Here is a 56,399-nt window from a genome sequence, read left to right as displayed (position 1 = left end):
GAGGCGCGGGTGCGCAATCGGGTGCGCGCGGCGGACGGGCGGCATCTGATGGTGGAGCGCCGGGGGGACCCCCGGGGCAGACCGGTGTTCCTGCTCCACGGGACGCCGGGCAGCCGGCTCGGGCCCGCGCCCCGCGGCATGGTCCTCTATCAGCGCCGTACGCAACTGATCACCTACGACCGTCCGGGGTACGGCGGCAGCGACCGGCAGGAGGGCCGCCGGGTCCGCGATGTCGTCGAGGACGTCCGGGCGATCGCCGACTCGCTGGGGCTGGAGCGGTTCGCCGTCGTCGGCCGCTCCGGCGGGGCCCCGCACGCGCTGGCCTGCGCGGCGCTGCTGCCCGAGCGGGTGACCCGTACCGCCGCCCTGGTCACACTGGCCCCCTGGGGTGCGGCCGGTCTCGACTGGTTCGACGGGATGGCCGCGTCCAACGTGCTCGCGTACTCCACGGCCGCCGCCGACCCGGACTCCCTCGCGGAGTCCTTCATCGTCCGCTCGGCGCAGATCCGGCGGGACCCGGTCCGGCTCCTGGACGATCTGCGCCGTGAGCTGACCGACTCCGACCGGATGGTGGTCAACGACGCGGGGATCCGGTCCATGCTGCTGCGCAACTACAGCGAGGGCTTGCGGACTTCGGCGTACGGCTGGATCGACGACGCCATCGCGTTCTGCAGCCCCTGGGGGTTCGAACCGGCCCACATCACCGGCCGGGTGCTGCTCTGGCACGGGGTGAAGGACGTGTTCTCGCCGGTGGGCCACTCCCGCTGGCTCGCCGGGCAGATCCCGGGCGCCACCGCCGTACTGGAACCGGCGGCGGCGCACTTCGACGCGCTCGCCGTACTCCCCCGCATCCTCAACTGGCTGCTGGACGAGCGGGAGGACCCGGGCGCACCCCTGCCCGCCACGGCGCCGGGGTGAGCGAACAGCCGGGGCCACATCGACGGCCCCGGCCGCCCCGCGTGACCGAACGGCCGAGCCGGCCCCGGCCGCCCCGCGTGACCGAACGGCCGGGCCAGCCCGGCCGCCCCCACGCCGGGAGGTCGAGCCGCCCTCACACCGCCAGCGGCTCCAGCTCCCGCCGGAAGCGCCGCTCGTCCCGGGCGACCTGGGTCAGCGGGTGCTCGTCGCCGAGCTGCCGGGACAGCTCGCCCAGCAGCTCACTCCGCAGCTGTGCCGCCTCCTCCTCGCGCCCCATCGCGTCCAGCGTGACCGCCATGTTCGAGGTCATCGCCAGGGTCTCGGGGTGGTGCGCCCCCAGCGCCGCCGTCAGTTGCGTCGCCAGCCGCTGCTCCGTCTCCAGCACCAGAGGCAGATCGCCGCGGCCCGCCGTGGCGTTGGCCAGGTTCATGACGCAGAAGAGCGTGTTCGGGTGTTCCCGGCCGAACTGCTCCCGCATCGAGGCCACCACCAGCGTCAGGATCTTCTCCGCCCGCTCCGCCTCCCCGGTCCCCGAGAGGTAGACGCCCAGGTTGTTCTGGGCCGCCAGGGTGTACGGGTGCTTCTCCCCCGGCACCTTCATGTACTGGTCCACCACCTCCTGGGCGGTGTCCCGGGCCTGGACCGCGTCCCCGGCGGCGAACAGGTCGGCCGCCAGGTTGAGGTCGCAGGCCAGCGAGTCCGGGTTGGCGGAGGTGTACTTGGCCCGGTACCGGGCGCGGGTGGCGACCGTCAGCCGGTGGGCGTCCTCGAACCGGCCGGCCCGCCGCAGCGACACCGCCAGGCTCTTGGCCGCGCTCAGCGTCATCGGGTAGGTGCGGCCGAGCGTCTCCTTGAAGCTCTCGTAGGTGCGGCTGAGCAGGCCCACGGAGTCCTCGTACCGGCCGACCTCGCGCAGGTCGCGGGCGAGGTTCATCGCGGAGGAGAGGGAGTACGGGTGCTTCGCGCCGAGCACCTCGGTGCGCCGGTCGTAGACGTCCTGGTCGATCTCGCGGGCCCGCGCGTACTGGCCGATGCTCCGCAGGTTCAGGGCCAGGTTGTTGGCGGCCGCCAGGGTCCTGGGGTGCGAGTCGTGGAAGATCTGGCTGAAGCCGTCGTGGGCCTCGGTGGCCAGCTCGATCGCCCGGCCGTACTCCCCGAGCAGTCCCAGGTCGATCGCCAGGCTGCTGGTGGTCATGTACGTGTGCGGGTGCTCGGCGCCTAGCACCTCCCGCTGCCGGCGCAGGGTGAACTCGTCGAGCTCCTTGGCCTCCACGTACCGCCCGCGCGTGCGCAGGATGTTGGAGAGGTGGAAGCAGAGGTAGAGGTACTGCAGGTCGCGCTCGCCCAGCATCTCCATCCAGGTCTGCCGCAGCTCCTCCCCCAGCGCCCCCGCGGTCCTGACGTCCCCGCGCTTCCACAGGTAGCGGACCCGGTCGATCAACAGCCTGCGGGTCTCCGGCTCCTTGCAGTGGCGGGCGTCGGAGGGGCCGAGGTGCGGCCAGATCGCGGCGAAGCGCGGCCAGGTCTCCGGGTTGTCGATCGGCTCGTCGTCGTCGGGCCGGGCGCCGGCCAGGATGCGGTGGACGACGTGGCGCGCCTCGCGCTGCTCCTCCTCGCTGAGCTGCGCCTTGATGACGGCCTGGACGAGGCGGTGCACCTGGATGGAGTTGGAGACCTGGTCGACCTTGGCGAGGGCGAACCGGCCGATCTCCCGGATGACCCGGCCCAGCACCAGCTTCTCCTGGAGCGAGGAGTCGTACGGCTTCAGCGCCTCGATCATCTCCTTGCTGTAGAGGAGGTTCGCGGAGATCGGCTCGGGGGCGAAGAAGGCGCAGAGCTGGAGGAGGCGCACCGCGGCGGGCGAGCGTTCCTTGAGCCGGGCGATGGAGATGTTCCAGGTCGCGGCGACCGGTTCCGGGTAGCCGGCGGGCTGGTTGAGGGAGAGCACCTGGGGCGCCTGGCTGGCGAGCTGTTCGAGGTAGGTGTCGATGGGGGTGGCGGTCTCCGCGATCCAGGCCGCCGCCTGCTCGACGGCGAGCGGCAGGTCGCCCAGGGCGGTGGCCACCTGGTCGGCTTCCTCGTCGCTCAGCCCCGAGGCCCGGCGCTGGAGGTGCTCGATCGACTCCTCCCGCAGGAAGACGTCGACGGGCAGCGCGTCCCCGTGCTGGGACCAGCTCTGGTTGCGGGAGGTCACCAGGATGTGGCCGGAGCCGCCCTGCGGGAAGTAGCGGCGCAGCGTCTCGGGGTCGTCGGCGTTGTCGAAGACCAGCAGCCAGCGCTCCGAGGGCACTCCGCGCCGCAGCAGGTCGACGGCTTCCTGCGAGGCGGCCGCCATGTCCTCGCCGCCCTGGGCGCCGAGCCGGACGGCGAGTTCGGCCAGCGAGGCGACCACGTCGTCGCCCTGCTCGGACGATATCCACCAGACCAGGTCGTAGTCGGCCATGAAGCGGTGCACGTACTCCAGGGCGACCTGGGTCTTGCCGACGCCGCCGAGTCCGTACAGGGCCTGGGGCTGCGGCAGGACGACGGCCATGCCGCCGCCGAGCTGGTCGCGCATCCGCTCCAGGACGAGGGAGCGGCCGGTGAATCCCGGGTTGCGGGGCGGTACGTTCCAGATCCTGGGGACGGTGCCGGGGAAGCGCGGTCCGGGCGAGACCCCGTCGGCGGGCTGCACCGGCCGGTCCAGGGCGCGCATCAGGGCGGTGGTGGCGTGCACCTCGTCCAGCCGGAAGAGGTCGACCGGGTTGCGGTCGATGTACGGGGCGGACAGCCGTACGTCCCCGACGCGCAGCGGCAGCAACTGGCGCCGGCCGCCGCCCGGGTCCTCGGCGACGGCCCGCTCCCAGAGGTCGACCGCGCGCTGCGACTTGAGGTAGGCGCTGGAGAGCAGCACCACGGTACGGGCGGCGTTCACGGGGGTGATGGCCGGTTCCGGGGCGACCGGTTCGGCGGAGACGTCGCGCGGGACGACCCGGAACCCGGCCCGGGTGAGGACCGATTCGATCCAGTCGGCCCACATCCGGTTCTCCGCCACATAGCTGAGGAAGAGGTCGGCGGGCAGGGCGGGCCGGCGCCGGGTGAAGGCGTCGCGGATCCGCAGGCGTACCTCTTCGCCGACCGGGGGCATCGAGGTGATCGCGCGGTCGGTGATGACGGCGGCGAGCCGTTCGAAGGCGGAGAGGAGGGAGTTGGTGAGCCCGGCCTCGTCGCCGAAGGTGGCGAGCGTCTCCTCGTACGCGTAGTACGGGCGGTAGGGGATCTCCACCGCGCCCCAGTAGGCGGTGAGTTCGTCGCCGGACAGGTCGCGGGGCAGCCGGTCGAACTTGAGCCGGGCCAGCGCCCGTCCGGCGTCCGCCTTCTCCTTCTCGCCCTCGTCGATGCGCATGGGGACGGGGAAGATGGAGATGGGGCGGCCGGTGTAGCGCTCGGCGATCTGGCGGGCGACGGAGGCGGCGCCGTCGATGGACTGGTCGCTGAGGGTGAAGCAGTCGACGAGGATGTCGGGGAGGTGGACGGTGCAGATGTCGGCGATGTCGCTGAGGCCGGTCCGGCTGTCGATGAGGACGTAGTCGTAGTTGGCCTTCATGTCCTCGCGCAGCGCGTCGAAGAAGTGGCCGCCGCCGAGCCGGTCGTAGAAGTTGTCCCAGTCGAAGGTGGAGACGGTCGCGCTGTACTCGCGGTTCTGCCGCCCGGCGGAGACGAAGTCGAGGGTGCCGCCCTGCGGGAATTCCCAGCCGAGCGCCTCGGGGGTCAGCGAGACGGCGTGCGGCTGGATGCGGGCGTAGTCGCGGTGCCAGTCCTCGGCGCGCTGGGCGGGGCTGGTCGCGGCCCAGGCGTACTCGGTGATCAGGTCGATCACGCCGGTGGTGGCGCCGAGGGTGGCGGGATCGAGGAAGGGGTGGAAGAACCGGTGGAGTCCGGGTGCCTCCAGGTCCCAGTCGACGGCCAGCACCCGCTTGCCGTTGGCGGCGAGGATCCAGGCGGTGTTGGCCAGGGCCATGGTGCGCCCCGTGCCGCCCTTGTACGAGTAGAAGGTGACGATGCGCCCGTCACGACCGGCACTCATAGGTCCTCCGCTTCCGTCGCAGGGTCGTGCGGGTCGGGTGTGTAGCTGGTGTGGCCCATGGGGCCCGTGAGCCGGGTCCGTTCGCCGTGCCCGCCGCCGGTGACCGGCGGGTAGGCCTTCGCGTGCTTCAGGTACTGCTGGGCGGCGACCTCGACGACCTGGGGCAGGATCTGGCCGAACGCCTCCATCGTGGGCACCCCCCTGGCCGCGGCGCGGCAGAAGGTCCGTCCGTGGCGCATCTTGGCCGGCATGGTCGCTTCGAGCTTCTCGGTCAGTTCGGCCTCCGCCGCCCGGCTCTGGTGGTCCTCGCGGCTCCACGGCACGACCATGGTCACCCAGGGCCGGTCCTCCGCGTCGAAGGCGGCGAGCCTGCGGCGGCGGTCCTCGTCCTGGAGGGCCCAGCGGTCGACGAGGAGGATCTCGGGGGTGGTGGGCGGCGACTTCCCCTCGGGCCGGCCCGACTCCTCGTCGAACGAGGTGATCTGGGCCTGGTAGTTGAGCGAGCGCACCAGCTCCTCGGCGACATAGGCGAGCGGGCGGGCGGCGGCCGGGTGGTAGGGGTTCCAGTCCTGCGGGTGGTCGCCGTAGTAGTCGCCGTCGCGCCCGTCGGGCAGGTCGTGGCGGGTGGGTGCGGCGATGGTGATCCGCATCGGGCGGGGGGCGCCGACCCCGCTGCTGGGTGAGCCGAAGGCACTGGGGGCGAGGCGGTAGTCGACGGGTCTGCCGGTGTCGATGCGTACGGTGTCGGCGACGCGGACGATGCGCTTGGCCAGTTCGTAGACGGCCCGTTCGTATTCCTGGGCGAAGAGTCTGAGCTTGATGAGGCCGTAGAGGCCGTCGGTGACGTACCGGTCCCCGAAGTCGCGGTGGTTGAACTGTAACCGCTCGGCGGAGCCCGGCAGTTGGCTCGGCGGCACCGGCACCCACAGGGCCGGGACGATCGCTTCGGCGGGCTGGTTGGAGCGGGCCCGGTGGTGGATGGCGCGCTGCTCGAAGGCGTGCCACTCCTTGCCGCACATCTCGCTGGCGAAGTAGCGCGGCGAGAACAGCGGGACGAAGACCCGGCAGGTGGCGAGGACGTCGCCGAGCCGTTCCGACCAGCCCTCGCCGGAGCGTATCTCGCGGTCCATGAAGCCGGGGGACGCGCCGGCGGGAAGATCCGTCATGGCCAGCACATGGCCGCACAGGTCACGGAAAAGGCGTTCGACCCACATATCGGGGTCCGTTCCGCCGCCGTGGCCCGGCGTGTGGGCGTAGCTCAGAAAGAAGTACGGCCGATGGTCCGCCGCTCGCTGCTGCGTCGATGCGTGCACACGACCCCCGTCCTGTGTGAGCACTCGCATCCGAGGAGGAGGAAAGGAAATGCGAGCGAATTCATCATTCCGGAGCGGACTGCACTCCACCCCCCTGCCGTTCGGTCATTGAACGCTATTTTTCAGTCAAGCGTTCCCCTGTTCACCGCATTGCGGCGGACTCCGCATCGGTCTTGCAACCGTTCCTCCCGGATGTCCCGTGTGTACCGTTGATCTCTTTACGCATCACGGCGAGCAATTGCTTTCCGTCGACGGTCGTTTCGGCCGCTTCTTCGATCAGGTCGAGCGCTTGCGGGACCCCGGCGTGGAACCGTGGTGCGAAGAGGCCGAGCCCGACCCGTTCGTACGTTTCCGACAGCAGCCGGGAGAACGGAACGGGCTCCTCCCACTCCGCCTGCCAGGGCATCCGATGATCCCAGGAACCGTCCGACGCGTACAGGTCCGTGACCTCGGCCAGCGCCCGCAGTTTCGTCTGCCGGAACCCGCGCAGCAGGGCGGTCGCCAGGGCGTGGGCACCACCACCCCCGGCCGCGATGCCGAGCGCCCCGTACCCGTGGCGGCCGGCCTGGACCGGAGCGCCCCCGGTGAGCGGCGTGAAGGTGGTGAGCACGGCCGCCGCCTCGGCCGCCTGCTCCGGGACGGTCTCCGCCAGCAGCTCCCAGGCCTGGGCGAGGGAGGCGGACCAGGCGTCGGCGGCCTGCGGGGAGAGCCGCTCGGCGGCGGGCGTGCCGAAGCAGGAGCGGTACGGATCGAGATCGTCCAGTTCGTGTACGTGTACGGGTCCGGCCTCCCGGAAACGGCGTACGGGCGACCAGTGCGCGCCCTCTCCGGCCCCCCGCACGACGTGCAGCACCGCGCCCCCCTCGACGTGGACGGCGAACCCCTCACCCTCGACCCGCACCACAGCCGCCCCCGTCTCCCCCGCCCCGCCGACCCGGACCTCGCCGAGCGTCGGCAGGAAGAGGCGGCCCTCGCGGTGGACCACCGGGACGGCCAGGTCGAGCCCGGCGTGCACGGCGGCGGCGGCCACCGAGGCGGCGAGCCGCTCCACCGGGGGGCCTGCCACCGGCCGGCCGGCCCGTACCGCCTCCAGGGTCTCCAGCAGCCAGGTGCGGGTGTAGGGGTGGGCGAGGACCAGGTCGAGGCCCGTCTGCCCGGCCGGGTCGCTCTCCACCTCGGCGGCCAGCGCCCACGCCGACTCCCAGGCCTCCCCGCCGCTGCCGTCGAGGGCGTCGTGGAGGGCGGCGAGCAGGGTGCGGGTCAGATCGTGCTGGGCGGCGAGCAGTTCGTCCGGGTCACGGACGGCGGGCGACTCGGTGGCGGCGGCCGTCCGGTCCTCGATGCCCCGGATCAGCGCGGCCAGGTCGGCGCAGTAGACGGAAGGATTGTCGAAGCCGTTCGCCGGGCTGTAGCGGTGGGTGTAGAGCCCGCCGCCGCACGAGCGTACGACGGGGCAGCGGCGGCAGGTCTCGCTGACGCCGGCCAGGCCGAGCTGGCGCGCCCGGACCCCGGGGTGCGCAGCGACCTCGTCGAAGCTGTGGGTGAAGACGTCGAACCCGGTGGCCGCGGCACCCTCGTAAGCGCTCTTGAGGGAGTCCACCTGTTCGAGCTGGCCGTCGGTCTCGACGACGACCAGGTCCGTGGGAGCGAGCCCGAGGGACTCGGTGAGGCTGGGGCCGCCGCTCAGGGTGGAGAGCACCGAGGAGAAGAGGCGGACCGGCACCGGTCGCCCCTGCTCCTGCCAGCGGTCGAAGATCGCGAGGAGCCACTCGGCGTACGCGGTGGGCGATCCGTCCGGGCGCGGCGGCGGATCGTCCCAGGTGGCGTGCGGGAGGAGGAAGTCGATGAGCGGCGGTTCGAGTCCGGTGAGCGCGTCGAGGACCGCGACCGGGTCGTTGGCGACGTCGATCGTGCACAGGAGGCCGAGATCGAGGTGGCGGTAGCGGTCCTGCCGGAGCAGCTCCACGGCCTTGAGGACCAGGGGGTGGCTGCTGCGCCCGTCGGCGTAGCGGCGGTGGCGGTCGTTGGCGGCGCGGTCGCCGTCGAGGGAGATCCCCACCTTGACGTCGAACTCGTCGAACATGTCGAGGTAACGGGGGCTCAGCTGGAGGCCGTTGGTGTGGATGCGCAGATCCAGCTCGGCGACGCCCGCGAGGGCCGAGGTGAACTCCTCGCAGACGCGGCGCAGTCGGGCCGGTCCGGCGAGCAGGGGCTCCCCTCCGTGCAGGATCACTGTCACGGAGGGCAGGGCGTGGGTCCTGGCATGCTCGGCCAGGCGTTGAGCCGTCCGGGAAACAACATGGTCAGAGATTGCCTTGGGCCGGGTTCGCCAGCTCTGATCAGCATGTTCGTAGACATAACAATGGTCGCAGGCCAGATCGCACCTGCTGTGAACCTTCAGAACGATTTCGCGGAACGGGACCGCGGGTCCTGTCATTCCGCCAGTCTAGTCCAGCGTTCCGCACCGGAATCCGACGGTGAGGTGCGCCTCAGAGAGCAGAGTTGAAGGTGGAAATGCGAGGAGGGCGGCCGGTGGCCGTGGGGATCACTCGCGCAAGCTTCCGGGCGGTGGAGCCACCGGAAATGTCGATCTTGGCGAGCGGCACACGGCGCGTCTTCGCATCAGCGAAGAGAGGGGATGATTCGTAGGTCTTCACGGCCGTCCTAGGGGGGCTCGTTCCGGTCAGGTGGACAACACCGGCAGGTGCACCATTGCAGTGCCTGGCGGCACGACTTTACCCTCATGACCTAGGTGTGCAACTCGTGTCGCACCCTCGTAAGCCGAGTGACATACGGGACTGCTCCAAATGGTCCGGAATCTTTCATTCCGACAACGGAGCCCCGACTACATGGGATACGGGAGTGAACATGACGGCGATTCCCGGACCTCTTCAGAGCATGGTCTTCAGGAACGCCGACCTGCCCGCCCTCTTCCACCGTACGGACGCCATCGCGGTGTCCCGCCAGCGCGAGGCCGTGAACACCACCAGGGTCCAGTTGGCGCTGCTCGTGGCAGGCACGGTGCCCGCCGCGCTCCCCTGGCACGCCGAGGACGACCTCGCCGTCCAACTCCTCTACGGTGCGGCGGTGTTGGCCTACCTGGGTGTCCTGTTCACGACCTACCTCGCCTCCCGCCGCAAAGCGAAGTCGCACTGGCAACTCAACCGCTCGGCGGCGGAGTTCATCAAGTCCCTCTGCTGGCGCTACGCGGTCCACGGCTCACCCTTCGAGACGGCGGCCCCGCACCCCGAGGCGCTGTTCGCCAACCGGCTGGAGGAAGGACTCCAGGAACTGCGGAAGGTGGGCTGGGCCGACCCGCGCGAGGAGATGACGGACGCCGACGGGGCGGTCATCACGGAATCCATGCGGGAGTTACGGGACAAGGCCTTCACCGTGCGCAAGGAGACCTATGTACGGGACCGGCTCATCGAGCAGCGGCGGTGGTACCGCAGACGGCGGCTGGTCTCCCGGCGCGGCGCGCTCGTCTGGTCCGGGGCGATCGTGGCGCTGACCCTGCCGGCGCTGGCGCTGAGCGTGGCGCAGACCTTCGGGGTGGGACGCTCCCTCGGGCTGACCGGGGTGCTGTCCGCGGCGGCGGCGGCCTGTCTCGCCTGGAACGAGCTGCGCCGCCACCACCCGCTGATCTCCGCGCATTCCCTGGTGGAGGACGACCTGGAGTCGATGCAGGCGGCGATGGAGACCACGCTCACCGAGCGGCAGTGGCCGGTGGCGGTCTTCGAGACCGAGCGGATCGTCTCGCCGGAGCACACGGACTGGCTGGTGCGGCACCGCACTTGATGCGCCATCCGGCACAAGTCATCCCCGCTCCACACCGTCCCGCCAGATGACGGTGACCGGGCGGCCCAGCGTACGGGCGTAGTCCACGATGTCGCCCGTGCCGCCGAGGCCCCGGGCCGGGCGGCCGTCCCAGACGGCGAGCAGCAGGTCGCAGTGGTCGGCGATGTACGCGCCGGCCGCGTAGTACGCCTCGTCGGTGGAGTGCGGGAAGTCCAGCCGGACCTCCTGGGCGGCGCGGGACTTGAGGAGGCGGTAGCGGTCCAGGTCGGCGGTGGACTCGAAGCAGGCCTCGTAGTCGGCGCTGGGGATGACCACCGTCAGCTTGGCGCCGCAGTCGAGGGCGAGATCGGCGAAGAGCTGGTCCGCGCCGACCGCCAGGCTGGAGAGCGCCTCGGTGGCGCCGTCGAGGCCGCAGAGCGCGGCCCGGAGACCGGCCAGCACATGGGCGCGGGCGCCGGCGGGGATGGAGCGGTGACCGGTGATTCCGATGCGATTCACGGAGCTGGGACCCCCTGGTGTCGGCGCTTCGGGTGCGACCGGTCGTGGGGCCATCCTCTCAAGAGCCGGGGGGCGCACGGGAGCCCCCGTCCGGAATTCCGGACGGGGGCTCGTATGTACGGACAGCGCCGGGCGTGACCGGTACGTCGGCAGGGGGACCGGGTGCGCCGGTCGGGTGGCCCGGGGACCGGTCAGTAGACGCTGACGCCGTACGCGTTCAGGGCCTCGACGACCGGCTGGAAGAACGTCGTACCGCCGGAGGAGCAGTTGCCGCTGCCGCCGGAGGTGAGACCGATCGCCCGGGTGCCGGAGTAGAGCGGGCCGCCGGAGTCGCCGGGCTCGGCGCAGACGTTGGTGCGGATCATGCCGTACACGACGTCGCCGCCGCCGTAGTTGACGGTGGCGTTGAGGCCGGTGACCGAGCCGCTGCGGGTGCCGGTGGTGGAGCCGCGGCGGGTGACGGCCATCCCGACGGTGGCGTTGGCGGCGCTGGTGATGTCCTGGCCGCCGACCGTGCCGTCCTTGGGGATGGTGGTGTTCGTGTAGCGCACGATGCCGTAGTCGTTGTTCGGGAAGCTGGAGCCGGAGGTCGTGCCGAGCACCGTGGTGCGGGCGGAGTTCGCCCACCAGGTGGTCGCGCCGTCGGTGCAGTGCCCGGCGGTCAGGAAGTAGTAGGTGGAGCCGCTGCGGACGTTGAAGCCCAGCGAGCAGCGTCCGGTGCTGGAGTAGATCGCGTCGCCGCCGGAGATCAGCTTGTTGAACGTCCCGGGCGTGCGCTCGATCGTGAGGGCGGAGGCGTTGGCGCCCGCGGCCTTCTTGATCTTCGCGATCTCCGCCCGGGTGACCGTGCTGTCCACGGTGACCAGGAGGCGGTTGGTCTTCGGGTCGATGTTCCAGGCGGTACCCGCGATGTCGGCGCCGAGCACGGCGTCGCTCGCGGTGGAGAGCTGGGTGGCGCTGAACGTACCGGTGGGTTCGGCACTGGCGGTGGGGACGGCGAGCGCCGCGACGGCGGCGAGTCCGGCGAGGACGGCCGTGGTACGGACGCGTCTCGCCTGGGTGTGGCGGGGGTTGGTGCGCTTGATCCTCACTTCGGGTTCCTCCGAGGGGAATCGGGGGCCCTCCTGTGGGGTGGCGGGCCCGTGAGGCGCAGTCGGGGGCCTGTCCGGTTTTCGGAGTTGCCGTGCCCCTGACAATCGCTGACGGGAGTATCGAGGCGTCCGGACAGCAGACGCAAGGATGCCTTTCAGCCACCCACGCCCCACACGCATCCGGCCCCCGACAGCGCGCGGGCTGCCGGGGGCCGGGAGGGCCGTGACGGAAAACGCGGCTCAGCCGTCCAGGCGGTTCCGCTCCCCCGCCGGGACCGGCACGGTGAGGGTGTTGCCCGGGGGCGGGAAGGGGCAGATGAAGTGATCGGCGAAGGCGCACGGCGGGAGCAGCGCGCGGTTGAAGTCGACGTTCACGCTGCCGTCCCCGGCCGGCGGACCGGGGCGCAGGAAGCGGAAGCGGTAGCTGCCGTTTCCGCTGGTGGCGTCGGCGAAGACGGCCCACAGCGAGCCGTCCGGCTCGACCGCCACCTGGAGCGTGTGCTCGTCCCCGGCTACCGTGAAGGCGATCTCCCCGCCGAGCCCGAGCCCCCGCTCGACCCCGTCGGCGTTGGGCACCCGTACGGCCCGCTCCTCGCCGTACGGCCGGAAGGTCCCCGGCAGCGCCCAGTCCGGGTCGTACGGGGTCGCGTCGATGGTCGAGAAGGCGTGCCGCGAGGGTGCGGCCGGGTCGAAGTCCCGTACGGCCCAGAGCCCTTCGCGGCGGAGCACCACCAGCCGACGCCCGCCCTGCGCCACCCGGGAGTCGTCGATGGGGCCGCGGTCGGCGGAGAGCCGGACCTCGCCGGTCAGCGGCTTGCCGTCGACAACGATGCCGTCCTCGGCGGTGGCGGTCAGCACCACCTCGTCGCCGTCCTCGCGCCACTGCCCCGGGACGGCCGGAATTCGTCCGTCCGGGTGATCGGAGAGCCAGTGGGTTCCGGTCAGTGAGAGCGGGCCGTACGGGGCCGCGACCGCGAGGACGCGCCCCTCGTGCCACCCCTGCCACTCCTGTGCGGCGTCCGGCTCCCCGGCCTGCTGGTGCTGCTGTGCGTCCGTGCTCATGCGATCAACCTTTCCACACCGGCTCCGCCAGGCCGAGGTGCGACCGCAGCGTGGAGCCGGAGTATTCGGAGCGGAATGCTCCGCTCTCCTGGAGGAGCGGGACGACCCGGTCGACGAAGTCGTCCAGACCGCCCGGGGTGAGATGCGGTACGAGGATGAAGCCGTCGGCCGCCCGCTCGTCGACGAACGCGGTCAGCTCCGCCGCGACCGTCCGCGGGGAGCCGATGAAGGACTGCCGGGTGGTCGTCTCGATGACCGTCTGCCGCAGGGAGAGTCCCTTGGCCTCGGCGATCGCGCGCCACCGGGCGACGACGCCGACCGGGTCCCCGTGCAGGACCCGCCCCCTGACGAGGCCCGAGTCGAGGACCGGGTCGACGTCGGGGAGCGGGCCGTCGGGATCGTACGCGGAGAGGTCGCGGCCCCAGAGCTGCTCGGCGGCGAGGATCGCGTTCTGCGGGGAGACCTGCTGCCGGCGGATCTCGTACGCGCGCTCCTGCGCCTCGGCGTCGGTGTCGCCGGTCACCACGGTGACCCCGGGCATGATCTTGAGGTCGTCGGGCTGCCTCCCGTACGCGGCGAGCCGGGCCTTGACGTCGGCGTAGAAGTCGCGGCCCGCCTCCAGGGTGCCGTGCCGGGTGAAGATGATGTCGGCGGCCGATGCGGCGAACTCCCGGCCCTCGCCGGAGTCGCCTGCCTGGATGACCACCGGGTGGCCCTGCGGGGAGCGGGGTACGGTGAACTCGCCGGAGATCGTGAACTGTTCGCCCTCGTGCGCGAAGGGCCGCGACGCGCCGTCCGGCGTCCAGGAGTCCCACAGCTCGCGGGCGGTGGCGACGAACTCGGCGGCGCGGGTGTACCGGTCGGCGCGGTCGAGGTAGCCGCCGCGGCGGAAGTTCTCCCCGGTGAAGGCGTCGGAGGAGGTCACCACGTTCCAGGCGGCGCGCCCCGCGCTGAGGTGGTCGAGGGTGGCCAGGCGGCGGGCCAGCTCGTAGGGCTCGTTGAAGGTGGCGTTGACGGTGGCGGCGAGGCCGAGCCGCTCGGTGACGGCGGCCAGCGCGTTGAGCACGGTCAGCGACTCGGGGCGGCCGACCACGTCCAGGTCGTGGATGCGGCCGTTGTGCTCGCGCAGCCGCAGCCCCTCGGCGAGGAAGAAGAAGTCGAACTTGCCGCGCTCCGCCGTCCTGGCCAGATGCACGAAGGACGAGAAGTCGATCTGACTGCGGGAGCGGGGGTCGGCCCACACGGTGGTGGCGTTGACGCCCGGGAAGTGCGCGGCCAGATGCATGGGGCGGGGCATGGTCAGGCCTCCCTCGACGCGGCCGACGGGACGGATGAGGCCGAGGCGGCTGCCGCGGCCTGGGGGGCCACGTAGCGGCTGGCGGGGCGGGGAAGCCCCAGGTGTTCGCGCAGGGTTCCGCCGGGATGGAAGGTGCGGAAGAGGCTGCGGTGCTGGAGGAGGGCCACGGTGCCGTTGACGATCCTTTCGAGGTCGCGCTCGGGGGTGATGGGCGTGAGGTGGAAGCCGTCGGCCGCTCCGGACCGGTGCCACCGGGCGATGAGGTCGGCGAGGTCGACCGGGCCGCCCCGGAAGTAGGTGCCGCGCCCGGCGAGTCGGGGTCCGCTCTCCAGTCCGGGTTCGGGAGCGCTCTCGGCGTCCCCGAGGTCGACGGCGAGCGCGACGAGGACCCGCAGCCCGTCGGGGTCGCGCCCGTGGGCCGAGGCCTTGGCACGCAGTTCGTCCCGGAGCGCGGCCGCCTGCTCGGGGCTGGTGGCCCGGATGTGGATGACGTCCGCGTGCCGGGCCGCCGCCTCCTTGGACGGGGCGCCGACGGCGTCGATGACGGTGACGGGCCTGCCCTGGGGCGGGCGCGGCACGATGGCGGGGCCCTTCACGGTGAAGGTGGAGCCCGCGAAGTCGACGTAGTGCAGCTTGTCCCGGTCGATGAAGCGTCCGGTCGCGGTGTCCCGGATCTCCGCGTCGTCCTCCCAGCTGTCCCAGAGCCGGGCGGAGACGTCGGCCACCTCTCCGGCCTCCTGCCACAGGGCGGCGGGCGGGGCGGCGGAGCGGCGGCCGAAGAGCCGGGCCTCCGCCTCGGTGGTGGAGACGTCGGCGTGCCAGCCGGCCCGGCCGTTGCTGACCCAGTCCAGGGAGGCGACGGCCGAGGAGACGTGGAAGGGCTCGGTGTGGGTGGTGGTGACGGTCGGGACGAGCCCGATGCGGTCGGTGGCGGGCGCGACGCGGGCGAGGACCGCGAGCGCGTCGAGCCCGGGGCGGGCGAAGGAGTCGCCGAGGGTGACGTAGTCGAGGGCGCCGCCTTCGGCGAGCCGGGCGAGGCGGAGGTAGTGGCCGGCGTCGTAGTGCGGCGGGCCGCCGATCTCGGCGGCCAGGTGGAGGGGGGTACGGGCGGACATTGCGGGACCTCTCGGGTCGACGGTCGGGCGGGGGCCTCGCGGGCGGTCGTGGTCAGTGGCCGTGGTCATCGGTCGTGGTCAGTGGTCGTGGTCATCGGCGGTGGTCATCGGCGGTGCGAGGCCCCGTGGCAGGAGAGCTGCCGGGCCTCGCGGGACGTGGTGGATGTACCGCGAGGCCGGGCCGGATCAGCTCTCGGTCCTGGGCAGGCCGGGCGGGTTGATCTCGGACTTCTCCACGGCCTCGCCGGTCAGCCCCCAGCGCTTGAGGACCTTGCCGTACGAGCCGTCCTCGATGATGTGGTCGATGGCGGCGGCGTACGCCTTGACCAGGCCGCTGTCCTTCTTGGTGGTCGCGGCGATCTTGCCCTGGAGGTCACCGCCGGCCCCGGAGATCTGCCCCGCGATCTCGCTCTGGCCCGCCGACGCGACGTGGTACGCGGCGGACGGGCTCGGGCCGAGGTGGGCGTCGATGCGGCCCGACTGGAGGGCCAGGTAGTAGTCGCTCTCGTTCTGGAAGTACTTGATGTCCACCGGCTTCCGTCCGGCCTTGACGTTCTCCTTGCTCCACTCGACGAGGATCTTCTCCTGGTTGGTGCCGGAGGAGACCGAGACCGTCCTGCCCGCGACGTCGGAGGGGCCGTCCACCTTCCAGCCGGCGCCCTTCTTGACCTCGAAGGCGACGTTGTCGAGCCGGTAGGTGGCGAAGTCGTACTTCTCCTTGCGCTCCTCGGTCACGGTGACGTTGGAGAGGACCGCGTCGAACTTGGAGCTGTCCAGGCCGACGAAGAGGTTCTCCCAGGAGACCTCCTCGAACTCCGGCTTCAGGCCGAGGGTGTCGACCACGAGGGTGGCGATGTCGATCTCGGAGCCGATCCGGGTCTTGTCGTCGGTGGCGTAGAAGCCCAGCGGCGCCACGGCGCCCGCACTGGCTCCGACCTTCAGCGTGCCGCGCTCGCGGATCGCCTCGGGCACGAGGGCGGCGATGTCGTCCACCTTCTTGCCTCTGATCCGGTCCTGATCGGGTCCGATGTTGATCCCGGTGTCCTTTCTGCCCTTGGGCGCCGCCACATCGGTGGAGGCGTCGGGGTTGCCGCAGGCGGTGAGCAGTCCGGTGGCGGTGAGCGTGGCGATGGCGAGGGTGATGCTGCGGCGGACGGACACGTACGTACTCCTTGTGGATGGTGCGGACGGGGTGGGGCGGGAAGGGCGGTTCAGAGGACCTTGGAGAGGAACGCACGGGTGCGTTCCTGGGTGGGGCGGTCCAGGACGTCGGCGGGCGGACCCTGCTCGACGATCCGGCCCTCGTCCATGAAGACGACGGTGTCGGCGACCTCACGGGCGAAGCCGATCTCATGGGTGACGACGATCATCGTGGTGCCGCCGTGCGCCAGGCCCTTGATGACGTCGAGGACCTCGCCGACGAGCTCCGGGTCCAGTGCGGACGTCGGCTCGTCGAAGAGGAGCAGCTTGGGCTCCAGCGCCAGGGCGCGGGCGATGGCGACGCGCTGCTGCTGGCCGCCGGAGAGCTGCGCCGGATAGGCGGAGGCCTTGTCGGCGAGCCCGACCCGGGCGAGCAGCTTCTCCGCCGACTCGACGGCCTCCTTGCGGGGGCGGCGCAGCGCGGAGACGGGCGCTTCGATGATGTTCTCCAGCACGGTCAGGTGCGGGAAGAGGTTGAAGTTCTGGAAGACGAACCCGATCTTGGTGCGCTGGCGCAGCACCTCGCGCTCGCGGAGTTCGTAGAGCTTGTTGCCGTCCCGGCGGTAGCCGACGAGGGTGCCGTCGACGCTGATCCAGCCCTGGTCGACCTTCTCCAGGTGGTTGATGGTGCGCAGGAGCGTGGACTTGCCGGAGCCGGAGGGGCCGAGGATGACGGTGACCTCGCCGGGCCGCACCGACAGGTCGACGCCGCGCAGCACCTCCAGGGAGCCGAAGTTCTTGTGTACGGAGCGGATCTCGACCATGGCTTCGCTGGGCGCGCTCATCGCACGGCCCCCTTCGCGTAGTGACGTTCGACGTAGTACTGGATGATCGAGAGGGCGGTGGTCAGGAGGATGTACCAGGCGGTGGCGACCATCAGCAGGGGGACGACCCGGCCGCTGCGGCCGTAGACGACCTGGACCTGGTAGAAGAGTTCGCCGATCGCCATGACGGAGACGATCGAGGTGCCCTTGAACAGCGAGATGATCTCGTTGGCCGCGTTGGGCAGGATCGAGCGCATCGCCTGCGGGAGCACGATCCGGCGCAGTTGCCGGAGCTTGGGTATGCCGAGGGCGGCCGCCGCCTCCAACTGCCCGCCGCCGACGGCGAGTACGCCACCGCGCACGATCTCCGCCGCGTACGCCGCCTGGTGCAGCGCCAGGCCGAGCACCGCCGCGCTCACCGCGCCGACCAGGTTCATCGTGTCGAAGGTGAAGAAGCCCGGCCCGAACGGGATGCCGAACTGCAACTCCTTGTAGAGGTAGGCGAGGTTGAACCAGAACAGCAGCTGCACGATGAGCGGGATCGAGCGGAAAGCCCAGATGTAGCCGTACGCGACCGTCCGCAGGAACGGGCTGGCCGACAGCCGCATGAACGCCAGCACGATGCCGAGCGCGAAGCCGAGGACCGTTCCGTAGAAGGTCAGTTGGAGGGTGAGCCAGACGGCCTTGAGGATGACCGGTGCGGAGAAGAACTGCGCGAAGACGTCCCATTCCCAACCGGGGTTGGTGACCAGCCCGTTGATGAACTGGGCGACCAGGACCGCGGTCACCGCGACGGCGACCCAGCGCCAGGGGTGGCGGGCCGGGACGACGGTCAGCTCTCCGTAGTCGGTGCGGGGGTCGGCGGCCTTGCCGACGGCCTCGTCGGCGGCCTTTTCGGCGGGCGGGCCGTCGGCGGTCCCGGCGGCTGGATCGATGGGTGGATCGCTGGTCAGCGACATGGCGGGGTCCTTGGGAGCGGTGACGGTGGTACGGGAAGGAGCGCGGGCGCAGTGGTACGGGAAGGAGCGCGGGTGCGGCGGCTCAGGAGGCGATGCGGCCGCTACAGGAGAGGTCGCGCAGGAAGCCGAGCGCGGCGCGGGCGGCGGCGTCGTTCTGCCGGAAGGCGGGCCCGCCCGTACGGGGACGGGTGAAGGCCCCGCTGTTGCGTGCCGTGGTGAACGGGCCGAGCGCGAAGCGGCGCGGGTGCGGCCGGCCCTCGCGGTCGACGATGCGGCTGTCGCCCGGGTCCACGGAGAGCAGGCCCGCGTCGGTGACGGCGGCCCCGCCCTCGTACAGGGTGCGCAGCAGCGGGCTGGCCGTGTGCCGGAGCGAGGGGTCCGGGAGGCGGGCCTCGACCAGGGCGCGGGCCTCGATGTGCTCGCCGGGCACGGAGGCGGAGGAGGCTCGGAAGAAGCCGCGCTCCTCATCGGCCTCGACGGCGACGGAGGCGCCGAGGAAGCGGACGACGCCGGCCCGGGAGAGGGCGAGGAGCTGTTCCAGCCGGGGTCCCGGCGGACCGGAGGCGAGGTAGCTGAAGAAGCCGTGCCACCAGTTGCCGATGTCCCCGAGCCGGATGAGCTGGGCGTAGGCGGAGAGCAGCCCGAGGAAGACGGCGAGATCCGGGCTGTGGTCCGGGTCATGACGGCGGGTCAGGTCGGCCGTGATGTAGTCGCGCAGCCCGTCCTGGAGCGCCTCGACGCTCTCGTACGTCACCCCGTCCAGCGGCCGGTCGAGCCTCTCCAGGTCCAGCCGGTCGGCGGGGTCGGGTACGGCACCGGCGACCAGGTCGGCCAGTTCGGGGCTGCCGGGGTCGGCGGCGGCGTACTTCGCGTCGAAGACCTCGGGGTCCAGGGTGGTGCGCTCGGGATGGGCGGTGAACAGCCGGTGGTAGTGGGCGTGGCCGAGCTCCTTGGCGACCAGCGGCCACACCTCGCGCCGGAAGTCGAGCGGCCCGGGGCGGCTCAGCAGCCCGTCGGCCCATTCCGGGGTCAAGTAGCGGGGCAGGGGCTGGTGTTCGCCGATCCAGGTGTAGCCGATCTTCGAGTGGTACGGGACCCCGCGCCGCGATCCCACGTACAGCACGGGCTCGCGCCCCGAGGGCACGTAGACCCCGTCCTCATGGCGGCCGCCGCGCCCCTCGGTGAGCAGGACCATCAGGTCGATGAAGGCAAGGCCGAAGCCGCGGACGATGACCGGTTCACCGGCGGGCAGTGCGGCGAGGTCGGTGTCGGCGGTGAAGTCGGGCGGCAGGTGGATCAGCCCGTGCCGCGCCGCGAAGTCGCCCAACTCTGCCTGCTCCGGCTCCTGTTCGGCGTCGAGGTGGCCGACGGTCAGGACGACGAGGTCGGCGAGGAGCGGTTCGGTGCGGTCCTTCAGCCGCACGCGCTGGCGGGAGCCGCGCGGGCCGGTGACGGCGAGGGCGGTGGTGCGGTGCTCGTGGACGGTGACGGAGGGCGGCAGAGCGGCCAGGGCGCGCTCGTAGGTCCAGCGCAGATAGGCACTCTGGAGCCGCCGGCTGGGGAAGTCCTGGCCGGTCAGGCCGTGTATCTCCGCCAGGACGGCGGGCTCGGCGTCGGGGGTGACGCGTCCGGCGCGGACGTCCTCGGCCCAGGCGTGCAGGGCGGGCCCCGCGACGACCGGTCCGGCCAGCTCCACCGTCTCGTCGGTGAACATGGTGACGTCCTCGGCCATGGAGTTCATCCAGAGCAGCGGCGACTGGTCCGGCCGCCAGATCCGGCCGCCGCCGGCCGGGTAGGGGTCGACGAGATGGATGTCCAGGGGCAGATCCCCGTACAGCTCACGGGCGTTGGCGGCGATGCGCTCGATGACGCCGGTGCCGCGCGGGCCGCCGCCGATCACCACCAGGGTGGGTGCGGTGCTCATCGGGCGCCCGCCGTACCGCGGGCGTAGTAGCGCTCCACATAGCGCTGGCCGATGCTCAGCAGCGAGGTGACGAGCGCGTACCAGAGGGTGGCGACGAGGAGCAGCGGGATGACCTGGTAGGTGCGGTGGTAGACGAGCTGGACGGAGTAGAGCAGGTCCTGCACGGCGATGATGCTGACGATCGAGGTGCCCTTGAGGGTGCCGATCAGCATGTTCCCGGCCGGCGGGACGATGGAGCGCATCGCCTGCGGCAGCACGATCCGCCGGAAGCGCCGCCAGGGTCCGAGCCCCAGGGACTGGGCGGCCTCGATCTGGCCGCCCTCCACGGAGAGGATGCCGCCGCGGACGACCTCGGCGGCGTACGCGGCCTCGTGCAGGGTCAGCCCGATGACGGCGATGGTGACCGGGCCCATCAGGGTGACGGTGTCGACGCCTAGGATCTGCGGGTACAGGGCGCCGATGTTGAACCAGAACAGCAGCTGGACCAGGATCGGGGTGGACCGGAACAGCCAGACGTACCCCCAACTCACCCCCTGGAGAACCGGGTTGCCGGAAAGCCGCAGCACGGCGAGGAGCGCCCCGAGCGCGAAGCCGAGCACCATGACGACGGCGGTGAGCCACAGCGTGAGCCAGAGCCCGCGCAGGACGGAGACGGTGGCGAAGTAGGAGACGACGACGTCCCACTCGAAGGCCTCGTTGCGGATGACCGAGTTCAGCGCCAGCGCGAGGAGGACGAGCACGGCGACAGCGGCTGTCCAGCGGCCCGTTCGGCGTACGGGGACGATGCGGGGGACCGCACGCTCGCCGTCGGTTTTGACGGGGGGCGGTGCGGAGGACGAGGGAGGCAGCAGATCGGTCTGCGGGGGCATGCGAGGGCTCCGTGGATGCTGAGATCGAACACGGGGCGTACCTTCACACCGGAAACCACACGGACCGGGCCCCTCAGCGCCGGTCCGCCTCCGAGATAAGCGGTGAACACGGCGCGCTGTCAAGCCTGTCCACACTCTGATCGGCTTGTCTCATCTTGGTTGACGCACACCCGGATGCCTGTTCCACTGGCCCCATGCATTCGCAGCAGTGGCTGGTCACCCGCTCCCACATCGACTTCGGTCGCGTGTGGTCCTCTTCCTGTTGAGCTGACCGCCTGCTGTCCGGATTTCCCTGCTCACGCCTGCTCCGAGGGCGTTCGAGCAGCGTTCCCCGCGTGACTTCACCCTCCACCACACCGCGTCGCCCTCCCCTCGCTCCACCGCACGTCCTCGTGCCCAGGCACCACCGAACCGCCCTCACGCATCGCTGAACCCGTCGCCGCCGCTCCGCGCCCCCATCTCCCGGGCCCGGGGCAGGTCGGCCTGCCTTGACGAACCCGGAGAAGACAGAGCCATGCCCAGATCGCGTCACAGTGCCCTCTTCGCCTTGATCACCGTCGCCGCCCTGGCCCTCACCGGCTGCGCGGACCCGGCGGAGCCCGGGGCCGGCACCGCCGAGGGCGGGGTCGAGAAGGGGGACACCCCGACCACGGACGTGGTGTCCTCGGTGAAGAAGTCCGACGCCGTGGCGGAGCTGCTGCCCGAGGACGTCCGGAAGGCCGGCACCCTGCGGATCGCGGCCGCCACCGGCTCCCCGCCCGGGGCGTACTACGAGGAGGACGGCACCACGCTCTCCGGCGCGGACATCGACTTCGCGGACGCGGTGGCCAAGGTGCTGGGCGTGGAGCTGAAGCGTGAGGTGGCGTCCTTCGAGGCGATCCTGCCGGCGCTCGGCAGCGGGAAGTACGACCTGGGCACGGGGAACTTCGGCGTCACCGACGAACGCCGCAAGACGATCGACTTCGTGACGTACATCAACGACGGCCAGGGCTTCGCCGTCCGCGAGGACAGCCCGCTCAAGGAGATCACCGACCTCACCGACCTGTGCGGCCTGAACGTGTCGACCGGCGCGGGCACCACCTTCGAGGTCGCACTCCAGGAGAACCTGCCCCGGTGCGCGGAGAAGGGCAGGAAGCCCTACGAGGTGAAGACCTACGCCGATCCGGCGGCGGTCTGGCTCTCCCTCAAGCAGAAGCGCACGGACGTGAACATGTCCACCATCAACGGACTGCGGTACGCCGTGACCCAGCAGGAGGGACTGCGCTTCCTCAACGAGTACAAGCGGCTCGACGTGGGCTTCGCCTTCAAGAAGGGCAGCCCGCTGACGCCGGCCTTCCAGGCGGCGGTCAACGAGCTCAAGAAGGACGGGACCTACGACCGGATCCTGGAGAAGTGGGGGACCACCGAGTCCGCGATCGAGAAGTCCCAGATCTCGCCGCCGGAGCTGAAGGGCCCCGAGCCGAAGTAGCCCGGGGCCGGTGATTCCCGCCGCTCAGCAGTCGCACCCGCAGGAATCGCCGCAGCAGCAGCACCCCTCGCCGCACTGGCCGCAGCAGTTGCACGCCTCGCAGCAGTCGCCGCAGCTCTGGCACGGCGCCTCCCGCCGCTCCCGGCTCCACGGGTCCTCGAAGCTCCCGCAGCACAGCTGGCAGGTGCAGGCGAGCCCGGCCCACACCAGGCACCCGGCGATCAGCCCACGCCGGTCGCGCGGCGGCCGGGGCGGGGGCGGGGCGGCGGGACCACCGGGGGTGGGGCCGTAGGGGCTACCGGGGGTTGGACCGTAGGGGTTGCCGGGGGTCGGGCCGTACGGGTTCCCGGGCGGCGGCCCGAAGGAGGCGTCGGGCGGCAGCAGCCCCCCGGGTACGTCGAGGCCCTGCGGCACCTCAAGCCCCGTGTGCGAGCAGGACGACGTGCCGAACGCCCGGTCGACCGAGCGCCGCAGCTCGTGGGCGAGCAGCACGTGGACGAGCGTGCCGTCGGTGAACTCCACCTCGCGCAGCGCGAGCCGTACGCCGTGCAGCGCGTCGTCGCAGAGCCGGCGCGCCTCGGTCAGCGAGGTCCCGGTCACCGTGAGTGGGTTCCAGGCACCCGACGCGGCGTCAGCTTCCCGGTCCTCCACGGCGTCCAGCAGATGCGCGAGCCGCCCGAAGAGCCGTCCGGCCTCCGCGAGCGGGGCGGCGTTGTGCGGCTTCCCGGCGAGGACCGCGGTGTGCGCGAAGGCGGCCGCGGTGGCCGTCTCGGTGGGTTCGGTGACCGTCAGCAGCGGGGTGCCGGGCCCGGCGAGCGTCTCGATGCCGGTCTGCCGGTCGACCGCGTCCACCAGGAGGGCGGTGTCGAAGCCGAGCGCCGCCCCCGTACGGGCTCCCGCCCGGTCCCAGCCCGCCGCCACCCGCCGCGCCGCCGCCGCGACCGGCCTGCGGGCCAACAGCCCGTCCCGGTCGGCGACGTGGTCGCGCACCTTGGCCGAGGCGAGGACGAGCGAGACGGCGGCGGCGAGCCTGGCCCCCTCCCCCATGGCGACCGGGGCGGTCCGCATGGCGCGCAGCGGGCACGGCCCGGCGGTGCGCCGGCCCGCAGGCGTGGTGCCGGTCTGAGCCTCCGTCAGGACGGAGACGATCAGACCGTCATAGTTCGTGACGATCCGGGCGAATTGCCCGTGATCCGCCCTCAGGGCCAGGCAGAGACCGCAGAGATGGGCCATCCACTCGGTCCGCAGACCTTCGGAGAGCCGGTGCGTGCAGGGCCTCACGATTCCGAACATGCCGATCCCCCGCGAGCCGTTCCAACCTGTGCGCGCCACTCGCGCACCTGAGCGCCGTGCATCGTATCGAGTGATCCGTTCACCCGTACGTCCCCCATGTCACCCGTACGGACCGGCGCATCATATTTTCCCAACGGGGCAGGCCTTACGCAGGAGGAACCTTGACGAACCGCCATATCTTCTGCACCAGTACCGTCACGAATCACCTGTGCGGCGACTATCCACTTGGCGCGGTATCCGCATCATGGACGACCATAGGGATACGAAAGAGATGCGGAACACCAAGGAACCGCGGTTGAGAGGAGGCGTCCATGGGATCGGTGCGCAAGGCGAGTGCGTGGCTGGGGCTCGTAGAGGACAACGACGAGCGGTACTACGACGACGAGTACGCCGAGGGTACGGAGACGGGCACGGGCAACCAGGCCTGGGTCACCGACCCGCGGGTGCAGGTGGCCGCCGAGGCGGCGCAGGAGCAGGACCGCCGGATCGCCACGGTGACCCCGGACAGCTTCCGGGACGCACGGGCCATCGGTGAGCTGTTCCGGGACGGTGTCCCGGTGATCGTCAACCTCACGGCCATGGACCCCGCCGACGCCAAGCGTGTGGTGGACTTCGCCGCCGGGCTGATCTTCGGCCTGCGCGGTTCGATCGACCGGGTGGCCACCCGGGTCTTCCTGCTCTCCCCGGCCGACACCCAGGTGGTCGCCGGGGAATCCGCCGGCCGCAAGGCCGGCGGATTCTTCAACCAGAGCTGAGCAGGGCGCTCGCCGGAAAGTTCCGGTCAGCGTCTCCGGTCGGCGCGTCCCTCCGGACGGGCCGTGGTCACCGGAAGGCGTCGAGACCGGTGAGCGCCTTGCCCAGCACCAGTTGGTGCATCTCGACGGTGCCCTCGTACGTGAGCACCGACTCCAGGTTCGTCGCGTGCCGCATCACCGGGTACTCCAGCGAGATCCCGTTGGCACCGAGGATCGTGCGCGAGGTACGGCAGATCTCGATCGCCTCCCGCACGTTGTTGAGCTTGCCGAAGCTGACCTGCTCGGGGCGGAGCCGTCCCGCGTCCATGCGGCGGCCCAGATGGTGGGCGAGCAGGATGCCCTTGTGCAGCTCCACGGCCATGTCCGCCAGCTTGGCCTGGGTGAGCTGGAAGCCGCCGATCGGGCGGCCGAACTGTTCCCGGCTCCTCGCGTAGTCGAGGGCCGACTCGAAGCTGGCCCGCGCCGCGCCCATGGCGCCCCAGACGATCCCGTACCGCGCGTGGCTCAGACAGCTGAGCGGGCCGCGCAGCCCCTTGCCGTCCGGCAGCACCGCGTCGGCGGGGAGCCGCACGCCGTCCATGACCAGCTCGCTGGTGACCGAGGCGCGCAGCGACCACTTGTGGTGGATCTCCGGCGCCGAGAAGCCAGGCGTGTCGGTCGGGACGACGAAGCCGCGGATGCCCCGGCCCTCGTCGCCCTCGTCGGTCTGCGCCCACACGATCGCCACCCCGGCGACCGAGCCGTTGGTGATCCACATCTTGCGGCCGGTGAGGATCCAGTCCTCGCCGTCGCGCTTGGCGTACGTCCGCATCCCGGCCGGGTCGGAGCCGTGGTCGGGCTCGGTCAGCCCGAAGCAGCCGATGATCTCGCCGACCGCCATGCCGGGCAGCCACCGCTGCTTCTGCTCCTCGGAGCCGAAGCGGTGGATCGCGTACATGGCGAGCGAACCCTGTACGGAGACGAGCGAGCGGATCCCGGAGTCGGCGGCCTCCAGCTCCAGGCAGGCCAGCCCGTACTGGACGGCGCTCGCCCCGGCGCAGCCGTACCCGTCGAGGGACATCCCGAGCGCGCCGAGCGCGCCGAGCTCCCGGGCCAGCTCCCGGATGCCGGGCAGCTCCCCCTTCTCGTACCACTCGGCGATGTGCGGCAGGACCCGGTCGGCGGCCCAGGTGCGGACGGTGTCGCGGATCGCGAGGTCGTCGGGGCCGAGCAGGTCGTCGATGCCGAGGGGGTCGGTGGCGTCGAACGGCGGGAGCTTCGACGGCTTCGCGGAATCGGTGCTGGACATGAGGGTGCCTCCGGCGGCTCGCACGGGGTCCGGAGGGGCGGGGGTCGGCCGCGGCCCTCCGAAAACTAGCAGTGGTAGTCGAAACGTCGTGGAGACGTTACGGCTCAGCGTGCCGCTCGTCCAGAGCCGGTCGCCTCGGCCGGTTCGCGCCGCGCGGGGAGCCTGAGGCGCGGGGTTCCGCGCTCGGGAGCGGGTGCCGGGGCCGGGACGGCGGCGGGTCGGGGCTCGGTCGCGGGGGCTGGGGACTCGGCGGCCAGGTGTTCGCCGGCCGCGGGGCCGGCGTCCGGGCGGCCGGCGGAGGTCCCGGGCTCGGCGGCCGGGCGGTCTCCCAGGAGGCAGGCCTCCTTGGGCGGCGGGCAGTCCATCTCCCTCGGCAGCCGCAGCGCGGCCAGCGCGCCGAGCAGCAGCAGGCCCGCGCTGACGAAGAGCGTGACGTGCAGCCCGCCGACGAAGGCGTGCCGGGCCGTGGAGCGCAGCAGCTCACCCGTCGGGCCGCCGAGCTGTGCGGCCACCTGGTAGGCCTCGCCCAGCGAGTGGGAGGCCTCCGCGCCCGCGCGGGCGGGCACGCCCTGGTCGCGCAGGGAGGCGAGGCCGGGGGCGTAGGCGGCGTTCATGACGCTGCCGAGGAGGGCGATGCCCAGGCCCGCGCCGAGCTGGTAGGAGGTCTCCCCTATCGCCGCGGCCCCGCCCGCCCGCTCGGCGGGGGCGTCGCTGAGCATCGACTCGTACGCCCCGAAGAGCGTGGTCTGGAGCCCGAAGCCGAGCAGGACGAAGGCGCAGGTCAGCAGGGCGGGCCGGTCGTGGTGGCCCATCGAGGTGAGCAGCAGCACGGAGGAGGCCGTCAGGACGAAGCCCCAGCCGACCATCTTGCGGGGGCCCACCCGGCGCAGGGTGTACGAGCCGGTGGCGCCGGCGGCCATCGCGGCGAAGGTCAGCGGGAGCAGCCGGAGCCCGGTCTCCAGCGGGCTGAGGCCCAGCACGAGCTGGAGGTACTGGACGGCGATCAACTGGAGGCCGACCAGGGCCAGCATGGCGAGCACGATGCAGCCCACGGCGGTGGAGAAGGCCGGGCGGGCGAACATGGTGATGTCGATCAGCGGGTGCGTACGGCGCTTCTGGCGGCGCACGAAGAGGATGAGCAGCGTCAGGCCGAGGGCCAGTGGGCCCAGCGAGACCGGGTCCAGCAGCCCCGCGCCGCCGCCCAGGCGCTTGACGCCGAGGACGACGCCGAGCACTCCGGCCACCGCGGTCAGCGCGCCCAGCACGTCCCACGGACCGTCGTCGGCGCCGCGCGACTCCGGCAGCAGCCAGCGGCCGAGCGGCAGGATGACCGCCATCAGCGGGATGTTGATCAGGAAGACCGAGCCCCACCAGAAGTGCTCGACCAGGAAGCCGCCGACGACCGGCCCGGTGGCGGCTCCGATCGCGGCGACAGCGGTCCACACGCCGATGGCGAGGGCCCGCTCCCGCCGGTCGGGGAAGACCTGGCGCAGGATCGACAGGGTCGCCGGCATGATCATCGCGCCGCCCACGCCGAGCAGGGCCCGGGCCGCGATGAGGACGGCGGGGGTGTCGGCGGTCGCGGCGAGCAGGGAGGCGACACCGAACAGCGCGTAACCGAGGAGCAGCACCCGTCGTCTGCCGATCCGGTCACCCAGCGTGCCGAAGAGGATGAGCAGCGAGGCGCAGACGAGGGGGTAGGCGTCGACGATCCACAGGAGTCCGGTGGCGCTCGGGCGCAGGTCCTCGGTGACCGAGGGGACTGCGACATGGAGCACGGTCGCGTCGAGGGCGACCACCAGCAGGCTGAGGCAGAGGACGACGAGGACGACCCAGCGGTTGGCGCCGTCGGCGGCTCGGCGCAGCCGGACTCCGGCCGTGATCGTCCCGGACATCTACCTACCTCCCGATGGGGTTCCTCGCGCTCGGTGGACCGGCGGGGACCTGGTCTGACGTGTCTCCCGGGGCCCGGCATCGACGGGCGAGTGCGCCGTCAGCGTACGCGAGTTCGCCCTGGTGACACGTGGTGCACCTCATACACCGGTCCGCCACCCGGTGTGGCGTAGGCCACAGGACCCCCTCGGGCGGACCCCCTCGCACCGCCCCCGCCGGGCCCCGCGGAACGGCGTGCGCCTGCCCCGAACGGCCGGATCAATTCCCACGGATTCCCGTGTGCGAAATTGCCCGGAAGATCAAACATGCTTCCGAACGGAACCCCGGGGAAATTGACCGCAAGATCACGGACATTCTTCTCCGCGCCCGGAAAAAGTAACCGCTCTGAGACGAAGTCCACATCACATCGTCATCACAAAGCGCCCGGATTGGCCTGCACACACACTCACTCGCTGTAACGTCGATTGGGTGCGTACCGACATCTTTGCCCGCCTGGACCGGGAGCCGGAACCGCCGAAGATAGTGGCACCGCGGATGAGCCGTCACCGTGCCGCCCTCTTCGGCGGGACGTTGGCGTTCTACCTCGCCATCGTCTTCGCCGTGCTCGTGACGTCCTGGCTGGTGGTCCTGGACTGGAAGGTCATGCTGTTCCGGCCCTACCAGCAGTGGCCCGAGCTGCACGCCTTCCTCGACTACTACGTCGTGCTCGGCCAGCGCGGCCCGACGGCGGTGATGGTCGCCTGCTGGCTGGGCTGGCGCTCCTGGCGTCAGCACACGCTGCGGCCGCTGCTGGTCCTCGGCACCTCGCTGCTGCTGCTCAACGTGACGGTGGGCGCGGTCAAGCTGGGCCTGGGGCGGCTCGGCCCGCACTACGCGACGCAGATCGGCTCGGCCGAGATGTTCGCCGGCGGCGATATATTTCCCTCCGGACACACCGCCAACGCCGTCGTGACCTGGGGAATCCTCGCCTATCTGGCCACCACGCCCCGGGCCAGGCGCTACCTGTCGGCGGTCTCCGCCACGGTCTCGCTGGGCGTCGGTCTCACCACCGTCTACATCGGCACGCACTGGCTCAGCGATGTGGTGCTGGGCTGGGCGGCGGGGCTGCTCATCCTGCTGGCGCTGCCCTGGTTCGAGCCGCTGATCGCCCGGGCGGAGAGCTGGATCTTCGACGTGCGCGAGCAGTGGCGCGCGCGGCGCCGGGCGGGCCGCCCGGCGCGGGCCCCCGAGGTCGTCCCGCAGCCGGTGCTGCTCCCCCAGTCGATCGCCGCCGAGGGCGCGACCCTCACGGCCGGGGCGGGCACTCCCGCCGCGCACCTGGCGACCGGGGCCCGGGCGCGGGCGCACCATGCACCGACGGTCTGCCCGGAGCGGCCGCAGTCGGCTCCGGTGGGCCCGATGACGGGCGGCTAGGGAACCGCCCTGCGCACCTTCCCGGTACGCCGAAGGCCCCGACCAAGACGTGGTCGGGGCCTTCGTCGTACCGGCGTAGAGGGAGGGACGTGCGGGGGTCACCCCACCCAGCAGCGGGTCACCGTGGCGTCCTCGACCTGGAAGTTGATCCGTCCGGAACGGAACTCCATCGTCAGGATCGTGCCCGGCGGGACCGCCCGGACGGTGTCCCAGCCACGGCTTCTCGCCTGCTGTTCGGCGGTGTCGGCGCCGAGGCCGACGTACGACTCGGGGGCGTCGTCCGGCTGTGCGGGAGGGGTCGGTTCAGAGGCCATACCCCTCACCGTAGGCGGCCGCGGACGAGGACGGAAGGCCGGGCCCCGGCATCCCCGTGCGCCGCCCCCTGGCATCCCCGCGTGCCGTCGCGGTCACGCTTGTGTCACAGAATCCCCACACCCGGATATCCCGGCCTATTCACCCGAACGGCCCGCCCGGAAGCGCGGATACGAAAGGGATCGCGGCCTCGTGCGGCCTTGCGGCGAGGCCGGTGCGCACGCTCCGGAAGCATCCTGGGTGACCTGCCGATTTCACCGTCCGGGGCTTGTCACCCGAATGGCGGGGACACCTGCATTTCATGTTCCCTTATATCCGTCTTACATTTCCTCACGTTCTCTCCCCGAGTCCCGTCTCCGCCGCGGGCGGGCGGTATCTCACGATCCGGATGCGTCGAGCGCCCGCGTGAGGCGGTCCCGGGCCCGGATCAACACCTCGGTGAGCCCGGGCGGCTCGAGCACCTCGAAGTCGATCCCCATGAGCAGCACATGGATCACCAGGACCTCCAGATCGGGCGCCCCCGCGGTCAGCCGGCAGGTCCGCTCGTCGACGGGCTCCAGCACCCCGGCGGAGGGCGAGATGCGCCGGGCCGCCTCCTCCACCGGAGCCTTCAGCAGGACCACCGCCCGCGCCGCGTAGGCGGAGACGGAGACGCCCTGGGAGACATAGGCGGCCAGGTCCTCGGCGGGGGGCGGCCGGGGGGTGAAACGGGGGCCGTGCGGCGGGGTCGGGGTGATCCGGTCCACCCGGAAGGTCCGCCAGTCCGCCCGGTCCAGGTCCCAGGCGACCAGGTACCAGCGGTGCTCGGTGCAGACGAGCCGGTGCGGCTCCACGGTCCGGCGGGAGTCCGCGCCGCCGTGGGAGCGGTAGGAGAAGCGGAGCCGCTCGCTGTCCCGGCAGGCCGCGGCCAGCTCGGTGAGGAGGGCCGGATCGACGGTGTCGGTGTCCGCCCCGCGCAGCATCGGCACGGTGAAGGCGCCGAGCGCGCTCACCCGGCGCCGCAGCCGGTTCGGCAGCACCTGCTCCAGCTTGGCCAGGGCGCGTACGGAGGTCTCGCCGATGCCCTCGATGCCGTGGCCGGCGGCCGTGCGCAGCCCCACGGCGACCGCGACGGCCTCCTCGTCGTCGAGCAGGAGCGGCGGCAGCTCGGCCCCGGCCCCGAGCTGGTAGCCGCCGCCGGTGCCGGGGCTGGCGTTCACCGGGTAGCCCAGCTCGCGGAGCTTGTCGACGTCCCGGCGCACGGTGCGCGGGGTGACGCCGAGCCGCTCGGCCAGGTCGGCGCCGGACCAGTCCCGGTGGGCCTGCAGCAGCGAGAGCAGGCGCAGCAGTCGTGCCGAGGTCTCCAACATGGGGACGAGTCTGCCAGGGCTCGCGGACAGCTCCTGTCCGCGAGCCCTGGCGAACACGTCCGCGTACGTCTGCGTACGTCCGCGTACACACCAGTACGGACGCGTACGGATCAGGCGGTCGCCGGTACCACCCGTACGCAGAGGTCGTTCGCCGCGCTGTAGCAGGGGGTGGCGAGGACGCCGTCCGCCACCGGGCGGCCCGGGTAGACGAAGGTGTGCTCCCGGGACCAGACGTCGTCGAGGATGCGGGAGATCCTGACCGCCTTCGCACCGGCCGAGGGGATCACCCACAGCCGCCAGAGCCGGTCCTCGGTGACGGGCCCGTCGGCCAGCGGGGCGTAGGGCAGGGTGAAGGCGAAGCCGCCGCCCGGCTGCCCGGAGGCGGTGAGCGGCACCCGGTGGACCCGGGCGGGCTCGCCCGGCAGCCGGGCCTCCATCATGGCCCCCTCCCCCGTTTCGACCCCGTAGAGCCGTCCCTCGGCGCTCATGCCGGACGGGCCGACGCGGATGGCCCCGGCCTCGGCGTGCGGGGCCCGGACCCAGCAGCGCAGGGCGAGGCGGCCGGCGAGGGTGGGGTAGGGGACCCGGGAGCGGATGGTGGCGGTGCCGGTGTCGGGCGTGCGGTCGACGAGGGCGCGCAGATCCCGCAGCCCCGGGAGGACGGTCAGGGTGTGCTCGGAGCCGGGCTCCTCCACGTACGCGTCCCAGCGCCCCTCGGGTACGTCGGCGGAGGGCGGCAGCACCGCCCGCAGCCGCCCGGGGGCGGTGCTGGTCAGCGGGAGCCGGACCGTGGTGCCCGCCGCTCCCCTGCGCCGCAGGAGCAGCACGGCCTCCGGGCCGGGGACGGTGGCGGTGGCGGTGGGGGCGAGGTCGAAGGTGAGCCCTCCGGCGGGATCGGCGGCGCAGTCGGCGCGGACGGTGGCGGCGGCAGTGGTGACTGCGGTGGTGGTGGCGGTCATGCGGTCTTCCCCTTGCGGAGCACGTCGGCGGCCTTGTAGCGGAGCGCGTACGCCCCGTCGAGCACGGTGCCCCGGGTGCGGTGCAGCGCGGTGCGCAGGGGGCCGTGGCGCCGGCTCCGGGCGCCCTGGGCGATCAGTTCGGTGAACAGGCGCTCGTGGCGCTCCGCGATCCGCGCCGGGTCGAAGCGCTCCGACGCGGACAGGGCGGCCCGGCCCATCCGGTGGCGCAGACCGTCGTCCTCGATCAACTGGAGCAGCGCGGCGGCGATCGCGTCGGGGTCGCCCACCGGCACGAGCCGGCCGTCGGTGCCGTCCTCGATGATCTCGGCCGGTCCGTGCGGGCAGTCGGTGGCCACGACCGGCAGTCCGCCGCGCATCGCCTCGACGATGGTCATCCCGAAGGACTCGCGGTCCGAAGTGACGGCGGCGATCGACCCCTTGGGCCACTCGGCCTCCAGCGGAGTGGCGGAGCCCATCAGGAACACGTGGTTGTGCAGGTCCAGTTGGTCGATGAGGGCGCGCAGCGTGGTCCTCTCGTCGCCGGAGGCGTCCGCGCCGCCGTAGATCCGCAGCCGCCAGTCCGGGCGGACCGCGGTGACCTGGGCGAAGGCCCGTACCAGCAGGTCGTACCGCTTGACCCGGTGCAGCCGGCCGGCCGCGACGACCCACTTCAGGTCGCCGCCCGCGGGCGGACAGGCGGGCTCGGGAACGGCGTTGGGGATGGCCTCGATCCGTACGCCGGGCAGCTTCATCCGGCTGCGGTAGTCCTCGGCGTCGGCGCGGGTGACGGTGGTGAGGGCGTCCAGCAGCGTGTAGCGGTGGGCGATCTCGCGCCGCAGGCGGTAGCCGTGGTTGTCGAGCGTGAGGTGCTCCTGCCCGACGCGCACCGGGCCCCGGCGGGTCTGCCTGCTGATGTGCACGTTGAGGCCGGGCCGGGTGCCGACGACGACATCGGCGTCGAGCCTCTGGAGATGGGCGGCGATCCGGGCGTCGGTGAGCTTGCTGTACTGCTGGTGCCGGCTGTCGCCGCGCGGGAACACCGTTGCGGGCCGGGCGTGTTCGGCGTCGTCACCGTCGTACGTCGGGCTCTTCTTCCGCGTGTCGACGAGGTGGCGCAGGGTCACACCGTCGGGCGTGCCGAACGCGGGGGCCTCGCGGTGCCGGAAGACGGACACGATCTCGACGTCGTGCTGTTCGGCGAGGGTGCGGGCGAGCGTGAAGGTGGTGCGGATCGTCCCCCCGATGCCGTACGCGTTGTGCAGAAGAAATGAAATATGCATGGCGCTGCCGTTTCCCCCTGGTCTGGCCGTTTCCTGCGACTGTACGTCCCGGCGGTTCACCCCCGGAATGCGGCGGGAATCCGGCTGGATTCCGCCGGGGAATGCGCCGCGGTGTCCGAATACTCCCGTCGTGCTTCCGCCCTACTCCCGTCGCACCGCCGGAACCGTGACTGACCAGCAGGTTTACGGAACTCGCGAATCCGCTTCACCGTCGGCGACCGGAATCCCGCGCATACGCCGGGGGCGGCCGGTTCACTCTCCGGCCGCCTGCCCGCCACTCGTCCCGGCGACGCTTCCCTCCGTGCTTGACGGAGGAAAAGGCAGGCGGGTTGCCTGCGTGCGGCGAAAACTTGCGGCGGATATCCCGGCCACCGGAAGGTCGACTCATCGATCCAGCGATCTGTCGACATGACCCTCACTTCCGTCGCCGCCGGTGCGTGACCCCGGCCACGGATCCCGCGTTGTCTCTTCATGAGCCGGGAACCCCCCGGCCCACGCACCGAGTTCGAGGAGCCACCCGTGCCGCGCATGCTCGACGTCAGCCAGGACGTACGCGCCGAGATCGGCGACGACGAAGCCGACCGGCTGCTCGTCGGCGACGACACCCCCGGCAGTTACGACTGCACCTCCTGCCGCACTCCCGGCGACTCCGACCAGGAACGCACCAGCACGGTGCTGTTCATCGGGGACGAGACCGCCGTACTCGCGTTCGCCCACGCGACGTGCATCCCCTCGCAGGTCGTCAAGGTCGCGGAGGACCAGCTCCAGGGCGCGGTGCGCAGTATCACCGGCAGCGAGCAGAAGAACACGGAGGGGCGCATGCCCGAACAGGCCGTCCTCGGCATCACCAGCGGTCTCGTTCTCATCGAGGACGATGTCCGCCCGGCCCTCGTCGTCGAACCGACCGGACCGGTCGCCCGGCCCGGCACCGACGGCAGCGGGGGCGACGAGTTCCTCCAGCTCCTGCTGGAGCAGGGCTTCCACCGGGCCCCCGACCTGACCGCGCTGCCCGCGCCGCTGCCCGGCTGGTCGGTGCTGCTCGCCGTGGGCCAGCTGCACGCCGTGCTGCAGCCGGGCTCCGGCGGCGGCAACCCGGTCGCCTGGTGGCAGGCCCATCAGCCGCTCCAGGTGACCGACGGCTGGCGGGCCGCGGTCAACAAGTCGCAGACGGTCCTCGTCTTCGCCGCACCGGCCGGCACCATCGGCCAGCAGCCGCGCGAGGACCTGCTCCGGGACGCCCTGGAGAAGGCCGCGGTCAACGGGGTCCTGGTCGCCGCGTCCATGCCGCTGGCCGGGACCTGATCGTGTCCGCCCCGCTCGGGCACCCCCGTCGAACAGCGTTTTCTCCGGCGGGGCCGCATCCGACGGGCGATGAGGTCGTTGGCACCTACGTGCACTCATACGACTCCTCCCGCCAGCACCAGAGCCAGATTCCTGCCATGCGTCCCTCGCAGGAGCCATCGGTGGGCACGTCCGCCACCCCGATCTACGACGCGCTGTACTCCGAGTACCGGCGCTCGTTCCGGGCGTTGCCGGGTGACCGGAGCGGTGAGGAGAACCTCCGCTTCCCGGCCTTCGGCGCCGGGCTGTTCGCCACCCGGGCCCCGCTGGGCGGCGGCCACTCCGTCCCGGCCGGTCAGAGCCGCCACCCCGGGACCGGCAGCAGCGTCCAGAGCCAGCACACCGGGACCCTCGGCTCCTGGCAGCGCGTCGGCCGGCACGCCGGGCGTCCCCGGCCCGCGGCGCTGCCGCCGGGGTCCCGGGAGTCCTGAGAGCGGACAGGGCCCGAGAGCGGACGCGGGAGAGCCCCGGCACGGACCGTACGGTCCGTGCCGGGGCTCTCCCGCGTTCCCGTGCGTGCTACTTGTTGCGGCCGCGCTTCTCGCGGACGCGGACCGAGATGTGGATCGGGGTGCCCTCGAAGCCGAACTCCTCGCGCAGTCGGCGCTCGACGAAGCGGCGGTAGCCGTGCTCCAGGAAGCCGGAGGCGAAGAGCACGAACCGCGGCGGCTTGGTGCCCGCCTGGGTGCCGAACAGGATGCGCGGCTGCTTGCCGCCGCGGATCGGGTGCGGGTGGGAGGCGACGATCTCACCGAGGAAGGCGTTCAGCCGGCCGGTGGGGACGCGGGTCTCCCAGCCCTCGATCGCGGTCTCGATCGCCGGGACGAGCTTCTCCATGTGCCGGCCGGTGACGGCCGAGACGTTGACGCGCGGGGCCCAGGAGATCTGCGCGAGCTCCGTCTCGATCTCGCGCTCCAGGTAGTAGCGGCGCTCCTCGTCGAGGGTGTCCCACTTGTTGAAGGCGACGACGATGGCGCGCCCGGCCTCCACGGCCATGGTGATGATGCGCTGGTCCTGGACGCTGATGGACTCGCTGGAGTCGATCAGGATGACGGCGACCTCGGCCTTCTCCACGGCGGCTGCCGTACGGAGCGAGGCGTAGTAGTCCGCGCCCTCCTGGAGGTGGACGCGGCGGCGGATGCCGGCCGTGTCGATGAACTTCCAGGTGATGCCGCCGAGCTTGATCAGCTCGTCGACCGGGTCGCGGGTGGTGCCCGCCAGCTCGTTGACGACGACCCGGTCCTCGCCCGCGACCTTGTTCAGCAGGGAGGACTTGCCGACGTTCGGACGGCCGATCAGCGCGATGCGGCGGGGGCCGCCGAGCGCGGTGCCGAACTTCTGCTCCGGGGCGTCCGGGAGGGCTTCGAGGACCGCGTCCAGCATGTCGCCGGTGCCGCGGCCGTGCAGCGAGGAGACCGGGTAGGGCTCGCCGAGGCCGAGCGACCACAGGGCGGTGGCGTCGGCCTCGCCGCTCTGGCCGTCGACCTTGTTGGCGCAGAGCACGACGGGCTTGCCGGCCCGGCGCAGCAGCTTGACGACGGCCTCGTCGGTGTCGGTGGCGCCGACGGTCGCGTCGACCACGAAGACGACGGCGTCGGCCGTCTCGATGGCGTACTCGGCCTGGGCGGCGACGGAGGCGTCGAGGCCCAGCACGTCCTGCTCCCAGCCGCCGGTGTCCATGACCTTGAAGCGGCGGCCCGCCCACTCGGCCTCGTAGCTGACGCGGTCGCGGGTGACGCCGGGCTTGTCCTGCACGACGGCCTCACGGCGGCCGATGATCCGGTTCACCAGGGTCGACTTGCCGACATTGGGGCGGCCGACGACGGCGAGCACGGGGATCGGGCCGTGACCGGCCTCACCGAGGGCGCCCTCGACCTCTTCGGGGTCGAAGCCCTCCTGCGCGGCGAGCTCCATGAACTCCGCGTACTCGGCGTCGCCAAGTTCTCCGTGCTCGTGGTCCGAGCCGCCGGAGTGAATCTGGTCGTTCATGAAGTCCGTTCCTCTTTGCATCATCATCGATGGACCGCGATCAGCGCCGTCCACTACTCAAGTCAGGTCAAGTCTGGCCTATCGCCCGGTGAGGCGCTTGGCACTTTCCAGGTGGGCGGTGAGCTTCGCCTGGATCCGCAGGGTCGCCTCGTCCAGCGCCTTGCGGGTGCGCCGCCCGTCGCCGGCGCTCGCGTCGAACGGGTCACCGAAGACGACGTCGACCCGGCTGCGCAGCGGGGGCAGCCCCCGTATCAACCGTCCGCGCCGCTCGGTGCTTCCCAGGACGGCGACGGGGACGATGGGCGCCCGGCCCCGTACCGCGAAGTACGCGAGTCCGGCCCGCAGCGAGGCGAAGTCGCCCTCGCCCCGGGTGCCCTCCGGGAAGATCCCGAGCGCCCCGCCATCGGCCAGCACGCCCAGCGCGTGGCCGATGGCGGTGCGGTCGACGGTCGTACGGTCCACCTCGATCTGGCCGATCCCGTGCAGGAACGGGTCGAGGGGGCCGACGAACGCCTCTTTCTTGATCAGGAAGTGCACCGGCCGTGGTGCGGTCCCCATCAGCATCGGTCCGTCGATGTTGTGGGAGTGGTTCACCGCGAGTATGACGGGTCCGGCGGCGGGCACGCGCCACGCGCCGAGCACGCGCGGCTTCCACAGCCCGTACATCAGGCCGATGCCGATCCCTCGCCCGACCGCGGCTCCGCGCAGTGTGGGCGCCCCCGGGGCGTCGCTCACGCGGCGGTCCGCTTCTCCTCGACGAGGGTGACGACGCACTCGATGACCTGCTGGAGGGTCAGCTCGGTGGTGTCCACCTCGACGGCGTCGTCCGCCTTGGCGAGGGGGGAGGTCTTCCGGCCGGAGTCGGCGGCGTCCCGCAGAATCAGGGCCTCGCGGGTGGCGGCCAGGTCGGAGCCCTTGACCTCACCGCTGCGGCGGGCGGCGCGGGCCTCCGGGGAGGCGGTGAGGAAGATCTTGAGGTCGGCGTCGGGCAGCACGGTGGTGCCGATGTCACGACCCTCCACGACGATGCCGCCGACGGCGCCCGCGGCGATGGAGCGCTGGAGATCGGTGATGATCGTGCGCACCTCGGGGACCGCGCTGACGGCGCTGACCTTGGAGGTGACCTCCTGGGTGCGGATCGGGCCCGAGGCGTCCTCGCCGTCGACGGTGATCGTCGGGCCGGTCGGGTCGGTGCCGGAGATGATCACGGGCTTGGCGGCCGCGGTCGCGATCTCGGCGGGGCTGTTCACGTCGATGCCGTTGGTCAGCATCCACCAGGTGATGGCCCGGTACTGCGCGCCCGTGTCCAGGTAGCTCAGGCCGAGCTTGGCGGCGACGGCCTTGGAGGTGCTCGACTTTCCGGTGCCGGACGGCCCGTCGATGGCGACGATCACGGCGGAGCTTGCGGTTTCCACGGTGGTGGACACCTTCCTGGTACACGGGGTGGGGACGGACGGGCCTGGAGGCGGCCTTGTACCAGGTTACCGAGTGCCGGGCGCGCCCTTGTACCCCGTACGGGGGAGGCTCCGTCCCCGTACGGGCGGGTACCACCGTCTCCGTACGGAGGTGGCGCCAGGAGCGTACGGGGGTGGCGCCGGGAGCCGCCCCCGTACCGGCCTCAGCTGCGGACCGACCAGCCGCGCTCGGTCAGGGACGCCGCGAGCACGGGGGCCGCGCTCGGCTCGACCATGATCTGGACCAGGCCCGCCTGCTGCCCGGTGGCGTGCTCGATGCGGACGTCCTCGATGTTGACCCCGGCCCGGCCCGCGTCGGCGAAGATCGCGGCGAGCTCGCCCGGCTTGTCGCCGATGAGGACGGCCACGGTCTCGTACGCGGCGGGGGCCGCGCCGTGCTTGCCGGGGACCCGGACGCGGCCCGCGTTGCCCCGGCGCAGGACGTCCTCGATGGCGTCGGTGCCCGCGCGGCGCTTCTCCTCGTCGGCGGAGTGCAGCCCGCGCAGCGCCCGTACCGTCTCCTCCAGGTCGGCGGCGACCCCGGCCAGCACATCGGCGACCGGGCCGGGGTTGGCGGAGAGGATCTCCACCCACATCCGGGGGTCCGACGCGGCGATCCGGGTCACGTCGCGGATGCCCTGGCCGCAGAGGCGTACGGCGCTCTCGTCGGCCTCCTCCAGCCGCGCGGCCACCATGGAGGAGATCAGCTGCGGGGTGTGCGAGACGAGGGCGACGGCCCGGTCGTGGGCGTCGGCGTCCATCACCACGGGGACGGCCCGGCAGAGCGCGACCAGCTCCAGCGCGAGGTTGAGGACCTCGGTGTCGGTGTCCCGGGTCGGGGTGAGGACCCAGGGGCGCCCCTCGAAGAGGTCGCCGGTGGCGGCGAGCGGCCCCGAGCGCTCCTTGCCCGCCATCGGGTGCGTACCGATGTACGGGGTGAGGTCGAGGCCCATCGCCTCCAGCTCGCGGCGCGGGCCGCCCTTGACGCTGGCCACGTCCAGGTAGCCCCGGGCCACCCCGTCCCGCATGGCCCGGGCCAGGACGGTGGCGGTGTGGGCGGGCGGTACGGCGATGACCGCGAGGTCGACCCGGCCGGCCGGGGGCTCGTCCGTGCCGGCGCCGAGGGCGGCCGCCGTGCGGGCCGACTCGGGGTCGTGGTCGACGAGGTGGACGTGGACGGAGCGGGCGGAGAGCGCGAGGGCGGCGGAGGTGCCGACGAGGCCGGTTCCGATGACGAGGGCGGTTCTCACTGGGCGATGTCCTTGCGCAGGGCGGCGGTGGCGCCGAGGTAGACATGGCTGATCTCCGCGCGCGAGAGATAGGTCTCGACGTGGGCGAGGAGGCGGACGACGCGGGGCATGGCGCCCTCGATGTCCAGCTCCTGGGCGCAGATCAGGGGGACGTCGACGATGCCGAGGCCGCGTGCGGCGGCGGCCGGGAAGTCGCTGTGCAGGTCCGGGGTGGCGGTGAACCAGATGCTGATCAGGTCGTCGGCGACCAGCTCGTTGCGTTCCAGGACGGCCGTGAGCAGCTCACCGACCCGCTCGTCCATGTGCCCGGCCTCGTCCCGATCCAACTGGACGGCGCCTCGGACCGCTCGTACCGCCACGTCGTACTCCTCGCTCGTTCACTTCCGCGCTGCTCCTGATCACCCTAGAGGGGCGGCGGCGGGCCTGGTCACCGCGCTCCCTGGGTGAGACGGGCGGTGGCGTGGACCGCGAGGAGCGTGCGCCAGATCCGGCCGGCGAGGTGTTCGGGTGTCGCGGTGGTGCGCCCGTGCACCCAGTCGGCCAGGACCCCGGTGAAGAGCCCGGCGACGGCGCTCGCGGTGAGGTCGTGGCCGGTGTCCGCCGGGCGGCGGGCGGACAGCTCGTCGAGGCTGCGCTGCCGCAGCTCCCGGTGGAGCAGCTCGCCGAGCGGCCCGCCGCCGCCCTCGCGCAGCAGGCCGCGGTAGACGGCGGCCCGGGTGTGGACGGACGCCAGGAGGGCGGCGAGCGGGGCCGGGGGCGCGTCCGGTCCCGGCGGTGCGCCGTCCCAGGCGTGCAGGGCGTCGACCGCCTCCCGTACGACCTCGGCGCAGGCGTCCACGGCGAGGGCGTGCAGGTCGTCGTAGTGGAGGTAGAAGGTGGCGCGCCCGACGCCGGCCCCGCGGACCACCTGCGCCACGCTGACCTGTTCGAGTGGCCGGTGCTCGCAGGCGGCCAGCAGGGCGGTGCGGAGCTTGGCCCGGGTGCGTGCGGTACGGGGGTCGGCGCTGCCGTCGGTCACTGCGGGGCTCATCGGCCCAGGATCTCAGCCCGCGAGCAGGACGGCGCCGAGGGCCAGTGCGGACGGCACGGCCTGGACGGAGAGGATCTTCCGGCTCACGGTGGCGGCCCCGTAGACCCCGGCGACGATCAGGCAGCTCAGGAAGAAGACCTGTGCCTGGAAGGCGACGGGGTCGCCCGCGAGGAGGCCCCAGACCAGACCGGCGGCCATGAACCCGTTGTAGAGGCCCTGGTTGGCGGCGAGGGTGGCGCTCTCGCGGGAGAAGGCGGGAGTGGTGCCGAAGGCCTTGCGGCCGCGGTCGGTGTCCCAGAGGAACATCTCCAGGACGAGGAAGTAGGCGTGGACCAGCGCGACGAGCGCGACCAGGACCTGAGCGGTGATGTGCATGGCGGTCGGCCTCCCGGTGGCGATTTCCTGAACAACTGTACAGGAAGTGCCTCAGGCCCGCCCGGTTGCTTCACCTGCGCGCTCCCCGGCACCACCATGGCCACCAGAGATCGCCCCCCACGCCCGACAACTGGAGAGCCCATGCCCATGCCCATGAACGCGAACGCACGGCGCAGGACTGTTCTGACCGCGGGCGCGGCGGGCGCCGCCGCCCTGGTGACCGGCTGCGGATCGTCCGGCGACGAGAGCGGCGGAGGGGACGCGAGCGGTACGCCGACGGGTGCGGCGTCGGACACCGCGTCGCCCGGGGCCTCCCCCGGCGGCGGTCAGCAGCTCGCCGCGACCGGTGACATCCCGGTCGGCGGGGGCACCGTCTTCAAGGAGCAGAAGGTGGTGGTGACGCAGCCGGAGGAGGGCGAGTTCAAGGCGTTCTCGGCCGTCTGCACGCACGCCCGGTGCCTCGTCTCGACGGTCAGCGACGGCACCATCAACTGCCCGTGCCACGGCTCGAAGTTCTCCATCACGGACGCGGCGGTCGAGGCCGGCCCGGCGACCCGCCCGCTGCCGGCCGAGCGGATCACCGTCGAGGGTGGAGCGATCCGGCTGGGCTGAGGGCCGGGGCCTATCGGGAGCGGCGGCCGGAATTCGGGGGCGGGGAGGCCCGCCGCCCCCGTACTCTCGCCGCCATGATCACTCCCACCCACGAGGCTCTCGTCCGCGACCACACGGTCTACGCGTGCGTCATGGGTTCGCGCGCGTTCGGTCTGGCGACGGAGGACAGCGACACCGACCGGCGGGGCGTGTTCGTGGCCCCCACCCCGCTGTTCTGGCGGCTCGACAAACCCCCGGCGCACATCGAGGGCCCCGCACCCGAGCAGTTCTCCTGGGAGCTGGAGCGCTTCTGCGAGCTGGCGCTGCGGGCCAATCCGAACGTGCTGGAGTGCCTGCACTCCCCGCTGGTGGAGTACGCGGACGACACCGGCCGCGAACTGCTGGAGCTGCGCGGGGCGTTCCTCTCCCGCCTGGCCCACGCCACGTTCGTCCGCTACGCGCTGGGCCAGCGGAAGAAGCTGGAGGCCGACGTACGGCAGTACGGGGAGCCCCGCTGGAAGCACGCCATGCACCTGCTGCGGCTGCTGGCGAGCGGCCGGGACCTGCTGCGCACCGGCGAGCTGCGCATCCACGTCGGGGACGCGCGCGAGGAGCTGCTGGCGGTGAAACGGGGCGAGGTGCCCTGGCCGGAGGTGGAGCGCCGGATGAACCGCCTGGCCGAGGAGAACGACGCGGCGGCGGACACCTCCCCGCTGCCGCCCGGACCGGACCGGGCGGCGGTGGAGGACTTCCTGGTACGGGTCCGGCGGGCGTCGGCCTAGAGGTGTGTCAGGGCGCGAGCCTCGCCCGTACGACGAGGTCGTCCAGGTCGCCGAAGGCCGTCGCGGCCTCCGGCAGCCGGGAGCGCTCCTGGGCCGCGTCCAGGACGCGGTGCAGCTCTTCGATGTCCCGGGCCACCGCTCCCCCGTCCAGGTCCGACGCCGCCGCGTGCTCGGCCTCCGCCTTCGCCGCGATCAGGCCGGGCAGGTAGGCGGGGGCGTCGACCTCGTCGAGCAGCGTCGGCAGATGGGCCTCGATGGACCCGCCGCGCATCAGGTGGATGCCGGTGAGCAGGGCGCGGAAGGTGTAGAGCAGCGGTTTCAGCTCACCGGTCTTCGCGTACAGCCTCCACTGCGTGCCGGCGAAGCCCCGGTAGTGGAGGGCGTGGCTGCGGGTCAGTACGCCGGGGACGAGGGCGGCCAGTTCGGTGTGGAGGCTGCTCGTGTGCACCACCAGCGGGGAGAGCAACTGCTCCAGGACGTAGCCGTTCGGCCGGAGCATCAGCCGGACGAACTTCCGCAGGTCGTGGGTGACGAGGTCCAGCTCGGCCCCGTCCCGCTCCCACATCCGGGTCCGGGTCTCCTCCGGCTCGCGCAGCCCCACGAGGTCCTCGGCGGGCAGGACGTGGACCCCCCGCAGGTCCACGTCCGAGTCCCGGGAGGGGAAGCCGTAGAGGTGGGCGCCGGAGACCGTGGCGAAGACCAGCGGGCCGGGGGCGTGGGCGAGGTCCGGGCGCAGGTCGGCGACCGGCAGACCGGCCCGCGCAAGGGTGAGAGGTGGGGTGCTCATGGCTCAAGCGTCCCAGAGCGCCGCCAGGGAGAGCAGGTCGCTCCGGTACTCGATGCGCTCCGACCACTCCTGGGGCCAGGCCCCCGCGCCCAGGTGGGCCCCGGCGAAGGCGCCCGCCAGGCAGGCGATCGAGTCGGAGTCGCCCCGGGTGCAGGCGGCCCGGCGCAGGGCGGTGACCGGGTCCTCGGGGAAGAGCAGGAAGCAGTGCAGGGCGGTGGCGAGGGCCTCCTCGGCGATCCAGCCGTCCCCGGTCCGCTCGCACGGGTCGGTCTCCGGTGACGGGTCGCGCAGGGCCTCCTGGAGGGCGGCCAGCGCGCCCTGGCACTCGTCCCAGCCGTGGCTGATGTACGCCTCGGGTGAGGTGGCCCCGGCGTAGCGCCACAGGTCGCCGAGCCAGCGGGTGTGGTAGCGGCCGCTGTTCTCGTACGCGTAGCTGCGCAACTGGCCGACCAGGCCGAGCGGTTCGGCGCCCTGGGCGAGGAGGAGGACCGCGCGGGCGGTCAGGTCGGATGCGGCGAGGGCGGTGGGGTGGCCGTGGGTGAGGGCGGCCTGGAGCTGGGCGGCGCCGGCGCGCTGCTCGTCGCTGAGGCCGGGGACGAGACCGACGGGGGCGACCCGCATGTTGGCGCCGCAGCCCTTGGAGCGGGTCTGGCTCGCCTCCTGCCAGACCGGGCCGGCCTCCAGCATCCGGCAGGCGGTGAGGCAGGTGTTGCCGGGGGCGCGGTTGTTCTCCGGCGAGTGGTACCAGGCGATGAACTCCCGCCGTACCGGGTCCACCAGGCGCTCCGGGGTGAGCAGTCCGCTGTCCATGGCGGTGCGGATCCCCCGCCCCAGCGCGATCGTCATCTGGGTGTCGTCGGTGACGATCGCGGGGGTCGGGAGGCCCATCCCCCGCCAGGAGCCGCACTTGGCGAGGATGGCGGGGACGTCGTCGAACTCGGTGGGGAAGCCCAGCGCGTCACCGAGCGCGAGTCCGGTGAGCGAGCCGGTGGCCGCCTGCTTGGTCAGCCTTCGGGTGGCGATGGTCATGGCGTTCGTCCTTCCGGGCGCGAGAGGGGTGGATCGGCTGGATCGGTGAGCGGCGGGCGCAGCAGGGGCGGGTGCAGGGTCGTGGTTCCGCCCGCCCGGTACAGCGCGGCCGGTTTGCCCCGGCCGCCCGTGCGGCGCGGCGGTCCTTCGACCGGCTGGACGAAGCCCGGCACGTTCAGGACCTTGCGCCGGAAGTTTGGGCGGTCCAGTGCGACGCCCCAGACCGTCTCGTAGACCTGCTGGAGCTCGCCGAGGGTGAACTCGGCGGGGCAGAACTCCGTTGCCAGGCAGGTGTATTCGAGCTTGGCGCCGATCCGGTCGCGGGCGTCGGTGAGGATGCGGTCGTGGTCGAAGGCGAGTGGTCCGGTGGAGCCGGCGGTCCACCACTTCGCGCTGGCCGCGTCGCCGCCGCCGTGCGGTTCGGGCAGGTCGGGCAGGAGTGCGGCGTACGCGACGGAGACGACCCGCATCCTCGGGTCGCGGTCCGGGTCGGTGTAGGTGCGCAACTGCTCCAGGTGGAGGGCGCCCACGGCGTCCGGGCCGAGGCCGGTCTCCTCGGCCAGCTCGCGGCGGGCCGCCTCGTCGGCGGACTCGCGGGGCAGGACGAAGCCGCCCGGCAGCGCCCAGCGCCCCCGGAACGGGTCCTGGCCGCGTTCCACCAGCAGCACGTGCAGCGCCTCGTCCCGGACGGTGAAGACGGCGAGGTCGACGGTGACCGCGAACGGCGGGAAGGCGTGCGGGTCGTACCCCTCGGGTACGCCGGTGCTCATCGCTTCTCCGGGAGCGGGGCGGCGAAGTCCCAGCCGGTGGCGAGGAGTTCGTCCACGGCGGTGACGGCCTGCGCGAGGCGGGCCTCGGGCGGGCCGGTGATCTCGATGAACCGGCGCCCGGTGCGGGTGAGTTCGGCGCGGAAGCGGTCGGTCATCCAGGGGCGCAGCTCCTCGCCGTCGCGGAGGCCGTCGTCCTCGAAGGCGACGCCCTCGTGGTCGGTGAGCAGCCACAGGTGGTGGGCCGTCCGGTCGGCGATCTCCTCGACGAGCGGGTTGCGCCCGCCGACGTACCGCTCGTGCCAGACAGTGGTGGCGAAGGAGTCCGTGTCGCAGAAGAGGACCGGGGAGCCGGTGCGGGCGGCGGCCTCCTCCCGGTCGTTCTGGGCCTGCGCGATGACCGGGAAGTCGTCGGTGGTGAAGGTGACGTCCTCCCAGGCGGCCCCGGGCCACCGCGCGCGCAGGGCGGCGAGCTTGTGCTCGCTGTACTCGCGCCCGTACTCCGCGACGTACCCCGTCCGCGCCCAGACCCCGCCGCGCGCCCGGTAGTGGCCGGTGAGGGCCCGAGCGAGGGTGGTGGTGCCGGTGGACTCGGCGCCGAGGGCGACGACCCGGCGGGCGAGGGCGGCCCGGACCGGCGCCCGGAGGAAGTCCCAGGAGCCGACCGGGTCCTTGCGCACGGCGGTGCCGGACACCGGGAAGAGCGTGCGGTCGGGGTCGACGAGGACGGCCGCGGCGCCGAAGCGGCGGCCGAGCTCCTCCCCGTACGCCTCCGAGGTGAAGACCGCGTCGACCCGCTCGGGCACGGCGGCGGTGAAGACGGCCATGTGCGCGTCCCAGACCGCCGGATCGGTCACGTCCATGTGCGTGTCGTCGACCGCGCCGACCACCGTGACGTCCGGGTGGATCTCCCGCATCCAGGCGACCCGGTCGGCGAGCGGCACGGACTCCACGGAGGCGGCGCAGACCAGCACGGTCAGCCGCTCGCAGTTGTCCTGGGCGGTGCGGACGAGGTGGTGGTGGCCCGCGTGCGGCGGGTAGAACTTGCCGAGGACCAGGCCGTGTTCGTAGGTCTTCATGCCGTGACCGCCTCCAGCGGACGGGAGGTGCGGGCGGTCAGGTCGCGGTGCCAGTTGCGCAGGCCGACCAGGCAGAGCGCGAGGAACCCGGCGTACAGCAGTGAGGTCAGGTACAGCCCCTTGTGCGCGTACAGCGGGATGTAGACCACGTCCGCCGCGATCCACAGCCACCAGGACTCCAGCCGCTTCCTGCACTGCCCGTACGTCGCCATCAGCGACAGCGAGGTCGTCAACGCGTCCCAGAACGGGACGGTGGAGTCGGTGGCCCGGGTGAGCAGCAGCGTGAGCCCGGCGGTCCCCACCACCCCCGCCGCGAGCAGCCAGGCCCATTCGATGCGCGTCGTCCTGCGCACCGGCAGGACCGAGGTCCCTGGTCCACCCCCGTGGGTCCAGGTCCACCAGCCGTACGCGGCGAGGGTGATGAAGACGATCTGGAGGCCGGCGTCGGCGTACAGGCCGGCCTGGGCGAAGAGCAGGATGAAGAAGACGTTGTTGGCGATGCCGATCGGCCAGTTGGCGAGGTGCTGGCGGGCCACGAGCCAGACGCAGAGCGCCCCGCTGCCGAATCCCAGCACCTCGGTCCAGCTCACCGGGGTGTCCAGGACCGTCACCAGGGGCTGCTGCAGGGGATCGAGTATGTCCGCGAGGCTCACGGGCCCGCCTCCTTCTTTAATGGTCACTCTGACTATAAAGGGTGGGCGAGGGCAGCAAAAGGCCCGCGGCCGGTTCTGTTCGAACTTTCCGAACGGATACCGGCCGCGGGCCTGGGTGAGGAGCTGGAGCTGTCTAGAGACCGACCTCGCGCATCAGCATGCCGACCTCGGTGTTGGTGAGGCGGCGCAGCCAGCCGGACTTCTGGTCGCCCAGCGGGATCGGCCCGAAGGACGTCCGCACCAGCCGCTCGACCGGGAAGCCGGCCTCGGCCAGCATCCGGCGCACGATGTGCTTGCGGCCCTCGTGGAGGGTCACCTCGACCAGGTAGTTCTTGCCGGTGTTCTCGACGACGCGGAAGTGGTCGGCGCGGGCGTAGCCGTCCTCGAGCTGGATGCCGTCCTTGAGACGCTTGCCGAGGTCACGCGGCAGGGGGCCCTGGATGGCGGCCAGGTAGGTCTTCTTCACGCCGTACTTCGGGTGCGTGAGGCGGTGGGCCAGCTCACCGTGGTTGGTGAGCATGATGATGCCCTCCGTCTCGGTGTCGAGCCGGCCGACGTGGAACAGCCGCGTCTCGCGGTTGGTCACGTAGTCGCCGAGGCACTGGCGGCCGTCCGGGTCCTCCATCGAGGAGACGACACCGGCGGGCTTGTTCAGCGCGAAGAAGAGGTAGGACTGCGCGGCGACGGTCAGGCCGTCGACCTTGATCTCGTCCTTGTGGACGTCGACGCGCATGCCCTGCTCGACGACGATCTCGCCGTTGACCTCGACGCGGGACTGCTCGATCAGCTCCTCGCACGCGCGGCGCGAGCCCATGCCGGCCCGGGCGAGGACCTTCTGCAGCCGCTCGCCCTCCTCCTCGGCTCCCGGGTGGGTCTTGGGGAGGTTGATCTCGGGCTTGTTCGCGTACCGGTCGCGGTTGCGCTGCTCGATCTTGGCGTCCAGCTCGCGGGGGCGCGAGGGGCTGCCGCCGCGGCGGAACCCACCGCTGCGGTTGCCGCCGCCCTGTGCGGGCTTCGGGCCGCCCTTGGCGCCGCCGCGGGCGGCCGAGCCGCGGCCCTTGCGGGGGCCGTCCTGCTCGCGGGCCTCGCGGGCGCCGGGGGCGTCGTTGCCGACGTCGTAGCGGCGCTCCTCGGGGCGGGGACGGCGGGGGCGCTGGTCCTGCTCGTCGCGCCCGCCCTGGTAGCCGCCACGCCCGCCCTGGCTGCCGGGACGACCGCCCTGGGGACGCCCGCCCTGGCTGCCGCCGCGTCCGCCCTGACCGCCGGAGGGACGACCGCCCTGACCGCCGGGACGGCCGCCCGAGGCTCCGGGCCGCCCGCCCTGGCCGCTGCCGCCGCGTCCGCCGCCGCCCTGGCCGCCGGGACGACCGCCCTGGCCGCCGCCGCTCCGGCCGCTGCCGCCGCTGCCGCTTCCGCTGTTCCTGCCACTGCTTCGCATCAAAATTCCGTCTTGTCGTCTGCGTGAGTATCCGGGGTGTCCGGTGCGTCCGGATCGAACGACGGCACACCCTCTAGCGTCTCAGCCTCGATCGCGTCCGCCTCGGGGAGGAAGGGCGCGAGTTCCGGGAGCTCGTCCAGGCCGCGCAGGCCCATTCGCTCCAGAAAGTAGTTCGTCGTCCTGTACAGGATCGCACCTGTTTCGGGTTCCGCGCCCGCCTCGGCCACCAGGCCCCTCTGGAGGAGGGTCCGCATGACGCCGTCGCAGTTCACTCCGCGCACCGCCGAGACCCTTGACCGGCTCACCGGCTGCCGGTAGGCGACCACCGCCAGGGTCTCCAGCGCGGCCTGGGTCAGCCGGGCGTGCTGGCCGTCCAGGACGAAGCCCTCGACGGCCGCCGCGTACTCGGGGCGGGTGTAGAACCGCCAGCCGCCCGCCACCAGCCGCAGGTCGAAGCCCCGGCGCTGCACGGTGTACTCGTCGGCCAGCTCCCGCAGCGCGTCCGCCACGGCCCGCCGGGGGCGCTGGAGCACCTTGGCCAGTTGATCGACGGTGGCGGGCTCGTCGACGACCATGAGGACCGCCTCCAGGGCGGGCTTCAGGTCGAGCGAGGCGACGGCGCCCGTGCCGTCCCCCTGGACCGGCTGCTCACTCATTCCCGTACGTCCTCCTCCTGCTCGGCCGTCCCGTTCAGCTCCTGGTCGAACTCGTCCGTCACCACCGGCTCCGCGCCCTCCCCGCCGCACCAGGCCACCAGCAGCTCGCCCAGCGCCTCGTCCTGGTCCAGGGTGACGGCCTTCTCGCGGTACAGCTCCAGCAGGGCCAGGAAGCGGGCGACCACGGTGAGGGTGTCGGGGGCGTCCTCGGTGAGCGTGCGGAAACTCACCGCCGCCCCGGCCGCGCGCAGCCGCTCCACCACGATGCCCGCCTGCTCCCGCACGCTGACCAGCGGGGCGTGGATGTGGTCGACGTACACCTGGGGCTTGGGCTTCGGCTGCATCGCCTTGACGGCCAGCTTCGCGAACCCCTCGGGCCCGATGCTGATGACGACCTCGGGCAGCAGCTCCGCGTGGTGGTCCTCCAGGCCGACGGTACGGGGGTGGCGGCGGGCCTCGGACTCCAGCCGGCCGCTGAAGATGTCCGCGATCTGCTTGTACGCGCGGTACTGGAGCAGCCGCGCGAAGAGCAGGTCCCGCGCCTCCAGGAGCGCCAGGTCCGCCTCGTCCTCCACCTCGGCGGCGGGCAGCAGCCGGGCGGCCTTGAGGTCCAGCAGGGTGGCGGCGACGACGAGGAACTCGGTGGTCTGGTCGAGGTCCCAGTCGGGGCCCATGGCGCGGATGTACGCCATGAACTCGTCGGTGACCTTCGAGAGCGCGACCTCGGTCACGTCCAGCTTGTGCCGGGAGATCAACTGGAGGAGGAGGTCGAAGGGGCCCTCGAAGTTCACCAGCCGGACGGTGAACCGCTTGTCGTCGACCGCTTCCGGCGCCTCTGCGGGCTCGGACCCGGTCCGCTCAAGCTCAGGCCCGGCCTGCACGGGCTCCGAATCGGGCGCCTGTACGGGCTCCGGCGCGGTTTCCGGCACTTCCGGCACTTCCGGCACTTCCGGTACGGGAACGGCTTCCGTCTCCCGTACGGGCTCCGGGGCCACCTCCACGGGCTCCACGGGCACCTCCGCCCCCGGCCCCCGCCCCAGGGCACGGCGGCGCGGGGCGGCGGAGTCGTGGGGCGGGGGCATGGTGGTCCAGAGGGGGGCGGGAAACGCGGACGGGCCCCGCCGGGCGGCGGGTCCCCTCCGGCAGGCTACCGGCGCGGCGCCGGTCAGCGGCCGCGCAGCCGCCGTACGAGGATGCTCGCGTCGCCCCGGGACTCCAGGTCCGCGAGGACCACCGCCACCGCCTCGCGGACGATGCGGCCGCGGTCGACGGCGAGGCCGTGCTCGCCGCGCAGGACGAGCCGGGCGTGTTCCAGGTCCATCAGCTCCTCGGCGGAGACGTAGACCGTGATCTTCTCGTCGTGGCGCTCACGGCCGCTGGGGCGCCGGTTGGCGCCGCGGCCGCCGCCGCGCCTGCGCTGCTGCTGGACGGCCGGGGACTGCTCCGCCGGGGCGGAGGCGGCGGACCGGTCGCCGGACGGCGGGGCCGGGGCGGGCGCGGCGGCGGCCTGGCGGTCGCCCTCTGCGCCCCGGCCGCGCGCGTCGCCCGCGTCGTCGGCGGAGGCGTGCTCCTCACCGGCCTCGGAGGACCGGCCCGAGGGGTCGCTCTCCCCTGCCGGTGCGGGCACCCGGGGTTCGCCGTTCGCCTTGCGTCGCCGGTCCGCCGGGGAGGAGGACTGGAGGCCCATCCCTCCCCCGGTCGTACGGAACAGTTCGTCGGCCCCCGGCAGACTCACTCGGCGTGACACCGGGCGAGCACCTCCCTGGCGAGCTGGCGATAGGCGGCGGCACCGACCGAGTTGGAGGCGTACGTGGTGATGGGCTCACCGGCGACCGTGGTCTCCGGGAAGCGGACCGTGCGCCCGATGACCGTGTGGTAGACGTGCTCGTCGAAGGCCTCGACGACGCGCGCCAGGACCTCGCGGCTGTGCACCGTTCGGGAGTCGTACATGGTGGCGAGGATGCCGTCGAGCTCCAGCTCCGGGTTGAGCCGCTCCTGGACCTTCTCGATGGTCTCGGTGAGCAGCGCGACCCCGCGCAGCGCGAAGAACTCGCACTCCAGCGGCACTATGACCTTGTGAGCGGCCGTCAGGGCGTTCACGGTGAGCAGGCCGAGCGAGGGCTGGCAGTCGATCACGATGTAGTCGTAGTCGGCCATCAGCGGCTTCAGGGCGCGCTGGAGCGTGGACTCGCGGGCCACCTCGCTGACGAGCTGCACCTCGGCGGCCGAGAGGTCGATGTTGCTCGGCAGCAGGTCCATGTTCGGGACGGCGGTCTTGAGCAGGACCTCGTCGGCCGCCATGCCCCGCTCCATGAGCAGGTTGTAGACGGTGAGGTCGAGCTCCATCGGGTTGACCCCGAGGCCGACCGAGAGGGCGCCCTGCGGGTCGAAGTCGACGAGCAGGACGCGGCGTCCGTACTCGGCGAGCGCGGCACCCAGGTTGATGGTCGACGTGGTCTTGCCGACGCCGCCCTTCTGGTTGCACATCGCGATGATCTTCGCGGGGCCGTGGTCGGTCAGGGGGCCCGGGATCGGGAAGTACGGCAGGGGCCGTCCGGTCGGGCCGATGCGCTCACGGCGCTGGCGTGCGGCGTCGGGCGCGAGCGTGGCCGCGTACTCCGGATCGGGCTCGTACTCGGCGTCGGGGTCGTAGAAGTGCCCCTCGGGCACCTCGGCGAAGTCGGCGAAGCGGTCGGTGTTCCGGCCACTCTCGTTGCCGGCCGTGGCGTTCACGTGTAGGCCGTCCATCATCTGGGGGGCTGTCGTCATGTGCTGTTGGGTGGCGAAGGTGCGGACAGCGACGGAGCCGACAGCTTCGAGCCCGATCGGGCTCAGACCCCGTGCAGGCATCCCTGGTTGACCACCCCCGGGAGTAATTGTCGACTCATTCACAAGTCGTCTTACCTCCTTGGACGTGACCAGGAAACTTATCGATAGGTCAGCGTGGCACCATGCCGACGATTGGCGACTCTATGGCGTGTCACCGGTCCGCAGCAACACAATCCGCCGGACCCGGCCCGATGTGTCGGCAATCGAACACCTCGCTGTCAAGGGTGCACAGCGACCAAGCCGCACATTTCGCCGCTGCACGAAACGGGTAAAGGGTTACGTTCGAGGCGAGTTGCACAAGGGCCTCAGAGGGCCCGATACGCCTCCGGCCGGACCTTGCTCGGCAAGGTCCGGCCGGAGTTGCGATGTTGACGAAAGGTGTTGACCCGTCAGCCGAGCAGAGTGCTCAGCTCGACGTGCGGGAGACCGTGCGCCTCGGCCACCTCGCGGTAAACGACCTGGCCCTCATGGGTGTTGAGGCCCTTGGCCAGGGAGGCGTCACGGCGCAGGGCGTCGGCCCAGCCACGGTTGGCCAGCTCCACGATGTAGGGAAGCGTGGCGTTGGTGAGCGCGTAGGTGGAGGTGTTCGGGACCGCGCCGGGCATGTTGGCGACGCAGTAGAAGACCGATCCGTGGACCTGGAAGGTCGGCTCGGCGTGGGTGGTCGGGTGCGAGTCCTCGAAGCAGCCACCCTGGTCGATCGCAATGTCGACAAGAACACTTCCGGGCTTCATCTTGGCGACGAGCTCGTTGGTGACCAGCTTCGGGGCCTTGGCTCCGGGGATCAGCACGGCGCCGATGACGAGGTCGGCCTCGACGACGGCCTTCTCCAGCTCGAAGGCGTTGGAGACGACGGTCTGCACCTTGGTGCCGAAGATCTTGTCGGCCTCGCGCAGCTTGTTGATGTCGCGGTCGAGCAGCGTGACGTGGAAGCCGAGGCCCACGGCGATCTGCGTGGCGTTCCAGCCGGAGACACCGCCGCCGATGACGACGGCACGGCCGGCGTGGGTGCCGGGGACGCCGCCGGGGAGCACGCCGCGGCCGCCGACCGAGCGCATCAGGTGGTACGCGCCGACCTGCGGGGCGAGACGGCCCGCGACCTCGGACATCGGGGCGAGCAGCGGGAGCGCGCGGCCCACGGTCTCGACCGTCTCGTAGGCGATGGCGGTGGTGCCGGAGGCCAGCAGCGCGTCGGTGCACGCGCGGGAGGCGGCGAGGTGCAGGTAGGTGAAGAGGGTCTGGTCCTTGCGGAGGCGGTGGTACTCCTCGGCGACCGGCTCCTTGACCTTGAGCAGCAGGTCGGCGGTGGCCCAGACCTCGTCGGCGGTGCCCAGGATCTGCGCGCCGGCGGCGACGTACTCCTGGTCCGGGATGGACGAGCCGACGCCGGCGTCCTTCTCGATGACGACCTGGTGGCCGTGGCGGGCGAGCTCATGCACTCCGGCGGGGGTGATCGCCACCCGGAACTCGTTGTTCTTGACTTCGCGGGGGATGCCGACCTTCACGTCGATCACGGTCCTTGGCTCGGAGGGTGATCCGGGCACGACAGGACAGACCCGGATATATACAGCTTAAATGGAGACGCCACGAACGAGCGCGGCAGAGCCAGTCTAATGAAGGACTTCGCGCTGTCTAGCCTTACAAAGCATTAACTTTCTGTCGAAGCACTGCGGATTTCGTAGGCAGAGCCCTCCTCGCCCAACAATCTGTCGGCGGCGGCCCGGTGCAGCCGGGCCGCCGCCGGGTCGCCGAGCCGGTCCAGGGTGTCGGCCAGCCGGAGCTGGAGTGCCGCCTGAAGCCGCACGTCATCGGCGCGACGGGCCAGCTCGGCCGCCTCCCGGCAGGTGTGCAGCGCCTCCTGCGGCCGCCCCGCGTACTCCTGCACCCGGGCCGCCTCGCTGAGCGCCCGCGCCTGGGCCGCCAGGTCGCCGAGCCTGCGGTGGCCGGCCGCGGCGGCCCGCCAGTTCCGCAGGGCCTCGCCGTACCGCCCGGCGTAGCTGTGGACGGCGCCGAGCCGTCCGTAGAGGCGTGCCTCGTCCGCCCGCTCCCCTTGGGTGAGCCGCTGGGCGAGCGCCCGGCCGTACCAGTCGGAGGCCCGGTGGTAGTCGCCGAGCTCGGCGTACGTACTGCCTACGGATTCCATCGCGCGGCCCGTCGCGTACAGGTCGCCGGCGGCCCTTCCGGCGTCCAGCGCGGCCCGGTAGCGGGTCAGGGCGTCGCGGGGGCGGCCGGTGCGGGCGTCCAGGTCGGCGAGGTTCAGCAGGGCCGCCGCCTGTTCGCGCGGCAGCTCGCGGCGTTCGGCCACGTCCAGGACCAGGCCGTGCAGCCCGTACAGCTCGGGGGCGGCGGCCTCGGTGCCCCGGTGCGCGGCCAGCGCCCGCACCAGGGCGGCGACGAGGCGGCGGGCCAGGGTGTCGAGCTCGCCGTCGGCCACGGCGAGCCGGGCGGAGGCGAGCAGGGCGGGCTGCCGCAGCAGCAGCCAGACACCGGCCTCCTCGGCGCTGGGGAAGCGCAGGGAGCGGGGCAGCCCGGCGAGCTTGCGGTGGGCGGTGGTCCCCTCCGCCTCGGTGACCGCCCGGCAGGCCTGGAGCCTGCGCACGGTCCGCTCCAGCATCCGGGCGCGGGCGAGCTGGATCTCGGCCGGGCGGTCCCGGTCCTCCAGGAGGGCCCGCAGCATCGGGGCGAGGCAGCCGGGGATGCCGTACTGGGGGTGGGCGGCGCCGTCCGTCCGCAACAGCCCGAGCTTCACGAAGTCGTCCAGCGTCTGCTCGGCCGCCGAGACCGAGCAGCCGGCCAGCGCGGAGGCCGTGTGGGCGTCGGCGAGTCCGGCGGGGGCGAGGGCGAGGAAGCGCAGTATCCGGGCGGCGGCCTCCGGCAGGGAGTCGTGGACGAGGCGGAAGGCGCGGGCCAGCGGGCGGGCGCCGGTGGGCTGCTGGTCGCCGGTGTCGGGGAGGTCGTGGAGCTGCTTGGTGACGTCGGCGACGGAGGCCATGGGGTGGGCGGCGAGCCAGCCGCCGATCAGGGCGAGCGCGGCGGGCTGCCCCCCGCACTCCTCGGCCAGGCTCTCGGCGGTGCGCGGGTCGACGGTGATGCGGACCTGGCCGATGGCGCGGGCGAGCAGATGCACGGCCGCGCCCGCCTCCAGGCCGCCGAGGGTGCAGGGCCGGACGTCCGGGATGCCGGTCAGCGGGCCGGTGGCGACGGCGACGACCAGGCAGTCCGGGTTCTCCGGGAGCAGCGGGTCGACCTGTTCGGCGTCGGCCGCGTCGTCGAGGAGCAGGACGAGCCGGCGTACGGCGAGGGCCTCGCGGACCATCTCGGAGAGCTCGTCCTGATCCGCGCCGGGCGGGACGGGGAGCCCGAGCAGGTCCAGGATCTCGGCGGCGGTGCGTTCGGTGGGGACGCGCTCGCCGCCGGGTTCGGTGAGCCCGACCCGGAGCACCCCGTCGGGGTAGTCGCCGGAGCCCGTACCGGGAACGGCCCAGGGCAGGGCGCCCGTTCCGGTTCCGGGTCCGGACGCGTCGGCCGGGGCGGTGCCCGTACCGGTGAGGGATCCCGCGAGCTCGGCGGCCAGCGCGCTGCGGCCGGAGCCGGGGCGGCCCGCGATGAGGAGGACCCGGGCGCGGGGGGTCTTGCGGCCGGCCAGGGTGTCCAGGCCGGCGCGTTCGATGTCCGCCCGCAGGGCCTTCAACTCGCGTTCCCGGCCGAAGAATCGGGGCGGGGCGGCGCCGGACGGCTCCTCGGTCCCCGCAGCCTCCGCCGGGCCGCTGGTGTCCACCGCCTGATCGGTCACGGGCCACGCTCCACTTCGCTGCACGCGGTGCCCGCCGGAACTCCGGTCGGGGCCTTTCGAGCGTAGTTCAGCGGTGGTGTGGATCACTGCGGAGCGGGGCGGAGCCCGGGACAACTTCCCCCGATCGGATCAGCATTTCTTACGATCATCGGACCAAGGGGAGGCAGTAAGGCGGCAGACAGTCCGTCAGGCCTCGAACGGGCGGGCCGGCCAGGGCGCCTCGGCGGGCCGCAGCGAGTCGACGCCGTCGCCCGCGAGGACCGCGGTGAGCGCGAGCGCCCCGACGGCCAGGCAGTTGTTGTGCAGGTCCCCCGCGATCACCGAACGCACCAGCTCGGGCAGCGGGATACGGGCCTGCTCCATGTCGGCCTCCTCCTCGGAGACCGCGAACCGCTCGCCCTCCACGTCGGAGAGGCCGCGCGCGAGGAAGATCCGTACGGCCTCGTCGCAGCCGCCGGGCGTGGTGTAGACGTCGGTCAGCACCCGCCAGTCCTCGGCCTTGACGTGCGCCTCCTCGTACAGCTCGCGCTGGGCGGCGTGCAGCGGGTTCTCGCCGGGCACGTCGAGCAGTCCGGCCGGGATCTCCCAGAGCCGCTGGCGGACCGGGTGGCGGTACTGGCGTACGACGATGACCTGGTCGTCCTCGTCGACCGCGAGGATCGCGACCGAGCCGGGGTGGACCTGGTAGTCACGGCCGTGCACGGAGCCGTCGGGCATGACCACCTGGTCGGTGCGGACGCTGGTCTTGTTGCCGGTGAAGGGGGTGGTGGTCGCGGTGACCTGCCACTCCTCGGGCGTGTCCTGGATACCCACTGCGTCCTCCCACGTGCCACGTACCCAAACGAGAAACCGGGGCACGCATCCGCGAAGGATCCGTACCCCGGTCAACCGTAATGCCTCGGAACTACTCGCCCGCGCCGACCTTGCGCGTGACGGCTGCCTTCACCAGGCCGGCGAAGAGCGGGTGCGGGCGGGTCGGGCGGGAGCGGAGCTCGGGGTGGGCCTGGGTGGCGACGAGGTAGGGGTGGACCTCGCGCGGGTACTCGACGTACTCGACGAGCTTGTTGTCCGGGGAGGTGCCGGAGAAGACCAGCCCGGCCTTCTTCTCCAGCTCACCGCGGTAGGCGTTGTTGACCTCGTAGCGGTGGCGGTGACGCTCCTCGACGTACGGCTCGCCCGCGTACGCCTCGCGCACCAGGGAGCCCTCGGCGAGCTTGGCCGGGTAGAGGCCCAGCCGCATCGTGCCGCCCAGGTCGCCCGCGCCCTCGACATAGGCGAGCTGCTCCTCCATGGTCGAGATGACCGGGTGGGAGGTGGCGGCGTCGAACTCGGTGGAGTTCGCGTCGGGGATCTCGGCCAGCGAACGGGCCGCCTCGATCACGATGCACTGAAGCCCCAGGCACAGGCCCAGCAGCGGGACCTTGTTCTCGCGGGCGTAGCGGATGGCGCCGACCTTGCCGTCGACCCCGCGCTCGCCGAAGCCCCCGGGGATGAGGATGCCGTCGACGTCGCCGAGGTGCTCGGCCGCGCCGGCGGCGGTGCGGCAGTCGTCGGAGGTGACCCACTTGACCTTCACGCGGGCCTTGTTGGCGAAGCCGCCGGCCCGGATGGCCTCGGTGACCGAGAGGTAGGCGTCGGGCAGGTCGATGTACTTGCCGACCAGGGCGACGGT

At 72.3% G+C, this 56,399-nt stretch carries 51 protein-coding genes; 9 read left to right on the top strand and 42 right to left on the bottom strand.

Annotation, left to right across the window (positions count from 1 at the left end):
* Positions 1-9: 9 nt before the first annotated feature.
* Positions 10-918, top strand: a complete 909-nt coding sequence (locus tag ACFWRT_RS33010; protein WP_380955056.1) for an alpha/beta fold hydrolase — start codon at positions 10-12, stop codon at positions 916-918.
* Between the two features lie 133 nt (positions 919-1,051).
* On the opposite strand, the gene fxsT is transcribed toward ACFWRT_RS33010, so the two are convergent.
* The 4 genes from fxsT to fxsA all read right to left on the bottom strand — a co-directional run bounded on the left by fxsT (position 1,052) and on the right by fxsA (position 8,954).
* Entirely contained in the window at positions 1,052-4,984 is a 3,933-nt protein-coding gene (fxsT, locus tag ACFWRT_RS33005) for an FxSxx-COOH system tetratricopeptide repeat protein (protein ID WP_380955054.1), read from the bottom strand.
* Complete coding sequence (fsxC, locus tag ACFWRT_RS33000; RefSeq protein WP_380955052.1) at positions 4,981-6,327, bottom strand: FxsC protein; 1,347 nt, start codon at positions 6,325-6,327, stop codon at positions 4,981-4,983. Before fsxC ends, fxsT begins: the two co-directional genes overlap by 4 nt.
* Positions 6,328-6,439: 112 nt before the next feature.
* A complete protein-coding gene (gene fxsBH / locus ACFWRT_RS32995; RefSeq protein ID WP_380955050.1) occupies positions 6,440-8,734 on the bottom strand; it encodes a radical SAM/SPASM protein FxsBH, inactivated beta-hydroxylase extension form in 2,295 nt (764 codons plus the stop codon).
* Positions 8,735-8,786: 52 nt separating this feature from the next.
* A complete protein-coding gene (gene fxsA / locus ACFWRT_RS32990; RefSeq protein WP_380955049.1) occupies positions 8,787-8,954 on the bottom strand; it encodes an FxSxx-COOH cyclophane-containing RiPP peptide in 168 nt (55 codons plus the stop codon).
* A gap of 241 nt (positions 8,955-9,195) precedes the next feature.
* Here fxsA and ACFWRT_RS32985 point away from each other — a divergent pair, with 241 nt between their 5' ends.
* Positions 9,196-10,095: a DUF4231 domain-containing protein gene (locus tag ACFWRT_RS32985; RefSeq protein ID WP_380955047.1), complete on the top strand. Its 900-nt coding sequence runs from the start codon at positions 9,196-9,198 to the stop codon at positions 10,093-10,095.
* A gap of 18 nt (positions 10,096-10,113) precedes the next feature.
* On the opposite strand, the gene ACFWRT_RS32980 is transcribed toward ACFWRT_RS32985, so the two are convergent.
* The 10 genes from ACFWRT_RS32980 to ACFWRT_RS32935 all read right to left on the bottom strand — a co-directional run bounded on the left by ACFWRT_RS32980 (position 10,114) and on the right by ACFWRT_RS32935 (position 20,874).
* Positions 10,114-10,593: a hypothetical protein gene (locus tag ACFWRT_RS32980; RefSeq protein WP_380955045.1), complete on the bottom strand. Its 480-nt coding sequence runs from the start codon at positions 10,591-10,593 to the stop codon at positions 10,114-10,116.
* 191 nt (positions 10,594-10,784) lie between these two features.
* Entirely contained in the window at positions 10,785-11,684 is a 900-nt protein-coding gene (locus ACFWRT_RS32975; RefSeq protein ID WP_380955044.1) for a S1 family peptidase, read from the bottom strand.
* Between the two features lie 240 nt (positions 11,685-11,924).
* Positions 11,925-12,746, bottom strand: a complete 822-nt coding sequence (locus ACFWRT_RS32970; protein WP_380955042.1) for a DUF1684 domain-containing protein — start codon at positions 12,744-12,746, stop codon at positions 11,925-11,927.
* Between the two features lie 4 nt (positions 12,747-12,750).
* Positions 12,751-14,043 carry an NtaA/DmoA family FMN-dependent monooxygenase gene (locus tag ACFWRT_RS32965; protein WP_380955040.1) on the bottom strand — a complete coding sequence of 431 codons (1,293 nt, stop codon included), beginning with the start codon at positions 14,041-14,043 and terminating at the stop codon, positions 12,751-12,753.
* A gap of 2 nt (positions 14,044-14,045) precedes the next feature.
* Positions 14,046-15,158: an LLM class flavin-dependent oxidoreductase gene (locus tag ACFWRT_RS32960; protein ID WP_380955039.1), complete on the bottom strand. Its 1,113-nt coding sequence runs from the start codon at positions 15,156-15,158 to the stop codon at positions 14,046-14,048.
* A 186-nt stretch (positions 15,159-15,344) separates the two neighbouring features.
* Positions 15,345-16,319 carry an ABC transporter substrate-binding protein gene (locus ACFWRT_RS32955; RefSeq protein ID WP_380955038.1) on the bottom strand — a complete coding sequence of 325 codons (975 nt, stop codon included), beginning with the start codon at positions 16,317-16,319 and terminating at the stop codon, positions 15,345-15,347.
* A gap of 50 nt (positions 16,320-16,369) precedes the next feature.
* Entirely contained in the window at positions 16,370-17,122 is a 753-nt protein-coding gene (locus ACFWRT_RS32950; RefSeq protein ID WP_380955070.1) for an amino acid ABC transporter ATP-binding protein, read from the bottom strand.
* Positions 17,123-17,139: 17 nt separating this feature from the next.
* Entirely contained in the window at positions 17,140-18,081 is a 942-nt protein-coding gene (locus ACFWRT_RS32945) for an amino acid ABC transporter permease (RefSeq protein WP_380955037.1), read from the bottom strand.
* Between the two features lie 82 nt (positions 18,082-18,163).
* Complete coding sequence (locus ACFWRT_RS32940; protein WP_380955035.1) at positions 18,164-20,005, bottom strand: FAD/NAD(P)-binding protein; 1,842 nt, start codon at positions 20,003-20,005, stop codon at positions 18,164-18,166.
* Positions 20,002-20,874, bottom strand: a complete 873-nt coding sequence (locus ACFWRT_RS32935; RefSeq protein ID WP_380955033.1) for an amino acid ABC transporter permease — start codon at positions 20,872-20,874, stop codon at positions 20,002-20,004. The genes ACFWRT_RS32940 and ACFWRT_RS32935 overlap by 4 nt, the downstream gene beginning before the upstream one ends.
* Before the next feature lie 514 nt (positions 20,875-21,388).
* On the opposite strand from ACFWRT_RS32935, the gene ACFWRT_RS32930 reads away from it, so the two are divergent.
* The gene (locus tag ACFWRT_RS32930; RefSeq protein WP_380955032.1) at positions 21,389-22,342 is read left to right on the top strand and encodes an ABC transporter substrate-binding protein; all 954 of its coding nucleotides are present in this window, start codon (positions 21,389-21,391) and stop codon (positions 22,340-22,342) included.
* A 24-nt stretch (positions 22,343-22,366) separates the two neighbouring features.
* Here the strand turns inward: ACFWRT_RS32930 and ACFWRT_RS32925 are convergent, their stop codons facing one another.
* Complete coding sequence (locus tag ACFWRT_RS32925) at positions 22,367-23,635, bottom strand: DUF5685 family protein (protein WP_380955030.1); 1,269 nt, start codon at positions 23,633-23,635, stop codon at positions 22,367-22,369.
* A gap of 311 nt (positions 23,636-23,946) precedes the next feature.
* On the opposite strand from ACFWRT_RS32925, the gene ACFWRT_RS32920 reads away from it, so the two are divergent.
* Entirely contained in the window at positions 23,947-24,390 is a 444-nt protein-coding gene (locus ACFWRT_RS32920) for a cell division protein SepF (protein WP_380955028.1), read from the top strand.
* A gap of 67 nt (positions 24,391-24,457) precedes the next feature.
* Here ACFWRT_RS32920 and ACFWRT_RS32915 read toward each other — a convergent pair whose 3' ends face one another.
* Positions 24,458-25,678, bottom strand: coding sequence for an acyl-CoA dehydrogenase family protein (locus tag ACFWRT_RS32915; protein WP_380955026.1), 1,221 nt, complete (start codon positions 25,676-25,678; stop codon positions 24,458-24,460).
* A gap of 104 nt (positions 25,679-25,782) precedes the next feature.
* Positions 25,783-27,573, bottom strand: a complete 1,791-nt coding sequence (locus tag ACFWRT_RS32910) for an MFS transporter (RefSeq protein ID WP_380955024.1) — start codon at positions 27,571-27,573, stop codon at positions 25,783-25,785.
* A 466-nt stretch (positions 27,574-28,039) separates the two neighbouring features.
* On the opposite strand from ACFWRT_RS32910, the gene ACFWRT_RS32905 reads away from it, so the two are divergent.
* Positions 28,040-28,984 carry a phosphatase PAP2 family protein gene (locus ACFWRT_RS32905; RefSeq protein ID WP_380955023.1) on the top strand — a complete coding sequence of 315 codons (945 nt, stop codon included), beginning with the start codon at positions 28,040-28,042 and terminating at the stop codon, positions 28,982-28,984.
* A 98-nt stretch (positions 28,985-29,082) separates the two neighbouring features.
* Here the strand turns inward: ACFWRT_RS32905 and ACFWRT_RS32900 are convergent, their stop codons facing one another.
* From ACFWRT_RS32900 to ACFWRT_RS32885, 4 genes are all read right to left on the bottom strand, one after another.
* The gene (locus ACFWRT_RS32900; RefSeq protein ID WP_018515480.1) at positions 29,083-29,298 is read right to left on the bottom strand and encodes an I78 family peptidase inhibitor; all 216 of its coding nucleotides are present in this window, start codon (positions 29,296-29,298) and stop codon (positions 29,083-29,085) included.
* A 375-nt stretch (positions 29,299-29,673) separates the two neighbouring features.
* Positions 29,674-30,645, bottom strand: a complete 972-nt coding sequence (locus ACFWRT_RS32895; protein ID WP_380955022.1) for a helix-turn-helix transcriptional regulator — start codon at positions 30,643-30,645, stop codon at positions 29,674-29,676.
* 110 nt (positions 30,646-30,755) lie between these two features.
* Entirely contained in the window at positions 30,756-31,604 is an 849-nt protein-coding gene (locus ACFWRT_RS32890; protein ID WP_380955021.1) for a transferase, read from the bottom strand.
* Entirely contained in the window at positions 31,601-32,884 is a 1,284-nt protein-coding gene (locus tag ACFWRT_RS32885; protein ID WP_380955019.1) for a glycosyltransferase family 4 protein, read from the bottom strand. The genes ACFWRT_RS32890 and ACFWRT_RS32885 overlap by 4 nt, the downstream gene beginning before the upstream one ends.
* Positions 32,885-33,403: 519 nt before the next feature.
* Here ACFWRT_RS32885 and ACFWRT_RS32880 point away from each other — a divergent pair.
* Positions 33,404-34,186: a hypothetical protein gene (locus ACFWRT_RS32880; protein WP_380955017.1), complete on the top strand. Its 783-nt coding sequence runs from the start codon at positions 33,404-33,406 to the stop codon at positions 34,184-34,186.
* Positions 34,187-34,323: 137 nt separating this feature from the next.
* Positions 34,324-34,656, top strand: coding sequence for a hypothetical protein (locus ACFWRT_RS32875; RefSeq protein ID WP_380955016.1), 333 nt, complete (start codon positions 34,324-34,326; stop codon positions 34,654-34,656).
* Between the two features lie 88 nt (positions 34,657-34,744).
* Here ACFWRT_RS32875 and der read toward each other — a convergent pair whose 3' ends face one another.
* From der to ACFWRT_RS32840, 7 genes are all read right to left on the bottom strand, one after another.
* Positions 34,745-36,214, bottom strand: coding sequence for a ribosome biogenesis GTPase Der (der, locus tag ACFWRT_RS32870; protein ID WP_380955719.1), 1,470 nt, complete (start codon positions 36,212-36,214; stop codon positions 34,745-34,747).
* A gap of 78 nt (positions 36,215-36,292) precedes the next feature.
* The gene (locus ACFWRT_RS32865; protein ID WP_380955720.1) at positions 36,293-36,949 is read right to left on the bottom strand and encodes a lysophospholipid acyltransferase family protein; all 657 of its coding nucleotides are present in this window, start codon (positions 36,947-36,949) and stop codon (positions 36,293-36,295) included.
* Positions 36,946-37,641 carry a (d)CMP kinase gene (gene cmk, locus ACFWRT_RS32860; RefSeq protein ID WP_380955722.1) on the bottom strand — a complete coding sequence of 232 codons (696 nt, stop codon included), beginning with the start codon at positions 37,639-37,641 and terminating at the stop codon, positions 36,946-36,948. The genes ACFWRT_RS32865 and cmk overlap by 4 nt, the downstream gene beginning before the upstream one ends.
* Positions 37,642-37,832: 191 nt before the next feature.
* Entirely contained in the window at positions 37,833-38,918 is a 1,086-nt protein-coding gene (locus ACFWRT_RS32855; RefSeq protein WP_380955723.1) for a prephenate dehydrogenase, read from the bottom strand.
* On the bottom strand, positions 38,915-39,277 hold the full coding sequence (gene aroH / locus ACFWRT_RS32850; RefSeq protein ID WP_380955724.1) for a chorismate mutase: 363 nt from the start codon (positions 39,275-39,277) through the stop codon (positions 38,915-38,917). The genes ACFWRT_RS32855 and aroH overlap by 4 nt, the downstream gene beginning before the upstream one ends.
* 68 nt (positions 39,278-39,345) lie before the next feature.
* Positions 39,346-39,948, bottom strand: a complete 603-nt coding sequence (locus tag ACFWRT_RS32845) for a TetR/AcrR family transcriptional regulator (protein WP_380955725.1) — start codon at positions 39,946-39,948, stop codon at positions 39,346-39,348.
* A 12-nt stretch (positions 39,949-39,960) separates the two neighbouring features.
* Positions 39,961-40,323, bottom strand: a complete 363-nt coding sequence (locus ACFWRT_RS32840) for a DUF1304 domain-containing protein (RefSeq protein ID WP_380955726.1) — start codon at positions 40,321-40,323, stop codon at positions 39,961-39,963.
* A gap of 153 nt (positions 40,324-40,476) precedes the next feature.
* On the opposite strand from ACFWRT_RS32840, the gene ACFWRT_RS32835 reads away from it, so the two are divergent.
* On the top strand, positions 40,477-40,935 hold the full coding sequence (locus ACFWRT_RS32835; RefSeq protein ID WP_380955727.1) for a Rieske (2Fe-2S) protein: 459 nt from the start codon (positions 40,477-40,479) through the stop codon (positions 40,933-40,935).
* A 74-nt stretch (positions 40,936-41,009) separates the two neighbouring features.
* A complete protein-coding gene (locus ACFWRT_RS32830; protein ID WP_380955729.1) occupies positions 41,010-41,696 on the top strand; it encodes a nucleotidyltransferase domain-containing protein in 687 nt (228 codons plus the stop codon).
* Between the two features lie 7 nt (positions 41,697-41,703).
* Here the strand turns inward: ACFWRT_RS32830 and ACFWRT_RS32825 are convergent, their stop codons facing one another.
* From ACFWRT_RS32825 to ACFWRT_RS32760, 14 genes are all read right to left on the bottom strand, one after another.
* Positions 41,704-42,483, bottom strand: a complete 780-nt coding sequence (locus ACFWRT_RS32825; RefSeq protein WP_380955731.1) for a nucleotidyltransferase domain-containing protein — start codon at positions 42,481-42,483, stop codon at positions 41,704-41,706.
* 3 nt (positions 42,484-42,486) lie between these two features.
* Entirely contained in the window at positions 42,487-43,512 is a 1,026-nt protein-coding gene (locus tag ACFWRT_RS32820) for an ADP-ribosylglycohydrolase family protein (RefSeq protein ID WP_380955732.1), read from the bottom strand.
* Complete coding sequence (locus ACFWRT_RS32815; protein WP_380955734.1) at positions 43,509-44,282, bottom strand: NUDIX hydrolase; 774 nt, start codon at positions 44,280-44,282, stop codon at positions 43,509-43,511. The genes ACFWRT_RS32820 and ACFWRT_RS32815 overlap by 4 nt, the downstream gene beginning before the upstream one ends.
* Positions 44,279-45,358, bottom strand: a complete 1,080-nt coding sequence (locus ACFWRT_RS32810; protein WP_380955736.1) for an AAA family ATPase — start codon at positions 45,356-45,358, stop codon at positions 44,279-44,281. Before ACFWRT_RS32810 ends, ACFWRT_RS32815 begins: the two co-directional genes overlap by 4 nt.
* Positions 45,355-46,011: a nicotinamide riboside transporter PnuC gene (pnuC, locus tag ACFWRT_RS32805; RefSeq protein WP_380955737.1), complete on the bottom strand. Its 657-nt coding sequence runs from the start codon at positions 46,009-46,011 to the stop codon at positions 45,355-45,357. The genes ACFWRT_RS32810 and pnuC overlap by 4 nt, the downstream gene beginning before the upstream one ends.
* A 133-nt stretch (positions 46,012-46,144) precedes the next feature.
* Positions 46,145-47,449, bottom strand: coding sequence for a pseudouridine synthase (locus ACFWRT_RS32800; protein WP_380955738.1), 1,305 nt, complete (start codon positions 47,447-47,449; stop codon positions 46,145-46,147).
* On the bottom strand, positions 47,449-48,105 hold the full coding sequence (gene scpB, locus ACFWRT_RS32795) for an SMC-Scp complex subunit ScpB (protein ID WP_070200462.1): 657 nt from the start codon (positions 48,103-48,105) through the stop codon (positions 47,449-47,451). Before scpB ends, ACFWRT_RS32800 begins: the two co-directional genes overlap by 1 nt.
* A complete protein-coding gene (locus tag ACFWRT_RS32790) occupies positions 48,102-49,187 on the bottom strand; it encodes a segregation and condensation protein A (RefSeq protein ID WP_380955739.1) in 1,086 nt (361 codons plus the stop codon). Before ACFWRT_RS32790 ends, scpB begins: the two co-directional genes overlap by 4 nt.
* An 83-nt stretch (positions 49,188-49,270) precedes the next feature.
* Positions 49,271-49,840, bottom strand: coding sequence for a hypothetical protein (locus ACFWRT_RS32785; RefSeq protein ID WP_380955743.1), 570 nt, complete (start codon positions 49,838-49,840; stop codon positions 49,271-49,273).
* Positions 49,837-50,955: a ParA family protein gene (locus tag ACFWRT_RS32780; protein WP_018488026.1), complete on the bottom strand. Its 1,119-nt coding sequence runs from the start codon at positions 50,953-50,955 to the stop codon at positions 49,837-49,839. The genes ACFWRT_RS32785 and ACFWRT_RS32780 overlap by 4 nt, the downstream gene beginning before the upstream one ends.
* A gap of 368 nt (positions 50,956-51,323) precedes the next feature.
* Positions 51,324-52,439, bottom strand: coding sequence for an alanine dehydrogenase (ald, locus tag ACFWRT_RS32775; RefSeq protein WP_380955744.1), 1,116 nt, complete (start codon positions 52,437-52,439; stop codon positions 51,324-51,326).
* 143 nt (positions 52,440-52,582) lie between these two features.
* Positions 52,583-54,727: a tetratricopeptide repeat protein gene (locus tag ACFWRT_RS32770; RefSeq protein ID WP_380955740.1), complete on the bottom strand. Its 2,145-nt coding sequence runs from the start codon at positions 54,725-54,727 to the stop codon at positions 52,583-52,585.
* 186 nt (positions 54,728-54,913) lie between these two features.
* On the bottom strand, positions 54,914-55,540 hold the full coding sequence (locus tag ACFWRT_RS32765) for an NUDIX domain-containing protein (protein WP_380955741.1): 627 nt from the start codon (positions 55,538-55,540) through the stop codon (positions 54,914-54,916).
* Between the two features lie 91 nt (positions 55,541-55,631).
* Positions 55,632-56,399: CTP synthase (locus tag ACFWRT_RS32760; RefSeq protein WP_380955742.1), on the bottom strand; the 768-nt coding region annotated here is incomplete at its 5' end.

This window comes from Streptomyces cyaneofuscatus (assembly GCF_042718795.1).
Classification (GTDB): Bacteria; Actinomycetota; Actinomycetes; order Streptomycetales; family Streptomycetaceae; genus Streptomyces; species Streptomyces cyaneofuscatus_A.
Note: the sequence above shows the minus strand (reverse complement) of the source record. Positions and strands in the feature narration are given on the sequence as shown.

What these genes read in the sequence shown, in the direction of transcription:
- fxsT (WP_380955054.1), bottom strand. Translation starts at nt 4,984, where the DNA reads ATGAGTGCCGGTCGTGACGGGCGCATCGTCACCTTCTACTCGTACAAG.
- fsxC (WP_380955052.1), bottom strand. Translation starts at nt 6,327, where the DNA reads ATGCGAGTGCTCACACAGGACGGGGGTCGTGTGCACGCATCGACGCAG.
- fxsBH (WP_380955050.1), bottom strand. Translation starts at nt 8,734, where the DNA reads ATGACAGGACCCGCGGTCCCGTTCCGCGAAATCGTTCTGAAGGTTCAC.
- ACFWRT_RS32985 (WP_380955047.1), top strand. Translation starts at nt 9,196, where the DNA reads ATGGTCTTCAGGAACGCCGACCTGCCCGCCCTCTTCCACCGTACGGAC.
- ACFWRT_RS32970 (WP_380955042.1), bottom strand. Translation starts at nt 12,746, where the DNA reads ATGAGCACGGACGCACAGCAGCACCAGCAGGCCGGGGAGCCGGACGCC.
- ACFWRT_RS32965 (WP_380955040.1), bottom strand. Translation starts at nt 14,043, where the DNA reads ATGCCCCGCCCCATGCATCTGGCCGCGCACTTCCCGGGCGTCAACGCC.
- ACFWRT_RS32960 (WP_380955039.1), bottom strand. Translation starts at nt 15,158, where the DNA reads ATGTCCGCCCGTACCCCCCTCCACCTGGCCGCCGAGATCGGCGGCCCG.
- ACFWRT_RS32950 (WP_380955070.1), bottom strand. Translation starts at nt 17,122, where the DNA reads ATGGTCGAGATCCGCTCCGTACACAAGAACTTCGGCTCCCTGGAGGTG.
- ACFWRT_RS32945 (WP_380955037.1), bottom strand. Translation starts at nt 18,081, where the DNA reads ATGTCGCTGACCAGCGATCCACCCATCGATCCAGCCGCCGGGACCGCC.
- ACFWRT_RS32940 (WP_380955035.1), bottom strand. Translation starts at nt 20,005, where the DNA reads ATGAGCACCGCACCCACCCTGGTGGTGATCGGCGGCGGCCCGCGCGGC.
- ACFWRT_RS32935 (WP_380955033.1), bottom strand. Translation starts at nt 20,874, where the DNA reads ATGCCCCCGCAGACCGATCTGCTGCCTCCCTCGTCCTCCGCACCGCCC.
- ACFWRT_RS32930 (WP_380955032.1), top strand. Translation starts at nt 21,389, where the DNA reads ATGCCCAGATCGCGTCACAGTGCCCTCTTCGCCTTGATCACCGTCGCC.
- ACFWRT_RS32925 (WP_380955030.1), bottom strand. Translation starts at nt 23,635, where the DNA reads ATGTTCGGAATCGTGAGGCCCTGCACGCACCGGCTCTCCGAAGGTCTG.
- ACFWRT_RS32920 (WP_380955028.1), top strand. Translation starts at nt 23,947, where the DNA reads ATGGGATCGGTGCGCAAGGCGAGTGCGTGGCTGGGGCTCGTAGAGGAC.
- ACFWRT_RS32915 (WP_380955026.1), bottom strand. Translation starts at nt 25,678, where the DNA reads ATGTCCAGCACCGATTCCGCGAAGCCGTCGAAGCTCCCGCCGTTCGAC.
- ACFWRT_RS32910 (WP_380955024.1), bottom strand. Translation starts at nt 27,573, where the DNA reads ATGTCCGGGACGATCACGGCCGGAGTCCGGCTGCGCCGAGCCGCCGAC.
- ACFWRT_RS32900 (WP_018515480.1), bottom strand. Translation starts at nt 29,298, where the DNA reads ATGGCCTCTGAACCGACCCCTCCCGCACAGCCGGACGACGCCCCCGAG.
- ACFWRT_RS32895 (WP_380955022.1), bottom strand. Translation starts at nt 30,645, where the DNA reads ATGTTGGAGACCTCGGCACGACTGCTGCGCCTGCTCTCGCTGCTGCAG.
- ACFWRT_RS32890 (WP_380955021.1), bottom strand. Translation starts at nt 31,604, where the DNA reads ATGACCGCCACCACCACCGCAGTCACCACTGCCGCCGCCACCGTCCGC.
- ACFWRT_RS32885 (WP_380955019.1), bottom strand. Translation starts at nt 32,884, where the DNA reads ATGCATATTTCATTTCTTCTGCACAACGCGTACGGCATCGGGGGGACG.
- ACFWRT_RS32875 (WP_380955016.1), top strand. Translation starts at nt 34,324, where the DNA reads ATGCGTCCCTCGCAGGAGCCATCGGTGGGCACGTCCGCCACCCCGATC.
- der (WP_380955719.1), bottom strand. Translation starts at nt 36,214, where the DNA reads ATGAACGACCAGATTCACTCCGGCGGCTCGGACCACGAGCACGGAGAA.
- ACFWRT_RS32845 (WP_380955725.1), bottom strand. Translation starts at nt 39,948, where the DNA reads ATGAGCCCCGCAGTGACCGACGGCAGCGCCGACCCCCGTACCGCACGC.
- ACFWRT_RS32840 (WP_380955726.1), bottom strand. Translation starts at nt 40,323, where the DNA reads ATGCACATCACCGCTCAGGTCCTGGTCGCGCTCGTCGCGCTGGTCCAC.
- ACFWRT_RS32835 (WP_380955727.1), top strand. Translation starts at nt 40,477, where the DNA reads ATGAACGCGAACGCACGGCGCAGGACTGTTCTGACCGCGGGCGCGGCG.
- ACFWRT_RS32830 (WP_380955729.1), top strand. Translation starts at nt 41,010, where the DNA reads ATGATCACTCCCACCCACGAGGCTCTCGTCCGCGACCACACGGTCTAC.
- ACFWRT_RS32825 (WP_380955731.1), bottom strand. Translation starts at nt 42,483, where the DNA reads ATGAGCACCCCACCTCTCACCCTTGCGCGGGCCGGTCTGCCGGTCGCC.
- ACFWRT_RS32820 (WP_380955732.1), bottom strand. Translation starts at nt 43,512, where the DNA reads ATGACCATCGCCACCCGAAGGCTGACCAAGCAGGCGGCCACCGGCTCG.
- ACFWRT_RS32815 (WP_380955734.1), bottom strand. Translation starts at nt 44,282, where the DNA reads ATGAGCACCGGCGTACCCGAGGGGTACGACCCGCACGCCTTCCCGCCG.
- ACFWRT_RS32810 (WP_380955736.1), bottom strand. Translation starts at nt 45,358, where the DNA reads ATGAAGACCTACGAACACGGCCTGGTCCTCGGCAAGTTCTACCCGCCG.
- ACFWRT_RS32800 (WP_380955738.1), bottom strand. Translation starts at nt 47,449, where the DNA reads ATGCGAAGCAGTGGCAGGAACAGCGGAAGCGGCAGCGGCGGCAGCGGC.
- scpB (WP_070200462.1), bottom strand. Translation starts at nt 48,105, where the DNA reads ATGAGTGAGCAGCCGGTCCAGGGGGACGGCACGGGCGCCGTCGCCTCG.
- ACFWRT_RS32790 (WP_380955739.1), bottom strand. Translation starts at nt 49,187, where the DNA reads ATGCCCCCGCCCCACGACTCCGCCGCCCCGCGCCGCCGTGCCCTGGGG.
- ACFWRT_RS32780 (WP_018488026.1), bottom strand. Translation starts at nt 50,955, where the DNA reads ATGCCTGCACGGGGTCTGAGCCCGATCGGGCTCGAAGCTGTCGGCTCC.